The sequence below is a fragment of the Enterococcus larvae genome (assembly GCF_017830045.1).
Lineage (GTDB): Bacteria > Bacillota > Bacilli > Lactobacillales > Enterococcaceae > Enterococcus_L > Enterococcus_L larvae.
In genome coordinates, this window is record NZ_JAEDXU010000016.1 from 1 (window position 1) to 57,671 (window position 57,671).

Sequence of the window (57,671 nt, forward strand, 5' to 3'; positions counted from 1 at the left end):
TTCCTTTCTGATTTGGTTTAGTCACTTTAATCTTATAGGTCTGAGTGCTTTTTGTGTACCCTTAAATCAAAAAAAGTGGGACAATGATCAGATTTTCATCTGACTAATGTCCCACTCTCTTTTACTATCATAACGGAACCACGCATTTTACGGCAGAAAATGTGTCTCTTATCTATTATGCTTTTGGTACAATTATTAATAGATAAGGAGTGAGCGCATGAAATTTAGAGGACCAATGCTGATTGTAAAAGACATAGAGAAATCAAAGGGATTTTATACACAAATTATAGGTGTAAGAGTTATTTCTGATTTAGGAGAAAATGCAACCCTTACAGGCGGGCTGGCGCTTCAAACAGAACAGTCATGGCTGACATTCACAAACTGTAAACAGGATTTTTTCCGCTATGGTGGAAATGTAGTCGAAATGTATTTTGAAGAAGAAGATTTTGACGGGTTTATGGAAAAGCTTAGAAAGAAAAAAGTTGAACTGCTTGGTTCTGAGATGATCATGCCATGGGGACAAAAGGTTGCCCGCTTGTATGATCCTGATGGACATATCATTGAGGTAGGCGAGGACTTGAAAATCATGGTAAAACGCTTATACAAAGAAGGGCTGACCATAGATGAACTAGCTGATAAAACCTATATGGAAAAGGGGATGATCGAGAAGATAGTTCATAGCTAAAAGATAGATTAAAGCTATTGCAGCAGCCGATGTATTGCTTGGTTGGTTTTACTGTGGTTATTAAAAAAGAGTTTATAGGGGGTGTGATCATGGCAATTACAAATATAAAGGCTGTTTTTGATTGTGATATCCAACAGGTTTGGCAAATTGTTACATCTTTGACAGAGTATTCATGGCGAAGCGACATAAGTAAAATAGAACAAATCAGTGAACAACAGTTTATTGAATATACTCCGGATGGGTATGCAACGACATTTACCATTACCTCAAGAGAGTATCTCAAGAGCTGGGCATTCGATATGGAAAACGATAATATGAAGGGACATTGGGCTGGTCATTTTTCTCAAGCAAACGGGAAGACAGAAATCGATTTTACCGAGGATGTTACAGCTAAGAAGCTAATAATGAAGCCATTTGTAAAAGGTTACTTAAAAAAACAGCAGGCACAATATGTTGCAGATCTGCAAAAAGCTATTTCAGTAAAACCTTAAAAGAAGCAATAAAATAATGATGAATATAAGAAAAGATCAAGCAAAGTGATTCTGGTATTAAAATTGGGATCATTCTGTCTGATTTTTTTTATTTTGCATGAGTTGAATCGTTGTATGTGAAATAAGTAACAGTTTTCTTTGACAACAAGTATTTTATCTGGTAATATGATTGTAATATTTAAGTGATATCAATTTGATATCACAAGGGAGGATGGAGAAAAATGGAAAATCAAAAAGCAGTAATGAATAAAGTACCAACACAGGAGGTTCAACTAAAAGCAATGAGCGGGATGCCGATGCTGTTATTGAATATTTTCGGGATCGTTTTATCAATCGTTGCATTCATAGTCGGCGTTGTGTATTTAGATCAGGAATCCTTTGTATTAGGCAGTATTTTACTTGGATTAAGCATATTCTACTGGTGCGTACCATTGCCGCTTTTGTTTATGGGGCTAAAAACTATTCGTCCAAATGAGGCAATGGTCATGACATTGTTCGGACGGTATATTGGTACGCTGAAGGGGGAAGGCTTCTACTTTGTTAATCCATTTACAACAGCAGTACCGATCCCAACAAGCTTGGCATCATCAGAGAATGCTCCTGCATTGGAGCCTGAAACTGTAGCTGCCAAAGGGGGAAACAATAATCAACATCGTTCTTCACGCAAGATATCACTGAAAACGATGGCATTGAGTAACAATAAGCAAAAAGTGAATGATCGACTTGGAAATCCAATCATTATCAGTATTGTTGTTATCTGGCGTGTGGCAGACACTGCGAAAGCAATGTTTGATGTGGATAATTTTGCCGAGTATCTTTCTATTCAATGTGATTCTGCGTTGAGAAATATTGTTCGTCTGTACTCTTATGATGCAGCGGATAATGAAGATGCTAATGAGCGAAGCTTACGGGGATCAAGTCAGGAAATCAGCAATCGATTGGCTGAAGAAATTCAATCAAAAGTTGATGTTGCCGGTCTTGAAATCATGGAAGCACGAATCACTCATTTAGCTTATGCTCCGGAAATCGCTGCTGCAATGCTGCAGCGTCAGCAGGCTTCTGCTGTTGTGGATGCTCGTCAACTGATTGTTGAAGGAGCAGTAGGCATGGTTGAAATGGCTCTGGCAAAACTGAGTGAACAGGAAATCGTTGAGTTGGATGATGAGCGCAAAGCAGCTATGGTAAGTAATTTGATGGTTGTTCTATGTGGGAATCGTGATGCACAGCCTATTGTAAATAGCGGATCATTGTACTAAGATACTTTTAGTATCTGCGGAGAGGACTGTTGTTATGGACGGAAAAGAGCAGAAAACAAAAAAACAGGTGCCGCTGCGCCTTTCTACCGCACTGTACAACGAACTGGCTGCGTGGGCGGAGGATGAGTTCCGCAGTGTGAACGGTCAAATCGAATACCTGTTGACGGAGGCCGTAAAAAAGCGTAAGGGTTCCAATGAAAAAGAAGAATGAGGAAGAAACAGCAGCAAACCAGATGTTCAAAATCTATTGCTGCTGATGCCTTCCAGATAAAAAATACCTCATAAAAGCCGTGGATAAAAACAGCTTTTATGAGGTATTTTATTGTGCTTTATTTACTATATTGGCGGGCTATCTTTGTACTAAGTGACTATCAGCCTCAGGAGATCTATACTTTAGCCTATTTCAGCTTCAGCAGTTTCTTTAGATAATGTATAGATTGTGCTGTTAGTCTTGAAATAAGCGTCCACTAAATTTTTCAACTCATGAATTGCTAGATTTGCTCGTTTAGCTTGTTCGTTATTGATGGCTTCTATAACAAGGATCGCATTTGTTGTTTCCTCAGTCAGCATGGTTCGTTGTGCTTCCCGCCAATTCAAACACCGGCAAATTGCTCCAACCTCATCAAAATAGATAAGCTCCTCTGGTAAGGCAGGAGAATCATTCTCTGCTCCAAGAGGGAAAAAGCTCTCTCCACCGTTGGCTTTCCCTAAGTATAAATGCCCTTCTATTTTGTCGACATCTTCCCCGCCGCTCGGGACACCATATTTTAAAGAAACACTGTTGTAGATATCAACAAGAGGATTAATTGGAAAGAATTTTCGTTGCTGGTTCACCCTTTTTAATAATGCTTCAATAGAGGAACGAGCACCCTTTTTCGTTTTGAACTTGCTGAAGGCATCCCGCCATTGTGCAACAACAGGATTGCTGCTGAAGCTTTCTTCTGTTAAAAACTTATCCGCCTCTTTAGCAGCATCCTTTAGCAGTTCGGTAAAATGGGCTTCATCCTTTTCTTCAATGTGGTTATCAATATCCTTCATGACCAAAAAGTTGATTTGAGCTTCTGGAAAAAGCTCCCAAAACTCTTCATTAATGATTACTTTTTTCATTATGATCAGCCTCCTCTATGATGATTGTAGCTGTTCCTAAGAAATAAGGCAATGTGTTATAAAGGTTGTTTTGCCTAATGCTTTCTAATCGAGCAAATACTAGGATGCTGTGATGAAGGGCTGATCCAATGCGATTTCTTTATTTTTTGTTATTTTATAAGAGATACAAACTAATTATATATTTAAGGTATTTCTAATTATATATTAAAAAATAAAGTTTTTTAGTATGTAAAACTAAGCTTTTGATCATGTATTGCATTTGTTTCTTGTTATGATAAGATGTTATTATAACGAGGAAGGGAATGATAAATGTTGAAACGTTTGAAAAAAGTATTGGTTGGTGCCGGATTAGGTTTATTATTTGTATTTCCAATGGGTGCTAGTGCAGATTCGAGTGAATTTATCCACATTGGAAGCAATGATTTGCGTGGGGGAGTAGCAGACGAAATCGATGGTTATCTATCGGAGTATTTTAGCTCAAAGCAAGAAGAGTTGAATGAATTGCTGGAAAGTGGTCAAATAACTGAAGCTGAATATGAGGCACAGAATGAGGCGATTGAGAAGGAATGGCAAGAAGAAGACCTGATCATCAATCAACTGCAGCTATTCAAGCCATCATACATGGCACATGTTAAGGATATCAGCCCAGATTGGTCAGACCCTTATACGAATATTCATGGGGTGGAATTTGCTGAGAATTTAGAAATGTTAAGCGGTGAATTTACGAATCCTGTTTATGATTTGAGACCAGTCAGTGCCGCTAAAAAGCTGAAAGAATTGCGCCTTCCTATTGCCAATCAGCATGCGTTGACTGATTTAGCCGGCTTAGAGAATCTAGAACAATTGTATCTAGAAGGCAAAGGCTTCGGCACAGAAGATGAGGAAATGGCCGCAGAAGAAGCCGTGCAAGAAGAACTAGGCTACTATTATGACGCTATCTACACACAAGCGTTACTGACAGATGTTTCTGCATTGTCTAGTTTGAATAAGCTAAGCAGACTAGACATTTATTCTGAAGGAGCGCTACCAGTAGTTACACTCAGACAAGGAACAACTTCTTATGAATTAGTTGATCCGGTCATCCTGTCTTCTCAATTCGATGGTGCAGAAATAGAGTACCATTCCTATCTGAATCAAGGAGACGAAGATTATAGCTTTGAAAGTAATGAGGAAGTCAAATGGGAAGGATTAACAGGTTCAGAGCGCTTCTTGTCATTCTCTTTCAGTGTTAGAAAAGGCAATTATTCCTTCGACGGAGAGGGACAAATCCCAATTCGCTGGAAATAGGCAAGGTTTATTTGAGGAAGCCTAAAATGAAACAGCATTTGACTAAATGGAACAGAAATAAAAAAACAGTATTGAGAATCATTCTCAGTGCTGTTTTTTTGTGCTATACTTAACAAGTTGAATGGAAGATATTTTACCAAGATAATTTTAATACTAAAAAAAGAGACACATAATTATTTAGAAATAGGAGTAGTGATTCATGAAAAAATTTCTTTTTATTGCGCTGGGGGCAGTGACATTTGCTTTAGGAACATTGGGAATATTCCTGCCGTTTCTACCAACAACAGTTTTCTATTTATTAACAGGATTTTTCTGGTTGAGAAGCTCTGATAAGCTGTACAATCGCTTTATTCAATCGGAAAGCTATCAAAAATATGTTGAGAAACCAATCCTTCAAAAAAATATTTCTACAAAGAATATGATCAAGATGTTTTTAGCTATTTTTATTGTTTTTCTGATTCCTTGCATTATTGTTGATAATTTGATGATGAGAGTAACTATGGGGATTGTTTATGTCACCCATGTTGTCTTACTGACATGGTATTTAAAAGGAAAGAATCGCAGTGTAGCTTCTGCTGAAGTAGGTAACCGTAATGATCGATAAACGGCTTTTTCAGTTAGTTGAAAAAAAACAACTGGTACTTTTGGTGGCAGCTCGACTATTGAATCTGATTTTATCTATTTTCATCTGGTTTATGTTTGCGGAAGCTTTGGCACTTTACCTTGAGCAAGGGGTACTGAACAGCGGGAAAATCATTATTGCTGCAGTGGGTGTACTTGTAGTAAAAAGCTTTTTAGCCAAGATGATTGAGATGTTGACCTATGAATCCTCGGCTGAGCTTCGCTTATCTATCCGTAAGGCAGTGATGGCAAAAGCATTTCGAATGGGAAATAGTGAAGGTCAACTGGCTCCTGCTACATTGGCGCAGCTTTCAGTAGATGGTATTGAGCAGTTGGAAATCTATTATGCTCGATTTTTGCCGCAATTTTTCTACTGTATGTTGGCTTCGTTGATGATTTTTTTCACATTAGGTCCATTTGCTTGGAAACCTGCGTTGGTTCTTTTGGTATGTATGCCGTTGATTCCGATCGTGATCATGGCGGTCATGAAAATTGCCAAGAGAATATTGAGCAGTTATTGGGGCAGATATACAGATTTAGGGACGAAGTTTCATGAAAATCTAAACGGACTGAGCGTTTTGAAAGCTTATGATCAGGATGAATTCAAGCAAAAGGAAGTTGCTGAAGATGCGGAGCGTTTCCGTAAAGTAACAATGAGCTTGCTGTCTATGCAATTGAATTCAATCACAATTATGGATATCATTTCCTATAGCGGTGCGGCTTTGGGTATTGGGTTAGCATTGTTGACCTATCAACAGGGCGGCATCAGTACAGTCGGGATGATTATGTTTCTATTGTTAAGCGCAGAATTTTTTATTCCCATGCGTCAGCTGGGCTCATTGTTTCATGTAGCGATGAATGGCATCAGTGCTTGCGGAAAGCTGTTTACCTATTTGGAACTTCCGGAACAAGAATACGGTACGGAGACAATCAATACACCGCTGAACGAGATTAAGGTTGAAGATATTTCTTTTCAATATAAAGGATCAGATACACTTGCATTACAGCGGGTTTCTGCTTCATTCAAAAAAGGAGAATTTTCTGCATTAGTTGGGAAATCCGGCTCAGGAAAGAGTACCTTTGTACGTTTACTTCTGCACCAGTTATCAGGACATAATGGAAAAATCCTTTGGGGAAACAATGAGCTGAAAGAGTTGGATGCAGCTGCTATCCATAAACGAGCATTGCTTGTAGATAATCATGGGTACCTATATCCTACTTCAATCAAGGAAAACCTATTACTTGCAGCGTCTAGTGCTTCGGATGAAGAATTATGGCAGGTATTGGAAAAAGTGCGTATGAAAGCTTTTGTCGAGCAGCTTCCAATGCAGTTGGAGGATGTACTGACTGAGAATGGCAGTAATTTATCTGGTGGTCAGAGACAACGACTGCTTTTGGCACGAGCCTTACTAAGTGAAACGGAATTTTATGTATTTGATGAAATCACCTCAGGAATCGACCTTGAGAGTGAGGAAATAATTTTGACTGTTTTAAAAGAGCTTTCGCAAGAAAGAATCGTTTTATTCATTTCTCATCGTCTTTATAATGTATTGAAGGCCGATCAGGTAATGGTTTTTGAGAACGGAAGAGTGGTTGAAAACGGAACTCCTAATGAGTTACAACAGGGAACAGGGTATTTCCAAAATTATTTCCAAGAAGAAAGTCAGCTACTGAAGGAGGGAAATCGATGAACCAATCAAATGTTATCCTTTGGCTGATTTCCTTTGTGAAGCCGCTGAGGGGGAAAATGAGCTTGGCAATTTTACTTGGGATCATCAGTAATTTATCGGTGATAGCTATCCCAATTATTGGAACAAGAGAGCTTTGGCGACTTTTTTCCGGAGAGGCAACAAATGCGATGAACGCAATGCTGTTGATGATTGGCTGTGGTCTCTTGCGAGGTGTTGCCCGTTACTGTGAACAGTACCTGAATCATGATATTGCTTTTCGCTTACTAGCCTATATTCGTGAACAAATTTTTGCTGTTTTGAGAAAACTGGGACCAGCTCGATTGACTGGCAAGCGGAGCGGAGAGTTGATTACGGCGATCACTTCAGATGTCGAAGCTCTGGAAGTCTTTTTTGCCCATACGATTTCACCGACATTTATCGCTTTAGGGACAACAGTTGTTTCTGTTGGTTATCTATGGAGCTACAACTGGGTATTAGCACTTATTCTACTTGGCGGTCAGCTGCTAGTGGGAGTGGTGATTCCTATAGTTGGTTATCAAAAAAGTAAAAAAATCGGGGATGCCTATCAGAGTGCGCTAGCAGAAATGAATCAGTATGTGATGGAAAATGTAGAAAGCTTGCAGGATATTGCGCAATACGATTTGGGCGAGCAACGTCTGGAACAGCTCGAGAAATCTGGTAAAAGCTTGAATAAACAATACAAAGGACGATTGAAGCAATCTACTTTATTACAGATAATAAGCGAGGCTGTGCTGGTTGGGACAGCAGTAGGTATCCTGCTCTTAGGGAATACACTGAATCTACCAGCAGAAACAGTAATAACCAGTACGGTGCTTAGTCTGAGTTCATTTGGTTCAGTTCTTGCGTTAAGTGGTTTAGGGAATGCGCTTCTTACAACTTTGGCAAGTGGTCGTCGTTTGTATGAGCTTGTGCAGGAGGAAGCTGTTGTCTCATTTGAGGATAGTGAACAAGAACTATCACAGTTTTCTGGTGCAAAGTTAAAAGATGTGTCATTTGCTTATGAAGGCACAGACAAGGTAGTAAATCAGCTTTCTTTAGATATAGAGCAAGGCACTGTCTTAGGTATTGGTGGAGAAAGCGGCAGTGGGAAAAGTACTCTTCTTAAATTGCTGATGCGCTACTGGGACCCTCAGACTGGAACGATTCAAATCAGTGATACGAAGCTGACGCAAATCTCAGAGCGATCCCTTCATCAATTGGAAGGGGTCATGGAGCAGACGACCTTTATCTTTGAGGATACTATCGCAAACAATATCAGCTTAAGAAAAGAAAGCTATTCCATTCAGGAGATAGAGGCGGCGGCACAGCAGGCAGCACTTCATGAATGGATCATATCCTTACCCGATGGCTATGACACAATGATTGGCGGACAAGCTAGATCTGTATCGGATGGAGAGCGTCAACGATTTGGTTTGGCACGTCTATTTCTGCATGATGCACCATTCCTGTTATTGGATGAGCCAACTAGTAATCTGGATTACATCAATGAGCAAGAGATATTGAATGCATTATCTTCGGAAGCAGCAGAGAAAACAGTTTTCTTGATTTCCCATAGAGCGACTACATTAGCATTTGCTGATCAACAGCTGTTTTTGGAAAAGGGAAAGCTAGTTACAAAATAGAAAAGAGGCGGGACCAAAAGTGAGATGCTCCGAGAATTAAGAAGAAATATAGGAAAATGGCTTTTCATATTTTCAGTATCCAAGTAGGTACTTTCCCACATCAGAATTACTGCAGTAGTTGTTGTGTGTTAAAGCAATTTCGACTTAATTTCGAAGGAGCAGCTTTTGGCTCGCCGTTTATTCGTAGAGTGTGAGACAATTTCTAATTTGATTATTGTCTTGCACCTTTTTTGCGGTTAGCTTTTTGATTTGATATTTTGTAAATAAGCATTTTGTAGAATGACCGCAGTTATCAAAGTGCTAAGAACGATTGGCAGCAGCGTTCCAACGGCTGTGCTGATGAATGCTGCCGCAAGTAATAGCAGAATTGTTAAACCCAGTAGTTTTCCAAAAGATAGTCGTATTTTTTTCCAATAACGACTGATAAGAAAATGGGTCAGGAAAATGATACTGCCGCATAAGAGATAGGTCATTAGGTAGCCCTCTTTTCATTTTGTAGTTAATCAGTTGATGCTTGCTTCTTCCTGAGATTCTTGCTCTATTTGCATCTTTTCAAACGCCTTGAAGAACGGGTAATAAATCATCAGAGAAACAGCAAAGCAGACGAAGACCATCACGCAGGCGACCCAATTCCAGTTGGAAGTAATCAGAGCACCAAGTGGAGCTGGTATAGAGAATGGCGGCTTGACCATCATTTTTGGCATCCAGCCAAGAACTGTCACAATGTAGACCAGTATCGTGTTAACGATTGGCACTAAGATGAATGGAATCGCCAGTATCGGGTTCATAACGATCGGTGCACCAAAGATTACAGGCTCATTGATGTTGAATATACCTGGAAGAATGGATAGTCGTCCTAATTGCTTCAAGTATTTTGAGCGTGAGAAAAGGAATAAAACTACTAACGCTAAGGTTGCACCAGTACCGCCCATTTGCGCATACCACTGGTAAAATTGTTCAGTAAATAAATTCGGTAATTTAAAAGCACTCATACCGTTTTGAAACAGCTCGGCGTTCTCAATGATTGCTTGATCCCAGAATGGACGAATCACTGGTCCTAGAACAGCGTGACCATGAATACCTAGCGCCCAGAATAGACAAATCATGAATTGGGTGATGACGCCTCCAAGAAGGTTATTCCCAGTGAGGAATCCCTTCAATGGTGAGATAGCTAAGCTTAATAATTCATTCAAATTAAAATTTAAAAAATGTCTTGGAATCCAGAATAATAAAATGACGATCAATGTTGGTAAAAGTGCAGCAAAAGATTCACCGACAACAGGTGGTACACCTGCGGGCATTTTAATCTCAAGATTTTTTTCTTTCGTGAAACGATAGATTTCAACAGAAATAAGTGCGGCTACAATAGCGCCAAAAAGCCCTTGAGAGCCCAATGGTGTAATGGGAATATACCGCCCGGCAGCAACTGTATTTCCGAACGTATCGATGCCTTCTTGAATATTGACGGGTACGACCATCAATAATGTAGCAAGCATAGATAAAAACCCACTGGTTATTTTGTCTAGTTTATATGTGCTTCCCAAAAATGCTCCGATTGTGAAGGAGGCATAAAGTGACATCAGTCCAACAGTAAAACGAAACGGCACATCTAAAGCCTGTAAGTAGGGTGCAATCATTTCCGAGTAGCCGGTAATCGGCAGATTCAATAGGATTGTGAAGAATGAGCCGACAATAGTTAAAGGCAAAATGGAAATCAATCCATTTCTAACAGCCTGCAAATGTCTTTGGTTACCGATAGCATTTGCAATAGGCAGCAACTTAATAGCAAGATTATCAAAAACTTTCATCATAAGAGGTTCTCCTTTTTTCATGGAAGAATCTGATCAGATAACTTCACAGATTCTAAAATTTTGATGGTCCGATATCCTCTACTTCTAGGTTCTTGTGTATGCAAGAGTAGAGGTTCTCCTTTTGATTGTGGAAGAATCTGATCATGTAACTTTACAGATTCTTAAACTTTGTGGTCCGATATCCTCTACTTCTAGGTTCTTGTGTATGCAAGAGTAGAGGTTCTCCTTTTGATTGTGGAAGAATCTGATCAGATAACTTCACAGATTCTAAAATTTTGATGGTCCGATGTCCATTTTCCTAGCATTTTTGGTGAAAGGGAAATGGCTCTCCTTTTTTTCATGGATGAGTCAGGTCAAATAATTTTCTTGTCGTTATTTCTATTCAAAGCCATGTTGTTCTGTGACGGTTTTGAACCATTTTCCTGATTTTTTGCAGGTCTTTTCGCCAGTTTCGATATCCAATCGATAGAAGCCGTAACGGTTTTTATAAGCATTTCCCCAGGACCAGCAATCCACAAAGGTCCACATATGATAGCCCAGGCAATTTGCTCCTTCATCGATTGCTTGATTCAAATAGCTCAAGTGCTCCTTAAGAAAATCGATCCTGTAATCATCCTGCACGACGCCATCCTTCATGAATCGTTCTTCATCTTGAATACCGATACCGTTCTCTGAAACAAACCAGTCGATATTACCATATTCTTGTTGAATTTTTTTAGCAATGTCATAGATGCCTTTGGGATATATTTCGATTCCTCTGGATGTATTCATTCGACGACCGGGCATTTCATAATTATCAAAGAACCATTCCGGAGAAAAAACACCTTCTGGATTAGGTAGACATTCCTTTGCCCTCACTCTTCGAGGTCGATAGTAATTGATGCCTAGAAGATCGATTTTTGTTGACGAGATAAGCTGCGTATCTTCGTTTGTTACCTCAGGAAGCTGATTATATTTTTGAAGGATCACTTTTAATTTGTCAGGGTATTTTCCTTTTAGAATAGCGTCATTGATACTTTTCGTGTAGAAAAGATCGGCCATTTCTGCTGCTAAAAGATCAGCTGGATTTTGACTTCGGGGATACACAGGGATCACGTCCATGATAATCCCGATTTTGCCAGGAAGTTCCATCTCACGATAGCATTTCACTGCTTCACAATGAGCAAGAACGATATGATGAAGAACAGTGGCTGCTCGTTTGAAGTCAACGACATAAGGATAATGGCGATCATGAAGATAACCGGCTTCAGCAGGGATCATCGGTTCGTTGAAGGTAAACCAATACTTGACGCGATCACCAAACAACTCAAAGCAGGTTTTTGCATAGTCAGTATAGGCTTGAATGACTTTGCGGTTTTCAAAGCCTCCGATTTCTTGAAGCTTCATTGGCATATCAAAATGATAGAGATTGATAAATGGCTCGATTCCCTGAGCTAACAGTTCATTGATCATTTCGTTGTAAAAATCAACCCCTTGTTGATTGATTTCTCCGGTTCCTTCTGGGAAAATCCTAGACCAGGAAATAGATGTCCGAAAAGAGTTAAAACCTATTTCTTTCATTCTTTGTATATCTTCTTTAATATCTCGATAGAAGTAGGAGGTATGTTCCGTAGTCACACCATCATAAAAGCGGAAATTAAAATGCTTAGATGAGTAATCCCAAATATTCTCTCCTTTGCCGTCATTTTTTTCACGTCCTTCTGCTTGAGTTGCACTACTGGCAGCTCCCCAGAAGAATGTTTTTGGAAAATTGATTGTCATGTTGTTCCTCCTCGTTTGTCTATTGCAGATTGTTTGGGCGCCCTCTATAATGAAGTATAGCACCAGCAAATCTGAAATGTTATGCGCTTTCAAACTGTTGTCATTTGTATCGACAGCTTGATATTATTGACAAATCTGTCACAGCTTGTGACAAGGAGGACAACTATGCTTTTTTTAGACTACATTCCTGAACTGAATCCGTTAGAGTACGATATTTATCATTATATTGCGAATAACTTAAAAGCTGTTTCTTATATGCGAATCAGGGATCTTGCAGAAGAGACGCATACTAGTACAGCAAGTATTCAGCGTTTTTGCCATAAATTTGAATGCAATGGATTTGCAGAATTTAAGGTAAAGCTTCAGCTGTATGCAGATTCGCTGCAAAAAGCACAAGTTTCTGATGTTGATGAGGCACAATACATCCATTTTCTTGAACGAGTCAACGACCCCTTTTTGAAAGATAAGATTGAAAAAGCTGTAGATATGCTTTATGACAAAGGTTTGGTTCTGTTTCTTGGTTCAGGTTCATCGGAAATGATTGCCGGATATGGCATGTTGTATTTTAGCAACCTATCTCAAACAGCTCTGCGAATCGAAGACCCATCAAATTACCCCATCGAATGGTTTCCAGATGATGTGCTGCAGAATACCTGTGTGATCGCTCTGTCTGTAACTGGAGAAACAAAAGAAATTATCCATTATATCAAACGGTTGAATACAAAGAAATGTCCAATCATTTCTATTACGAATGGCGATAGTTCGACAATCAGTCGAATGTCTGATCTAAATATCCCTTATACGATCAATCGTGAAACTATTTATAAAACAAGTGATAATCACGATAAAACAATTGAACTGACCTCTCAACTGCCTGCACTTTTTCTAATTGAAAAAATAGCAAAACGTCTAAGGCTGCGTAAAAATATTTGATCAAAACCTGTTTATTTACGAAAATTAGAACAACTCGTCAAAGGAGCGTGAAATGATAGTTATGAAAATTAAGCTGAAGTTAGGGGACATCACTAAATTACAGACAGATGCCATTGTTAATGCGGCTAATAGTTCGTTATTAGGAGGCGGTGGTGTCGATGGAGCGATTCATCGAGCAGCAGGCAGACAATTGGTGGAGGAATGTCGAATGCTTAATGGCTGCCGTACAGGAGAAGCAAAGATAACAAAGGGATATAAGCTTTCTGCAAAACATGTTATCCATACTGTTGGACCTGTTTGGAACGGCGGTACAAAAAATGAGGAAGCCCTTTTACGTGACTGTTATCAGAATAGTTTAGTCTTGGCTGTGAAAAATGGGCTGCAGTCAATTGCGTTTCCTTGTATTAGTACGGGAAGGTATCGTTTCCCTATTCAATTGGCCACGGAGATTGCAGTAGAAACAGTTACTACGTTTGCTTCTCTAAACAATGGACTGGATGAAGTCATTTTTATTTGCAACGATCAGGAAAATTATAACCAGTATAGCAACTTGTTGGAGGCTATAAATAATTCTGCTGTTAGTGTAGAATTTTAGCCAATAAATACTATGAAGTGAGTGGGATAATAATCTGTACCCACTTTTTTTCACACCTTGAATCCGAATAAATGACGAGTCAGAAGCAGCTCCTACGGCAATAAGCCGGAATTGAACAAAAATTTGTGAAACAATTTTTGTGCATTCCGGCTTATTGTTTTGAATCATTGAGATTGCTTACAAAGTAAGCAGAGCAGATGCTGAAAAGTACCTACCTGGTACTTGCAGCTAAACACTTCTGTCTCGGCTTCTTTTTGAAATAGACTATAAATGCTGATTTGTTATAAATATAGCCATATCAAGGAACTTGAAGAAATATACTGTATTTTTGTTTGAGGTTAGAAAAACTGCCTAACGATAAATAGACAGACTCAGCCTCTGCTTATGTGACTCATGTACTAATCAAACTTATTCAGCATGTCTATTTTCCAATTAGAATATTTTCAGCCTTTTTACTTTGCGCAACTTTTTTTAAAAGAAGAAATAGCTGGCTTTCTCTATAATAAGATTCATCAAGTAATTCGTTTGATGGTCAAACAGCTGAAGCTGGCTTCAGTCAACATAGGTTCGATTCCTGTATTACTTATAAAGACACTAACAGCAAACCAATCACGTCTATCTGGCTAATAGGAAAAACGTGTCTTGTAAGGGCGCCAACAGCAAACAAACAACCTACTCTTTCCGAGAATGTGAAAAGAAGCGCCCTGTAAAAAAAGGAGTGCAGCAGAAACGACATAGCTGGTCGTTTCTGCTGTTTAGTGGTATGAAATCATGAGAAATGGAAAAATCAAAGTGTATTGAGTCAGTTTGTCAGTAATTAAACATAACAGGAGGGATAATCATGGGAGAGTTTAGCAATGAAGTATTTAAGTTGATGATGGAAGATGTTGTAAATGACAGTTTTTATGTAGAAAAATTATCAAATAGAGGGAAAATATCTGAAATCAGAAAGCTTGCAGAAATAGTAGTTAGAAGAATTTTGAATTACTCAAATGAAGAGTTTGTTACACTGGGAAATCATGACATAGTAACAAAACTAAAAGAAAAAAGTAATAATAATGAGCTTTTACTCGAATCTTTAATGGTGATAAAAAATGAGGGAAATGATGGCACTCATACTCAAAAAGTTGAAGAGTTTTCAGATGAAACGCTTGAAATTGTTATCAACAATTTATTCAATCTATATTCGTATTTGTTAATTGAATATTTTGAGAAATATGCATTTGGGCGCAATGCTATGGTTATGTCTTCTTTTTCTATCCTTCCGCCAAGTATAAGATATATTGTGTTGAACTACTTATATGAGAAAGATCCTATGAATTTGCAAGTGATTGACAAGCTTACTTTGGCGATATTAAAGGCAAAAGGAAAGTCTGAAGCAATCGAATGGATTGAAGAAAGAAAGTTAACTTTAATAGAAATGAGTTCTGTTAGTAAGAAAGCAGAAGAAAATATTATAGGTAAACTAGGATTTGAAGTAGCAACTGTTTTTCTTGCAGAGAGGCCTAACATGTACGATCTATGCAAGACAAGAGTTATAGAAGTCAGTAAGCAAATAGAAAAAATGGGCCCACGTTATACAAGTTTTGAAAATGCTGTTGATTTATATAGAGAAAAAGGAGTGTTGATAGGGGAAGAGGATGAGATTATTGCTTTTAACTCAATTATGCAGTTCCTGTATTTAGGGAGACAACGAGAAGACAATGAACTATTGGATGAAAAGTATTCTTCTTACTATTTATCAACCGATGGAAAATGATCAACTAAAGAGGTATATGAATATCTAGAAAGGCTTGTCAGGCAATACAAAACCAAAGGAGAACGTCTATGTATAAAGAAATAGAGGAAATAATCAATGGCTGGGATCCGATGAATCTGCTTCCGCTTGCTCCGGATGATGAGTATAGCTTTGAAATCAAAAAAATTATTGATGTATTAGAGAAACAGCCGGATATAAATGAGTCGGAGCTTGATGCAGCAATAAGCCAAATATTCAATCAAGCATTCGATGTATCATATTTTCATGCAGAAGATGAGCATATTGCTAAACAGATTTTGTTCGCTGTGGGCTAAGAAATTCTCGTGTATCATCAGACATGGATATGGGTGTTTGTTTTTACAAGGACAGTCAAGAAGAGGAGCAGGTGGGATGATAGAACAGATCAAGCAGTTATTGGATGGCAGCAGAATCAAAGAGATTTATCTGGTTTGGGTCATGGATACTGAAGCTGGCCTGCTGGAGTTTTATCCGGACTTGCGATTTCTTTATCTTGAGTTTGCGACAGGAATCATTGAATGTCGCTCTGTTGAGCAATATTCAAGACTTAAGCTGAGCCTTGTTGATTCAGTCAGATACGATTTCGAGATCGATGAGGATATGTTCAGAGCAACTTCCAGAGCCGGTGAATTGATTCTAGATAACCCGGATTTGCTGACGAATGAAATCACCAGTCTTACATTTTATGACGTGAAGGAATCAGAGAAGGAAGTGCATTGTCTTGCACTTGAGATGCAGTTGAAATCCGGTCAGTTCATTTTCATAGACCCGACATTTCTCCATGGTATTGGTATAGGCGGTTATAATCAGAAGAAATTATGGAGAGAAAATTTGCCCGAAGGTTTAGAAGTAAAGGCGAAACGAGTTGCTCTTTCATAAAAATCGTGAAATAGAATTGATAAAGCATCAAAAGAAGTTGACTAAAACGACCGATAAAGGTGGTTTGTCTGCTTCTTTTTTTGGTAAAATGATAGTGAAAATCTTTTTTTTGGAAAGAAGATAGGAGCAAATAACTATGTCTGTAGCATTGATGATCGACAATCCAATAAATGAAAAAGAGGAATACTTGTATGTTCCGATTGCTGCTGAGCACACCTTTGAGAAATACTGGCAAACAGCAGCAAAGCAGTTGGAGTTGGAATGGGTTCCATTTTTTCAATCAGGAATCGTTATAGGTTGGGAAAGAGAATCTGTAATCATAGAGGAACTTGAAAAAATAAAAAACTGGTTTTTGATCAATGTTTCAGATCAGGCACGGTTAACTTCACTGTTGGAGCGAGTGGTCAATGTTATTCATGCTGTGAAGAAAGTCTTCAAGGACAAGGAAATACGTATTTTTATCGGTTGATTTTATTGTTCTTTCAGTAATGTATTGAAGAGTGGAGTGCAAATGAAGATAGGAAAATGGATAAGAAGAGGAGACAGTAATGGAAAATAGCAAAAGTATGTCTATGAAACGCAACAAGAAGTCAGCTGTGAATCGAAAAAATCAAATTGATTCTGTGCTATTTGGTTTTATTGTTGGTGACTGTCTAGGTGTTCCGGTTGAGTTCAAAAAAAGAGGGACTTATACAGTAAGTGAAATGACGGGCTATGGCACATACAATCAACCGCCGGGAACCTGGTCAGATGACACCTCTTTAACTCTGTGTTTGGCAGAGAATATGGCAGAATCAGGAAATATAACATCGTTAATGGAAAAATTTGTCAATTATCGAGATAACGGCTACATGACACCCTTTGGAGAAATGTTTGATATAGGTGTGACTACGATTGAAGCTATTGAAAGATTTAAACAAGGAATCCCTGCTGATAAATGTGGTGGAGCAGGAGAACGTGAAAATGGAAATGGCGCTTTGATGAGGATATCTCCTCTTGTTTTTACATTGCAGAAGGAACAAGATTTTGAGAAACGAGCGGCTGTTGTGACGATGTATTCTGAAATCACCCATGCGCATCCTCGCTCAATCGTTGCGTCACTTCTATATGTTGAATTGATGCGGAATATGAGCTGTGGGCATAACTTGAAAGACTCATTACAGCTTATTCAACAAGAGTTTTCAGCTCACTTTGACCATGAGCATATTTATATGAACGAGCTATTGAATTTTTCTCGTATTTTTCAAGATGATTTCTTTATACTTTCCGAAGAACAGATTCATTCCAGCGGATATGTTGTTGACAGCTTGGAAGCGGCAATCTGGTGTCTAGGTACAACTTCATCTTATGATACGGCTGTGTTGAAGGCTGTGAATCTGGGGGAAGATACAGATACGATTGGCGCAATCACAGGTAGCCTCGCAGGTCTGTATTATACATTTGAGGAAATCCCGGAAAAGTGGCTTCGTACTATTAAAAATGGACCACTTCTTGATAACGTGATTCAAAAGTTTACTGAATGGATTTCATCTAACTAGAGGGTGGCGGATGCTGTTAATTCGTTTGCTGCAATAGATTGCTGTTAGAGGAGTAGAAGAAAATGAAGCTGGAACCTGGTTGTCCTGACTGTGGGAATGAATTAATGACGGAAATAGAAGGGGGAAGAACATTCGTAGTTTCATGTACGAGTTGCAGCTGGAGTGCAGTAACAAGTTACTTTTCTCCCATTGAGCAGGATAACACTCTATATCATGTATACTTAGAAAAGAATCGTATATTGACAAGTGAACAGATTCGAACAACTGCAAAAATTTCCCCAAAAAGCTACCTTGATATTGGAAGAGCTGTGACGGATAAAGAGTTCCTGATTTTTGAGGGCAATGCTATAGAGGCTCAACAAATAAAGAGGATACTGGAAGAGCAGAAAATAGCTTTCTTTATAGTACCTGAGTTTGATTATTGAAGCACTTGTTTTATTGTGAAGGGAGCTTGGTAATATCAATGAATTATTATTGCAAATTATTTATTCAAACTGAGTTATCCAAAGAAGGAATAGCCGAAAAAATTGTTGACCTACTTGGTATACAATTTAACCGTCATTTTTCAACAGAAACAGATTTTTTTACTCTGGATATTCGTGATAATCGGATACTCGATGAGCATAAAGAGAGAGAACAGACAACCGATTTTCTGTTTTTTCCTTATTTTTTAGATATAGATATTCTCAATGAGAAAAAAAGCAAGGAGTATAAGGCAGTGATCTGTCAATTGCTTCACTGCTTCCGTGAGGTTGGATGGCAGGCTGTGGCAGCTTGTGATTTTGAAGAAGAACTAATTCAAAATAGTGAGACTGACAAATAAAAAATCCCTTCAAGCCAAATTAGCTTGAGGGGATTTCTTCAGTTATCTGTTTGTTTGGTCATCTTCGTTCTGATCATGCTGTTCTGGATGGTAGTCAGGCTGATCATAGGAATCTGTAGAAGGCGTATGATAAGAACCCTCATGTGGTGCATAATAATCGTGCGTCTGCTCTTGATACGGCGGCTGTACATACTGAGCATCATTCCCACCGTATTGATCAGTTTGAGAATACTGATCCTCTGAGTTGTTCTGGTATGTTGAATCAGCTTGTGAATAATAATCATTCTGTTGTTGTGTCTCATTATACAGATTTGCATCCGAGTACTGTTGATTTTCTTGATAATACTGATCATAATCGTAGTTGCTGTTCTGTTCACCATAATTATTTTGGTAATCAGTTGTTGATTGATCGGTATAATAAGCATCTTGATTGGAGGAATAATTAGTGCTTTCCTCTGTATGGTTGGCTGAATCTGTATTATTCAGATAAACATAGCTTTGATCTTGGGGAGCTGCGACAGTAGTTTGAGCTACTTGCTGCTCGACTTTCTTTTGAAGTTTGGCTTGCTTCTGGTTTTTATCTCCAGTTAAGGTCAGGTAAATAATCAAAGCAATCATAATGATTGTTAGGATAATCAGCCCGATATACTGGCCAAATGATATAAACATGATGACCTCCCTAGGTAGTTAATCTTTCTATAGTGTATCAAATGTTTCTTTTGACGTCATCCCTTTTACAGGAAATTTTCAAAGTCTTAACCATATTACTGAAAAAACGACTGAAAAAAGTCGAAAATCATTTGCTTTTCTCTTCATATCAGTATTTTGCGTTACTGATAATGGGAGACTCTAGAAATGGGCCACTTCTTGATAGTAGATATTCCTGTCAAAAAATAGAAATTTCTATTCCTCATTTCCATAGTTAATTATTTGTAAATATGGTCAATTATGTTTGGATAGATAAATTGGTTGTGGTAAACTGTACTAAGCAAGTTTTTTTGGAGGAATACTATTGAAATCAAAAGAGATGTTAAAAACTATACTATTTTTTATCGGATTGGCAGCAGTCCTGTTTTTGCTTAGACAGTTTGTCTTCACACCAGTTGTTGTAAAAGGACATTCTATGGACCCTACGCTAGCTGACGGCGAGCGAGTGATCGCGTTTAAGAATACAAAAATTGAGCGTTTCGATATCGTGACGTTTCCTGCTCCGGATGAACCCAACAAGAATTATATCAAGCGAGTGATTGGCTTACCGGGAGAAACGGTTGAGTATAAAAATGATGTATTGTATGTGGACGGAAAAGAAATGGACGAGCCTTATTTAGATGAGTTCAAATCTGAACTGACGGATGGCGGACCATTGACCTATGATTTTTCATTGGAGGATATAGGTGCTAAAACTGTCCCGGAAGGTGAGTACTTTGTTTTAGGAGACAATCGTAGAAATTCTAAGGATGGGCGAATGATTGGATTCGTTAGCGAAGATAAAATTTTGGGTGATGTCAAGTTTGTTTTATGGCCGTTGGATCGTTTTGGTACAATCTGATCTCGACTATAAGGAAATAAAAAAATCATGGCTGGGATTGTCACTATCCCGGCTTTTTATTTTGCTGAAAAGGCGAAGCGTTCTACTCCATAGTTTATATGTTTTGGTGGTGGAAATCCTCGTTGGCTATTATAATTATCTATAGTGAACAAATGAAGTCAGAGATTGAAAAGGATGATTGAGATGATCTGAAAAATCTGTGGACATGATTGATATCCTTTTAACGAAGAGGTAGAAGGATGCATTGAAATCTTTTGTTTTTGGCTACTGGAGTTTGCTCAAAAATGATTTTACAGCATAGAAGGGAGAGGAACAATCTCTCAATTGTGTATCGATATACGAAAAATACCGGAAAGGATGTGGGGACATGTCTTTACAATTTATTCGAGGAACAGGGGATAAGGATCTTGAAAAAACATTGGTTGATAAGGCCGAGGAATGGTTGGACGCTGATCCGAACAACGAAGTATTTTATCTGGTTCCCAACTATATCAAGTTTGAAAAAGAGGTTCTTTTTTTAAAGGAAATCAAAGAACGCATTGCTCCTTCAAACACAATGATGGCAACGATGCGTTTGCAAGTATTTAGTTTTCAACGCTTGGCTTGGTATTATCTGCAGCATACACAATACTACCAGCAGGAACTGCTCTCAGAGGTAGGGGCGGCAATGATTTTTCGAAAAATCTTAAGTGAGAACGAGGAGAAGTTGACTGTATTTCGAGGAGAAGTCAATAAATCGGGATTTATTCAGCAACTATACGCATTGTATCAGGAAATGAAAGAAGGCAATGTTGAGCTGACAGATCTTGCTTCTATGACCGCAGATGATCAGACGTTGGATGACCAAGATATTACGCAAAAGCTGGCGGATATTCAGTGGCTTTTTGCGGCTTTTGAACAAGAACTTCAAAAACACGGTATCAATGAAACGGAGTATCTGACTGTTCTAAGCAGTTATTTGAAGACAAAAAACTTAGGAAATGTACTATTTGTCCTCAGCGGTTATAATCATTTTAATGCAAACGAACTGCAGCTGCTTCAAGCTTTGATGGAGCAGGGAGCAGAGGTAAAGGTGGCACTGACACTGGATCGCTCATATCCGGATAAAAAGCCGGAGACTGTTGAGTTGTTTTATGAGACAGGGACAATCTATTTTCAGCTGTATCAGCTGGCTAGACAGTCCCAAGTACCTGTGCTGAATGACCATGTAGAGAAAAACTATCCGTTGATTCATTCAGATGAAATCAGCTATTTAAGCGATTTTTGGCTGCAGACACGTAAGAGTTTTGACAGCGGCAGTATGTCAATGAAAGAAGCTGAAGATGTTCAGCTTTGGTGTGCAGAAACACCAAAGGAAGAGTTGAATGCGGCAGCGAAAGAAATTCGTCGTTTAATTGTGGAAGAGGGCTATCGATATAAAGATATCCAAATAGCAACGAGAGAATTTGACAAGTATCAGCCGATTTTAAAGCCGATTTTCCAACTCCATGATATCCCAATCTACATTGATCAGGAAATGTCGATGGAACAGCATCCGTTGGTGGAATTGATTCAATCACTATTTGCAATTTTTAATTATCATTTTCGATACCGAGATGTTCTGCGCTTTTTGAGGACAGAGTTATTTTTTCCTGGGGCGATCTACACTGAGGAAAGTCAGTGGCGAATCGAGCGAGATGATTGGCGAAGAAAAATAGATATCACGGAGAATATTATTTTAGCTTATGGTTATGAGGGCAGTTATTGGACTAAGGAGAAAGACTGGTCTTTCATTCAGTATAATTTCGAAGAGGAGAAGAAGGAAGAAACAGCTTCTCTTGAAAAGGAATCAAATGAAATCAGGCATGCCATACGAGATATTCTGCCAGAGCTGTTTTCAGCCCTTAAGGCGGCTGAAAACGGCGAGCAGGCAGCAGCTGTTTTCTATCAATTTTTGATTGATAGCGGTGTGGAAGAACAAATGAGGATGTGGCGGAATCAAGCAATTGCTGCCGGTGAACTAGAAGAAGCACGAAATCATGAACAGACTTGGGATGCATTGATGTCCTTATTGGATGAATACGTGATGATTTATAAAGAAGAAATGTTTGAATTCGAGAGCTTTCAGGAGATATTTGCCAGCGGCTTGGAAGGGCTGCGTTACAGCAAAATCCCGACAGCAATCGATCAGGTTCAGATTCGTAATATCGATACACTTCATCCGGGACAAGGCAAAATCACATTTGCGATTGGCTTGACGGATCAGGTGTTTCCTCAAAAGGTTGAGAATAAAACCTTGCTTTCTGATGAAGAAAGAAGTCGTATGAATGAAGGCTTGGCTGATGGGAAATTCTTTATGCAAGGTGTTGGTCAACGGATGGCGCAGGAGCCTTATACAGCATACATTATGCTGCTGTCAGCCACGGAAAAATTGTATCTGACGTATCCAAGAATGTCAGATACCTCTCATGATGTTAAAGCATCGTCTTATTTGACGATCATCCAAAAGAACTTGAAGTTGCCATTCATCTATAAAAACAGTTTAACGATTCTTGATGATGAGCAAAGCAGCCTGCAGCATGTTGGTACTTATCGAACCTTGATTGGTGATTTGACAAACTTAAAACGTCAAAAAGAGGAAACCAAGCATGGCATGTCTGGTTTTTGGCTGATGCTGGAGCGTTCATTGAGCAATCAGCCGCTTGCCTCCTTAGCAGTGCAAATTTTTGAAAGTCTTGAGCATAAAAATATACCAGAGGCATTAGGTCCAGAGCTAGCGGAAGAGCTTTATGGAAAGCATATCTATACTTCTGTATCTCGAGTTGAGAGCTTTTATCGATGCCAGTATCAGTACTTTTCCAGATTTGGTCTTCGCTTAAGAGAGCGGGATGTTTTTAGTCTTTCATCAGCTGCCACAGGAGAGTTCTTCCATGAAGCCTTGGATCAGCTATTTAAAGTTTTGATCAAGAATAATCAGCAGCTTTCTGAATTGACTGAAGAACAACTGAGTGAAGTTGCTGAGGAAGTCTTAGTTAACGTGTTAGGAGACCAACGATTTGGGATTCTACATTCCTCTCACCGTATGAGCTTCATTCGCTATCAACTGCGCCAAACAATCAAAAAAGTCAGTTGGGCGTTGAAAAAGCAAAGCGAACGTAGTGGACTATCAATAGTCCAGACAGAAGTGTTGTTTGGGCAAATCGCTGGGAAAAAAGGTATTCGAGGTCTTGAATTGCCATTACAAAATAATGGTCAGATCAGTGTGCGAGGGAAAATCGACCGTGTGGATCAGTTGTCGATCGATGGCGAAACCTATTTAGGTGTGATCGATTATAAATCCAGTCATCGTAAGTTCAATTTGACAGAGGCCTATTATGGACTAGCTATGCAGATGTTGACCTATCTCGATGTTGCTTTGATGGATGCTGTTGATTTGGTAGGACAACAGGCAAAAGCGGCAGGCTCTCTCTATCTGCATGTTCATAATCCTATTTTGGGGTATGACGGAGAAGAACAGCAGGAAAAACAATTGTTGAAGAAATTTCAATATGATGGTCTGTTGTTGAATGATCCGAAGATTTTGGATCATTTGGATCGGTCGTTGGAGCCGAAGCAGAGCTCCTTGGTCTTTCCGATTGAAGAATCGGCTAAGGAAATCATCAAACCGGGACGAAGACAAGAAGATAAATTTGTAACGATCGAAGAGTTTGATACATTGAGAGCCCATAACCGCAATAAGTTTACAGAAGCCGGCAATAAAATGATCAGCGGAGAAGTTTTGCTTGACCCCGCGTATCAAGGGAAAGAACGGATTGCTTGTAAATATTGTCCATTCCGCAGTGTTTGTACCTTTGATGTGATGTTGAAGGAGAACGATTACCACAGAATTGAGACGATGGGTAAAGAGGAAATCTTCAACCGTATGAGACATGAAGAGGGAAAGGAGGAGTCAACTGATGAGTAAAAATATCCCATTACGACCACCACATGAGCTGTTTACAGATAATCAATGGCAGGCGATTTTTGACGAAGGTCAAAATATTCTAGTATCTGCTTCTGCGGGCTCAGGGAAAACAACCGTTCTGGTTCGACGAGTGATTGAAAAAATCAAAGGTGGTACGGATATCGATCGTTTGCTAGTCGTTACGTATACAGAAGCGGCAGCAAGAGAGATGAAAGAGCGAATTCAAGCAGAACTGCAAAAAGCACTAGGACAGGAAACAGATCCACATCAAAAGCAGCATTTTATTCGACAACTGTCCTTGCTGCCGACCGCAAATATCAGTACGCTTCACTCCTTTTGTCTTTCGGTGATTCGTCGTTTCTATTACTTGATTGACATGGACCCGGTCTTTCGCTTGCTGACAGATGAAACAGAGATGCTTTTGCTTAAAGAAGATGTCTGGGATGATTTGCGAGAGTCGCTATATGAAAAGGAAGAAGAATCTTTTTATCAACTGACTAGTAATTTCTCGAATGACCGCTCAGATGACGGATTAACAAATTTGGTCTTCTCCCTTTATGATTTTGCGAAAGCCAATCCTGACCCTGAAGCGTGGCTAAACAAGCTGCCGGAGGCATACCAAATCGATGGAGATATTGGCGAATCCTCGTTGTATCAGGAAACGCTTAAGCCTCCTGCGATAGAAAGTCTGCAAATGGCCATTTTAAGATATGAGAAGATGCTGGATTTATCTGCAGATCAGGAAAAAATGGAAAAGATTGCTCTACTAGCTCAAAAGGAACTAGAATGGACAACGCAATTCATGACGTATCTTGGGGATAATGCACTTGAAGAAGCTTATAAGATGACGGAAACATTGACCTTTGATCGTTTTCCGACAGTTAGAGTACCGGAACTAAAGGACGATGTGGAACAAATCAAGGGATTGCGTGAACAAAATAAGAAAACACTTAAAGAAATCACCGCTTCACTCTTTACCTTAACTCCTGAAAAAATGAAGGAAGTCATGGGTAAAGCGGCTGTTCTTGTTCAAAACATGGCAACGGTCGGCGGTCAATTCATGGCAGACTATGGAAAAGAGAAGCTGCGTAAAGGAGTAGTTGATTTCAATGACTTGGAGCATTTTACTTTACGTATCCTTACTAATAGAGAGAACGAACAATGGCTGCCGACAGAGGCTTCCAGTTATTATCGCGGAAAATTTGATGAAGTATTGGTGGATGAATATCAGGATATCAACCGTCTTCAGGAAAGTATTCTTTTCTGGCTGCGTCGTCCGGACAAAGGGGCCGGCAACCTCTTTATGGTAGGGGATGTCAAGCAATCGATCTATTCTTTCCGTCTTGCTGATCCAAGCCTTTTTATCGAAAAATATACTCGTTATGGACGTCAAGAGGATGGAAAACGAATTGTTTTAGCAGAAAATTTCCGTTCACGAGGGGCTGTTTTAGATTTTACAAACTTAGTTTTTGAACAGCTGATGGACGAACAAGTTGGACAGATTCCTTATGATAAGGATGCGCAATTAGTCAATGGCTTCCAGCAGTTCTTAGAAGGTGCTGACTATACAACTGAAATAATGATTTATGAGAAGAAAAAGACAGCTGAATCAACAGATATCCTTGAACTAGAGACAGAGCTTCAGATCGAAGATAAAACCGAAGGTGAAATACACATGACTGCGCTGAAAATACGCGAGTTGATTGACCAGGGGTTTCTTATTTATGATAAAAAACTAAAGGAAAATCGTCCCGTCCGTTATCAGGATATTGTTCTTCTGTCACCAACAAAAAAGAATAATTTGACGATTTTAGAAATTTTCAAGCGTTGCAATATTCCTTTGCAAGTCAATGATGCACAAAACTATTTTCAGGCGACCGAAATTCGAACGATGATCTCTCTTCTTCAGCTAATTGACAATCCCTATCAGGATATTCCACTGGCCTCTGTATTGCGCTCGCCAATTGTAGGACTTAAGGAAACCGACTTGGTCAAGGTTCGATTGGCTAAAAAGGAAGGAATGTACTATGAAGCCTTTCTGGTGTTTAATCAGCAAAAGGAATTGACTTCAGAAGATCAAAAACTTATAGAAAAAACGCAGGCATTTGCAAAACGACTGGATACTTGGCGAGAACTGGCAAGAAGAGTTAGTCTATCAGAACTGATTTGGGCTATTTATCAGGAAACTGCTTATCTGGATTATGTAGGAGGGATGCCTGCCGGACAACAAAGACAGGCAAACTTATATGCGCTAGTCGATCGAGCTGCCAACTATGAGAAAACCAGTTTTAGAGGGTTATTCCAGTTTATCCGTTTTATTGAAAAGATGCAGGAAAAAGATAAAGACTTAGCAGAACCTGTCATCCTTGAAGATGAGAATGCAGTCAGGGTCATGACGATCCATGCCAGTAAAGGGCTGGAATTTCCTGTTGTCTTTCTTTTGGATATGACAAAGGAGTTCAATCTGTCTGATTTGAAGGAACGCTGCATTTTTGATGATCGATTGGGTGCCGGTATTCGTTTTCTGGATGAGGAATCTCGTGTGTTATTTGATACATTGCCATTTCTTGCACTGAAGCAGATAAAAATGAACAAGCTGCTGTCAGAAGAGATGCGGAAGCTGTATGTCGGCTTGACCCGAGCGGAGCAAAAGCTATTCTTAGTCGGTTCCTATAATGATCGTGAGGCAGCATGGAAGGAATGGGGCAAGGCAAAGGATGCTGCTTCAGTTGTTCTTCCGCAGGAAAGCCGTTTGCAAGGGAAAAGCAGTCTAATGAACTGGATAGGAATGACACTGATTCGTCATCGTGATGCAGAAGCCTTCAATGACTTTTATCAGACTGCCTCCGTGTCAGATATCCAAAAACATCCGGGAAGATTTTCGATTTCTTTTGTAGATGACCAAGCGATGGCTAACGGATTCTCTATGCTTCAGCAAACAGAAAATCAGAAGGTTGAGATGATACAGACACCTGAAAAAAATGACCAACAAGTATTGACTAGAGGGTTAAAACGATTGAATTATGACTACCCTTATCATATTGCAGCTCAGACCACGAACTATCAGTCAGTTTCAGAGATCAAGCGAATTTTTGAAGACCCTGATGACCGTTCGATCGGCAAGCTGGAGATGGGGGAAAGTCAGGTGCGAAATACACGGGGGATTGTGCATCGTATGGCTACTCAAGAGCTGGGCAAACCTGCATTCCTTCAAGAAATCCAGCAGCCAGCTTCTGTTGAAATCGGAACAGCAACCCATTATCTTCTGCAGTTGATCGATTTGTCAAAGAAACCAACTATGGAAAGTTTGAAGACACTTCTGACAGAGCTTATTTCCCAGAAATTGATTTCGGAAAAAACAGGTCAGAGAATTGATTTAGATAAGATCCTAGACTTTTTCCAATCAGATTTAGGTCAGCTGCTGCTGAAGTATTCTGATCGAGTGAGAAGAGAACAGCCCTTCTCCATGTTGTTGAATGCAGAAGAAATCATTAAAGACTATCCTGCTGCAACGGATGACGATCTGCTGATTCATGGAATCATTGACGGTTATATCGAGTTGGAGGAAGAATGCATTCTTTTTGACTACAAAACAGATTTCGTAAAAAATATAAATGATCCGGCAGAGCTTGAGAAAATCACTAAGCGCTATCGCGGCCAATTAAAGCTGTATCAGGAGGCATTAGAGTTAACAGTTACTAAACCAGTCACTCATGTCTATATGGTCTTACTGCGTGCAGAAGTGATGGTTGACATGGTTACTGGGGAAATAGTAAATATTAAGAAATGATGGAAATGGAAAAGCAGATGAACTTACAAATAGTAAGTTCTGTGCTATACTCATTTCATGAGGTGAGGAAAAATGGAACAAGTAAAAACAACCAACTTTTCTTTGTGTCCCAAGTTTGAAAAAGCATTCAGTATTCTAGGTAAAAAATGGAATGGTTTGATTATTGATGTGTTGCTGGAAGATGGCCCTCAGCGTTTTGGCGAACTGAAGAACAAGATTCCAATGTTGAGTGATCGTTTACTTGTTGAGCGGTTGCGTGAATTGGAAAGGGAGCAGATTGTTGCCAGAGCCGCACGATGTGAGGACTCAGCTAGATTGGAGTATTTTCTGACGGATAAAGGACAGGATTTGCAGTTGGCGATGAATCAGCTGCAGGTTTGGGCAGAAAAATGGGTAACTGAGGAAGAATGCAGTTGACCAAATTCAGAAGTTCTTGTAAACTAGAGTCAATTGAAAAAATAAAGAACAATGATGGAAGCAAGTAATTTGGCTGATTCGTAAAAGGGAAAACCTGTCATAGACTGAAAACAGGTCACGATATCGAAAAATGAACATTTCACTTCCGGAGTTTGTTTAGTCTTGATTGACTTGACCGGCGGATGTCGTTAAAAGATAGAGTGCACAGTGTTTTTTGCTGTGAATGAGGATGGTACCACGAGAGCTCGTTCCTTTTCAGGAACGGGTTCTTTTTGTTTTTTTAGGAACATCTTAGACGATCTATTGCCAAGTCAAGCGGATCAATAATTTCAAAAACAACTAAAAGACTGTTGGTTTGAAACCGCAGTGAAAATATATAAATCATGTAAAAGAATGTTCCTACTCCTTTACGCATGCTGATATGCTTGATGCTTTGCAGATGCTTGAAGTGTTGGCTGCCAGCTTAGAAGGAAGGATGAATATTCCCCTACATAGAATCTTTTGCAGGATTTATATAGAAAAGAAAGGAAGAATGTTATGTCATTACAGACACAGCTTGAAGCGTTAAAAGAAGAAACACTTTTGAAGATCAATCAGTCGAATGATCTAAAAGCTTTGAATCAAATTCGTGTAGAAACACTTGGGAAAAAAGGTCCAATCACTGAGGTTCTTAGAGGAATGAAGGATTTATCTCCTGAAGAACGCCCAGTTGTTGGAAGCTTTGCCAATGAAATCAGAGATGAACTGAGCGAGGCGATCGAAACACGTAAAGAGGTATTGGAAGCTGCAGCGATGAATGCATCGTTGGCACAGGAAACAATTGATGTAACACTACCCGGACAACAAATGACTCGAGGAACAAGACATGTGCTTTCTCAGGTCATGGAAGAAATCGAAGATATTTTTGTCGGAATGGGCTATCAGATCGTTGAAGGCTATGAAGTGGAATCTGATCATTATAACTTTGAGCGGATGAACTTGCCGAAGGATCACCCAGCAAGAGATATGCAGGATACCTTCTATATTTCTGATGAGATCCTGATTCGTACGCATACCTCTCCGGTTCAAGCAAGAACGATGGAGAAGCATGACTTTTCTAAAGGTGCGTTGCGGATGATTTCCCCAGGGAAGGTTTTCCGTAGAGATACTGATGATGCAACGCATAGTCATCAGTTCCATCAAATCGAAGGCTTAGTCATTGATAAAAATATCACTATGGGCGATTTGAAGGGTACCTTGGAAGTTGTTATGAAGAAAATGTTTGGAGAAGACCGAAATATTCGTCTTCGCCCGAGCTACTTCCCATTCACAGAGCCTTCTGTGGAAGTGGACGTCAGCTGTTTCAAATGTGGAGGTGCAGGCTGTAACGTTTGTAAACATACTGGTTGGATAGAAATTCTAGGTGCTGGTATGGTCCATCCGGATGTACTGAAAATGTCGGGAATCGATCCGGAAGAATACACAGGATTCGCTTTCGGATTAGGTCCAGACCGTGTCGCAATGCTGCGCTATGGTGTTAACGATATCCGAAACTTCTACCAAAATGATTTACGCTTTTTGAACCAGTTCAAAGAAGTATAAGAGCATCATTTGAGTATTTCTTAGAAGTAGAAGAGGACATCGGACCCCAAAAATAAAGAAAAGAGACAGTTATCTGGCTCGTTTCCACAATAAAAAGCAAAGGAGCGCCTCTACTCTTGCCTAAACAAGAACCTAGAAGTAGAGGACATCGGACCTCCAAAATAGAGAAAAGAGACAGTTATCTGGCTCGTTTCTACAATAAAAAGCAAAGGAGCGCCTCTACTCTTGCCTAAACAAGAACCTAGAAGTAGAGGACATCGGACCTCCAAAATAGAGAAAAGAGACAGTTATCTGGCTCGTTTCTACAATAAATAGCAAAGGAGTTATAACTAATGTTAGTTTCATATAAATGGCTAAGTGAATATTTAGACCTATCAAAAGTAACGCCCAAAGAGTTGGCGGACACAATGTCTGTAACCGGGATCGAAGTCGAAGGAATCGAAGTACCGGAAGAAGGCTTGAAAAAAATCGTTGTTGGTGAGGTAAAAGAATGTATCCCTCATCCGGATTCTGATCACCTGTCAATCTGTCAGGTGGATATTGGGGAAGAGGAGTTATCACAAATCGTTTGCGGTGCACCGAATGTAAAAGCAGGAATCAAAGTGATTGTTGCTCTTCCAGGTTCCCGTATTACTGGCAATCAAAAAATCAAAAAAGGGAAAATGAGGGGCGAAGTGTCCAATGGAATGATTTGCTCACTTCAAGAACTTGGATATTCTGATAATGTCATTCCTAAAGCATATGCAGAAGGTATCTTCTATATGCCTCAGGAGGCAGTGAATGGCGACGATGTTTTCTCTTATCTTGATATGGATGATTCAATCATTGAGCTGTCTATCACACCAAATCGCGCAGATGCATTGAGCATGAGAGGCGTGGCTTATGAAGCAGGAGCGATTTACCGTCAAACGCCTAATTTTAAAGCAGTTGATCTACAAGCCGATGAATCAGAGAATGCTGAAGACTATATTTCAGTGGACGTGCAGGATAAAGCAGATGCACCAGCATATCAAATCAGAATTATCAAAAATGTAAAAATTCAGGAAAGTCCTTTGTGGCTGCAAACACGCTTGATGAATGAAGGAATTCGTCCAATCAATAATGTTGTAGATGTAACGAACTATATTCTATTATTGTTCGGACAACCATTGCATGCATTTGATTATGATAAGTTGGGCAGCAAAAATATTTTGGTTCGACGTGGTAAGGACAATGAAGAAATGGTCACTCTTGATGGTGAAACACGGAAGTTGTCACCTGAAAATATTGTGATCACAAATGGAGAAATACCTGTTGCCTTGGCTGGTGTAATGGGTGGAGCTGATTCAGAGATTACTGAAGAAACGACTACTGTAGCGTTAGAATCTGCTTTATTCAATAGTTTATCTATCCGTAAAACATCAAAACAATTCAACCTGAGAAGCGAGTCTTCCAGTCGTTTTGAAAAAGGCATCAATAAAGGTACAGTTAGTGATGCGGGAGAAGCGGCAGCGGCAATGATCGCAGAGCTTTCAGGAGGAACAGTAGTTTCTGGAAAGAGTACAGGCAGTGAACTGGTTGTGACACCTGTTGAAGTCAGTGTTTCTGTTGATCGTGCGAATAAGTATCTGGGAACAGAGCTGGCGGAAGAAGAAGTAGCTGAGATTTTTACTGCTTTAGGGTTTGATTTCACTGTTACGGCTGGTTTATTCACAGTATCTGTCCCATCAAGAAGATGGGACATCACAATCGAAGCTGATTTGATTGAGGAGATTGCTCGGATTTACGGCTATGATAAGCTGCCTTCTACTTTACCAAAAGGTGAAACTGTTGCTGGGAGTCTGACTGATACGCAACGTTTTGTTCGTAATCTGAAAGGAATGCTAGAGGGATATGGTATCAGTGAAGCAATCAGCTATGCGTTGACGACTGAGGAAAAAGCAAGACAGTTTTCCATGAAGGAAAGCAAAGCAACGAAGCTGAACTGGCCAATGAGTGAAGAGCGTTCTGTTTTGAGAATGAACTTGATTTCAGGCTTACTCGATGATGTAAACTATAATGTAGCACGTAAAAACAGTAATGTAGCGTTGTATGAAGTGGGTCATGTTTTCTATCAGGAAAACGATCCATTGAAGGATTTACCCTATGAAGAAAATCATCTAGCACTAGTGCTCACTGGTGATCGACTGGAAAAAGATTGGCAGACAAAAGCTGAACCAGTAGATTTCTATACAATCAAAGGAATTCTAGATAACCTATTTGTAACAACAGGGTACCAACAAACAGTTACTTATGAAGCAACACAGGACATGAAGGATATGCATCCTGGTAGAACAGCATATATCAAATTGAATGATGTTATCGTTGGTTTTGTTGGTCAAATTCATCCGTTGACTGCTAAAGAATATGATATTCCACAGGCATATGTAGCTGAGTTGAACCTTCATGGCTTGTTGAACAGTGAGAAAGAAGCCTTTGTCTTTGAAGCTGTTTCAAAATTCCCAGAAGTCAATCGCGATATTGCGTTACTCGTTAAGGAAACTGTAACAAACCGAGAACTGGCTGAATGCATTTGGGAACATGCCGGACGTTTCTTGAAAGATGTTCATCTGTTTGATGTATATCAAGGGGATAATATTGAATCAGGAATGAAATCAATGGCTTACAGCTTGACATTTGCCAATTCTGAAGCAACCTTGGTAGAAGAAGAGGTCAATGGTGCAATGAAGAAAATTGAGAAGGCATTAGTAGAAAAGTTAGGTGCAGAGGTACGTTAGAAATGACTAGATTGCAAGTATTTAGATAAGAAAAAGAGCAAATCCGCCGTGGATTTGCTCTTTTTCTATTTAATAGCCTTTCGCCCAGTTTCGGGAAAGCCATCTTGAAAATTGCGAGATTGAGAAATTAACGGCGAAATAAATCAAAGCAACGATTCCGTAGATTGTAAATACCTGACCGGTTTGTCCATAACGTCCCATAAGGATGTAGGACTTCCCGAATAGCTCCTGTAAAGCAATAACTGAGTATAGGAAGCTTGTATCCTTGATAACTGTCACAAACTGAGAAACAATTGCTGGAAGCACGTTTCTGATGGCTTGCGGCAACACGATATAGCGGATGATCTGGAATTTACTGAAGCCTTGAGAACGAGCTGCTTCTTTTTGTCCTGTATCGACACCGTTCAAGCCTCCGCGAATGATCTCAGCCAAGGCAGCAGTAGTGAATACTGTGAAGCTGACGATTCCGGCAGGTGTGGACTTGATTTTGAAAATCAAGAAAATAACATAAATCCAAAGTAAGTTTGGAATATTTCGAACTATTTCAATGTAAATACTTGCTAGGATCTTTAAAGGACCACGCTTTTGATTTCGAAAAATGGCTAAGATTGTTCCAAAAATAGTACTCAATACAATAGCGATAAACGAGATGTAAAGGGTAAGCTTTAAACCATCAAACAAGAATTTCATGTTATTTGCAGTAAAAATTTGACTGATTTGTTCTGACATCGTTTACCCCCTTATCTGCTGTATGCTTTCTTATTTTTTTCTTCCATTCTACGTGCAAAGGTAGCCAATGGGAAACAGAGAATGAAGTATAGTAGACCAGCTAAAGTGAATGCCGGTATATAGTTCAAGTTGACAGAAGACCAGCTGTTTGCAGCAAACATTACATCAGCTCCTGAAATGATGGCTACAGTTGCAGTATTCTTGATCAAATTCACCAGCTGATTTGTCAGCGGCGGCAGCATGATTTTCCACGCCTGCGGCAAAATGACATACATCATCGTCTGCTTATAGTTAAACCCTTGCGAATAAGCCGCCTCAAACTGTCCCTTAGGAACGGCTCCAATCCCTGAACGAACAACCTCAGATATATAGGCACCATGATAAAGACCAACACAAAGAATTGCTGTGGTTGTTGCAGAGAAGGTAAAGATTGGCTGACCATTGACAAGTAATAATGGTAAACCATAATAAACAACGACAAATTGGATCAGCAACGGAGTGTTTTGAAAAATTTCAACATAAATCCTACTCAGTACGAGTAATAGCTTATTTCGTGTAGTAGACATGCTTCCAAAAAGGATACCTAAAAATAAGGCAAGTGCAAGAGCTCCTATGGAAATCATGATCGTATACAGAAAGGCGTCTGCGAATAAACGCCAATCTGTTAATAGCGCCCGCCAGCGATAAAGGGCGAATGGCCCTTCAGTCATCCATGAGGCAGTAGCTAAAAATGGCATAATAATCCCTCCTAAATTCTTTCAAAATGCTGTAGAATCAGAAAGATTAATTCAAATTCCAAGTTTTGTAGATTTCTTCTAGTGAACCATCGTCCTGCCATTTAGTGATCAGCTCATCTAGGTAATCGTTCAATTCAGTATTTGATTTTTTCGTTGCAATCCCATATTCCTGTGGAGAGAAACCGTCAGCAAGAATTTCAGTGTTTTCATCAACGTAGCCGCTAAGAATAGATTTATCAACAGAGAAAGCGTCGATTCGTTTAGATGTCAATGCTGTTTTCAACTCAGGATATGATCCCAACTCTTGGAAGCTGAAGGAAACACCTATTTTATCGCCTTCTGCAATGATTGCATCTTTTGTCGTAGCAGATTGAGCAACCCCGATTGTTTTACCGTCAAGGCTGGCTGTATCAGTGAATCCATCTGATTTTCTTACTAGGAAGCCAACTTCATCTTGATAGTATGGAGTAGTAAAGTTATAGGTTTCTTTTCTTTCATCTGTAATTGTAAATGTAGCAATGACCATATCTAGCTCACCGTTATCCAGTAGTGGGCCACGAGTTTTAGCAGTAACACCGACAAATTCCACGTTATCTTCACTGCCTGTCAATTCTTTGGCAATTTTACGAGCAATATCCGGTTCCATACCTTCATTCTTATTTGAATCAGGATTCATATAGCCGAAGTTTGGAATATCTTCTTTGATCCCAACCTTTATCACGCCGGCTTCTTTGATTTTATCAATCGCAGAACCGCTTGAAGCTGCATCTTCACTACCGCCGCACGCTGTAATGATCCCCAATAATGCTAATAGTGACAATCCGCCAATCAGTTTTTTCATGCTTTTCATAAGTTTTCCTCCCAATATGTTGTTTTCGTTAAAGTAAGCGTAGCTTCTGTATAATTTAAGATTGCTGGTGTGACCCAACATCTTTTTCTTATGTCTATGAATTATGGATAATTTTACTCAAGAATTCTTTTGCCCGTTCATTTTGTGTATTGGTAAAGAAATGCTCCGGCGTTCCAGTTTCAACGATTCGACCATCGTCCATAAAAATAACTCTATCTGCAACTTGACGAGCGAAGCCCATTTCATGGGTTACACAAATCATTGTGATATTCTGCTTCGAAAGGTCAACCATTACATCTAATACCTCTTGAATCATTTCCGGATCAAGTGCAGAGGTAGGTTCATCAAAGAGAATGACCTCTGGATGCATATTCAAGGTTCTGGCAATAGCCACCCGCTGTTGCTGACCACCGGAAAGCTGAGCAGGATACGCATTTGCTTTGTCAGCTAAGCCGACTCTTTCCAAGTACTCCATACCTGTTCTTGTAGCTTCTTCTTTGCTGATGCCTTTAACCTTTATTGGTGCAAGCGTCAGATTATCAATAATCGTCTTGTGTGCATACAAGTTGAAATTTTGAAATACCATAGCCACTTTTTGACGAATCTCTTGAATAGGTGCTTTCGGTTGTGTAATATCGACACCATCAACTTCGATTTTTCCATCAGTTACTTTTTCCAGACGATTGATACAGCGAATCAATGTGCTTTTACCAGATCCTGATGGTCCGATAATGACAATTTTTTCCCCATGATCTGCTTTCAGCGAAATATCCTTAAGTACATGGTGATCACCAAAATATTTGTTTACATGTTCCAAAGAAATCATATTTGAGCTCCTTTTCTCTTTTTTAGAACCTAGCCAAGTAATTGTCTAGGTTCCTTATTTTTGGGTCCGAAGTCCATATCCCTAGCAATCTTGACAAAAGGGATAATGGCTCTCCTTTGTTTTTTTGTGTAGAAATGAGCCAGGTAACTGTCTCATTTCTTTATTTTGGAGGTCCGATGTCTTCTACTTCTAGGTTTTAGTTTATGCAAGAGTAGAGGCTCTCCTTTTCTTTTTTGTAGAAACTGTTTAGACAACTTTGTTTCTACGTTTCTGATTCATTGCGATTTTCGTCCCATAGCATCACGATCCTGTAAGCTATGTTGTCACAGACAACAGCAGTTTTGTGTGGTACGAGTCTGCGGAGAGACGGAGTTGATTTGGTGCAGCGCAAATCAACCTTGGGAAGTATGTTTCCCTAGAGTCATTATTTTGTTGTTCCGATATATCCGTTCCTGAATCTTTGAAGATAGGAGGGAAAGGGCAACTCTTTTTTTATATGAAGATAGATGATGTAGAGACATCTTTTTAAGTATGAAGAGTACAGTGTGCTCTGTTTTGGAGTGAGCATGTGATGATGAGTCAGCGTCTTCATTGTCCTTGATTGAGGAAACCAACTTCTTATGTCTGGTTTTGTATCATCATATGCTATAGTATGTAGAGAATACCTATCGGAAAAAGAAAGAAAGAATTGATAGATCCCATTTTTCTATCGAAAATAGGAGGATTGTATACGAAAATCAACATATTCTATTAGTAAGACTACTGAAATTCGTCGTTTTTCATAATGTAAAAACACTTATATCTGAAATTTAATCCTTTTATAATAATTCTTTTCTTTTGTTAATGTTAGAAATTATAACATATGTTTGATTCGAATACCAGTTTTTTATAAAAATCTTTGTTTGAGCAAAATTCTGGAATTGATAAGGCAGTCATAAGAAAAGGAATAAGACTTGAAAAAGTTCTGGAAAAAGTAGAAAATAAGAGTATTGAAAAAAACAATAAAGGTTTGATAGATGTGAATAATGGAGCAATCGGTTTTATAGATTCAGGTGTCGGCGGACTGACTGTTGTCAAAGAGGCAATGAGGCAGCTTCCGAATGAACAATTGATTTATCTTGGAGATACAGCTCGCTGTCCCTATGGTCCGCGTCCAGCAGATCAGGTGGTTCAATTTACGTGGGAAATGAGCTTCTTCTTATTAAAGAAAAATATAAAAATGCTGGTGATTGCCTGTAATACTGCCACAGCAGTGGCACTAGAAGAAATCAGGGAAAAGCTGGATATTCCAGTTGTTGGTGTGATCATGCCAGGATCAAGGGCAGCCTTGAAGGCAACAAAGTCTAATCAGATTGGTGTCATCGGTACTTTGGGAACAATCAAAAGCAGTTCCTATAAAAACGCGCTGAAAAGCAAAGTTCCTTCTATAGAGGTGCAAAGTCTGGCTTGTCCCAAATTTGTCCCAATTGTAGAAAGTAGTGAATACCATTCATCTGTTGCAAAGAAAGTGGTATCAGAGACATTAAGACCACTAAAAACAAGAGCAAGCTTGGACACACTGATTTTGGGATGTACCCATTATCCGTTGCTGCGACCGCTGATTCAAAATGAGATGGGTAGTCAAGTCAAGCTAATTGATTCGGGTGCTGAAACAGTAAGTGAGGTCAGTGTCTTATTGGACTATTTCAATTTGGCTGCGCAGCCTCGAAAGAATAAACCGGCCAATGCCTTTTATACAACAGGTTCGGCAGCTATGTTCAAAGAAATTGCCAACGATTGGCTTGAACTGGAAACAATCAATGTAGAACATGCAAAAATAGGAGGAAATGAACGTGATCAGACATGATGGAAGAAGCCCTAAGCAATTAAGAAAAGTAACAATAGAAACGAATGTATTCAAGCATCCGGAGGGATCTGTCATGATTTCCTTTGGCGATACAAAAGTAATTTGTTCAGCTACAGTAGAAGAAAAGGTACCACCGTTTTTGAGAGGTCAGGGAACTGGCTGGGTAACTGCGGAATACAGTATGCTGCCTCGTGCAACAAATACAAGAAATATTCGTGAGAGCGCGAAAGGGAAGCTTTCAGGCCGAACGATGGAAATCCAACGTCTGATTGGTCGTTCTCTTCGAGCTGTCGTTGATTTGGAAAAACTGGGTGAACGAAGCATCATCGTTGACTGTGATGTTGTTCAAGCTGATGGAGGTACAAGAACAGCAAGTATTACAGGTGCTTTTACAGCCATGAAACTGGCTGTCGAGAAGCTTCTGATTAAAGGAGAATTATCCGAGGACCCAATAAAAGAACATCTTGCAGCTGTCAGTGTAGGGATTTTACCAGATGGGGAATGTGTGTTGGATTTGGACTATAAGGAAGACTTTGCCGCAAAAGTTGATATGAATTTAGTGATGACAGAAGCAGGAGAGTTTGTTGAGATTCAGGGAACGGGAGAAGAGGCAACCTTTTCAGGAGACGAGCTGAATGCAATGCTTTTCTACGGAAAGAGCGGAATCAGTGAGCTGATCGCTGAACAGAAAAATGTACTGTTAGAATCCTTTGCAAAGGCTCCGGCTGAAGAAAAGACAATTGTGATTGCTACAGGAAATGCCGGGAAGGCAGCTGAATTCAAGGAATTATTTGGTGCAAAGGGCTACCAAGTAAAAACACTGCTTGATTATCCTGAGCTTCCGGAAGTGGAAGAAACTGGAACAACTTTTGAAGAAAATGCTCGATTGAAGGCTGAAACGATCGCAGCGATTTTACAGCAGCCGGTACTTGCCGATGACTCTGGTCTAATTGTTGATGTATTGGGCGGAATGCCAGGTATCTATTCTGCTCGTTTTGCCGGAGAGCAAAAGAGTGACGCAGCAAATAATGCGAAGCTTCTACATGAACTGACAGGGATTTCCAAGGAACAGAGGACCGCTCGTTTCCATTGTACCTTGGTGTTTGCCGCACCTAAAAAGGAAAGCCTTGTGGTTGAAGGCGAATGGAATGGACTTATTGGAACGATTCCTCAAGGAGAAAACGGCTTCGGCTATGATCCTCTATTCTTTGTTCCCGAAGAAGGGAAAACAGCTGCAGAGCTTCCTAGAGAACTGAAAAATCAGATCAGTCATCGCGGCAAAGCAGTTGAAAAGCTTAAGAATAAATGGGAAAGCTGGTTGAACGGACAGGAGGAAGCTAAATGAAATATTTAGTTGTAAGTGACAATCATGGAGATAGAGATATTCTGGTGCAGCTGGTGAATCATTATAAAGGACAGGTCGATGCAATGTTTCATTGCGGAGACTCTGAGCTGGAAGCAACAGATCATTTATGGGATTACTTTACTGCTGTTGTGAAAGGGAACTGTGATTACGGCCCGGGATATCCGGAAACTGCAATTAAGGACACTGGCGAAGATGTTGTCTTTATGACACATGGTCATTTATCAAATGTTCGCTTTGGATTGACACAGCTGGCTCTTCAAGCAGAAGAAGCAGGAGCGACGATTGCCTTGTTTGGCCATACCCATGAAATCGGCTGTGAAATGCATCAAGGAAGATTGTTTTTAAATCCGGGAAGTATTCGTCAGCCTCGTGGACCAATCCAAATACAATCCTATGCAATTATCGAAAGCACAGAAGAAAAGTTTGACGTTCAATATTATGATCGAAGCTTTGAACCGGTTGCTAATCTTCATTTTAAATTTTCAAAATAAAGAGTTTGTTCCCGAGCAATCGATCTTTTATTCATTAAAAGAGAGCTGTTCGGGGATTTTTTTCTGTATATAAACCTCTTATTAAAAAATGGTGATCACTTCTAATTCCTTTACTGTGCACTTTGAACAAAGGTCATTTTTCGCATGATGGATTTTGATGAGATTCATGTAGAAAGAAAGCGGAACCATATTAAGTTGTTTCCAGTAGAAATCAATGCGAACTTAAATGTAAAATTTTTTAAACTATTATGAAAAAACTGCGAATTTTGAGACTTTCCACCTTCTTTTCTGTACAATGAAGACTGTAGTGAAAAAACGAAATGGAGGCACTCCAATGATTGGAAATGCTGTGAAAGAATTATTATTAGAAAAACAAGAAACCTTTATGATACCAGCTGAAAATGTAGCGAATGTTATGTGTTTGAATCCGCTTAATCATGCGCTTTTGGTTTTGTCGCAAGTAAGATATTCAAAAATTCCTGTATTGGATAAAGGGGATAGATTTGTTGGCTTGATCAGTCTGGCTGATGTTGTAGATAAGATGTTTGATCTGACAGAAATCGATTTAGAAAAACTGCAGGAGTTTACCGTTGCTGACGTTATGGAAGTTGGTGTGACTGTTGTTGGTGAGGATTGGGATTTAGAAGATGTGCTGCATTTACTTGTTGATTCACCGTTTTTACCGGTAGTCGACAACAACCAATGTTTCAAAGGGATCATCACTAGAAAAGAATTACTGAAGGCCATCAATCATATGGCACACGAACTGGAAAAGCACAATCTTGTTCTACCTAAAGTAGAGGAAGAACGGGATAACAAAGCGATTTAGAGAACTTATGATGGATTATGCTAAAGCATTCATCGTGTGAGAGACGATCTTTGCCTATGATGTGCACAATGGGAAGAATAAGATTTCACATTTCTTTAGTAAGATCTATATATTCACATTTTACCGATTTATTGTTATGCTATATAAATCGTACGGAATAAACTGTCTTGTTTGTTTCTGCGTATTTATATCTTGGTAGAATTTGAAGGGAGTTAATGCAATGGATGCATATGAAATCATTAGCTATATCGGGAATGCAAAAAAGAAAACACCAGTGAAGGTAACCTTGAAGGGAAAACTGAAGGAACTGGATTATCCAAAAACAATCAAGGCTTTTACAAACTGTAAAACCGGTACATTATTCGGCGAGTGGACAGATATCAAAGCCTTTTTAGAAGAAAATAGAGCAGTGATCGTGGATTATGTTGTGGAAAATGACAGCCGTAATTCAGCTATCCCACTGTTGGATACGAAAGACATCAATGCTCGTATTGAACCTGGTGCAATCATTCGTGATCAGGTGAAAATTGGCGATAATGCAGTAATCATGATGGGTGCTGTTATCAACATTGGTGCTGTTATTGGCGAAGGCTCGATGATTGATATGGGAGCTATTCTTGGCGGCAGAGCAACCGTTGGGAAGAACTGTCATATTGGTGCCGGTACAGTGCTGGCGGGCGTTATCGAGCCGCCTAGTGCGGAACCGGTAGTGATTGAAGACAACGTACTGATTGGTGCAAATGCTGTTGTGTTGGAAGGGATTCGAGTTGGTGAAGGAGCTGTCGTGGCAGCTGGAGCAATCGTTGTAGACGACGTAGCACCGCATACGGTTGTTGCAGGAGTGCCAGCTAGAAAAATCAAGGATATTGATGAGAAGACCAAAGGAAAAACCAATATGATGGATGAATTGCGTAAATTATAATAACTGAAAAACTAAGTTGAGAAAATCAGTCAGGGCATTCTATACAATGAAGTAGGATTGCTGAAATTGTCTGATTCAGCGCCGCATATCAAGTGGGAGTAGAGGTATTTCTCTTTTGTTGCCGGCTGTTCTCTTCTTGGTTTTTATTGTCGTTTATTTTGACAACGTGTAAAGTAGAATGGGAGACTGCAGCAATGATACAAGAAAGACTGAGTGAAATAAGAAGAGCGCTTCATCAAATTCCTGAAATTGGTTTGGAAGAAGTAAAAACACAGAGTTATCTTCTTGATGAAATCGAAAGAATCAAGAAAGACTATATGGAAATAAGATGTTGGCAAACAGGTACTCTGGTATTTGTTAAAGGGAGTGAGCCAAGGAAAACAATAGGCTGGCGTGCAGACATCGATGGGCTGCCAATCACGGAAGAAGTAGAAACAGGATTTAAATCTGTCCATGAAGGGAAAATGCATGCATGTGGTCATGATTTCCATATGACGATTGGCTTAGGCTTGCTGGAGAAACTTTCTGAAGAACAACCAAAGAACAATTATCTTTTTCTGTTTCAGCCTGCAGAAGAAAATGAAGCAGGCGGTATGCTGATGTATGAACATGGCGTTTTTGGTGATTGGCTGCCGGATGAGTTCTATGCTTTACATGTCAATCCGGATTTGCCTGTAGGCAAGATCACAACACGTCCTGGGACACTGTTTGCTGCAACCTGCGAGGTACGTCTTCACTTCAAGGGAAAAAGCGGACATGCTGCTTTTCCAAACGAATCTAATGATATGATCATTGCGGCTGTCAACTTTGTTCAGGAGGCGCAAACAATCATTAGTAGAAATGTGAACCCAGTTGAAGGCGGCGTTGTGACCTTTGGTACCTTCAATGCAGGATCAGCGAATAATGTCATCGCAGGTGAGGCGAGGGTAACCGGTACGATTCGTACGTTGACTGAAGAAACAAATCAGCTGACACAGAGAAGAATCAGGGAGCTGGCAAAAGGTATCAGCTATTCCTTCAACTGTGAAGTCGATGTTGTGCTGGATCAAAAAGGGTATTTACCAGTAATCAATAATAAAGAAACGACAGAAGGATTTATCCGATTCATGGAAGAAAATCCTGCAGTTGTTTTTGAAGAAGCACCAGTCGCGATGACAGGGGAGGATTTCGGTTACCTACTTTCTAAAGTTTCCGGAACGATGTTTTGGCTGGGTGTTGATAGTCCCTATGGTCTTCATTCAGAAAAGTTTGATCCTGATGAAGCGGCATTATCATTTGCCGTTGAACATGTAGGAGATTTTTTGAAAAAATTGGATAAATAGAAATATAGCCTTCTTATACAGTGTGATTCTCAGCATCACGTTGTATAAGAAGGCTATTTCTTTATTTTTTGTTCATTAAAGCTTAGTTATCGGTGTATTAGGAATCGTAAATCCTTCAGCAGATAGAGCTGTTACGGATTGTGCTAGAAAATCTTCCTTGACTACAGCTTGTTTACCGTTCAATACATACATCGTTGTACGAATAGCGAAGTTTCCATTTCCTAAATCGACCATCCCAAAAACGGTTGGGCCGCTTTGGATGTCTTCCTTGTGCTTCTCAGCTAATCGTTGGTTGACATCAGAAATGATTTCCTGAATTTTTTCAATACCTTCTTCGGGAACAATACGAATATCAACAATAACCTGAATATTCGAACGGGAAAGATTGCTGATTGTTGTGATATTTCTGTTGGGAATGAAATGAACCGTTCCGTCCAGAGACTTCAACTGTGTTGTTCGCAAGCCAATTGATGTAACAGTCCCCTCGATATTCAAGGCAAGCAGTCGAATATAATCGCCAACATCCATTTGCTGTTCAAGAATAATGAAGAATCCGGTAATAATATCATTCATGAAGCCTTGTGCACCTAAACCAATGGCAACACCGGCAATCCCTGCACCGGCAAGAAGAGAGCCAATCGGCACACCTAAGACACTCAATAGAGAGTATAAAAAGAAAAAGAATAAGGTATACTGAAACGCATTCCTTGTCAGCAGATGCAGTGTACTTACACGGCTGTCACTAATGGTTTGTCGTTTGCTGATTTGGGTTTTGTATAGATGGTTGATTACTGCCTTACCAATTCTATTGATCACTGCAAACAACAGAAATAAAAATAGAAGATAAATTACTTTTTCAATGATTGTTGTTGTGATCTGATCCCAGTTGATCGATTGCCAATACCGTTGAAAGGCATTCACTTTTTTTACTGTTTCCTGTGTCAAGTCGCCTACAGAAGAATCAAGCGTTGACTCTATAGTCGTTGTTGACTGTTGTAACAAAAACATACATAATCACCCTTTTAGAACATTTCCTTTATTTTACCTAAAAAGAACGATTCTAGCTAGTTTTCTCTATCTACGACTAAAAATTTTCAAAAAATTCTAACAACTTAATAAATATTGTGGTACAATAATCTGAAAAATGAAGGGGGATTATACGATGATCAATTGGGATAATTTAGGTTTTACGTATATAAAAACACCTTACCGCTATCTGTCAATTTGGAAAGACGGCGAATGGGATGAAGGGGTATTGACTGAGGATAATACTCTGCATATACATGAAGGGTCTGCTGCACTACACTATGGACAGCAGAGTTTTGAAGGCTTGAAGGCGTATCGCTGTAAAGACGGCTCAATCAACCTCTTTCGGGTAGAGGAAAATTCAAGAAGAATGAACCGTAGTGCTGAACGTCTGCTGATGGCCAAAGTGCCGGAAGAAAAATTTATCAACGCAGTAAAAGAAGTAGTAAAGGCTAACGAAGAATATGTACCGCCTTATGGTAGTGGTGCAACATTATATATCCGCCCCTTATTGATTGGGATAGGCGAGGGAATTGGTGTAAGTCCTGCACCGGAATATTTATTTACAGTATTCTGCATGCCTGTTGGTGCTTATTTTAAAGGCGGCTTAACGCCAACGAACTTTATTGTTTCAGAATATGATCGTGCTGCACCTCAGGGAACAGGGGCAGTCAAGGTTGGCGGAAATTATGCAGCCAGCTTATATCCAGGACAAGAAGCGCATGAAAGGAAATTCTCTGATTGCATTTACCTTGATCCTGAAACACATACAAAGATTGAAGAGGTTGGTTCTGCGAACTTCTTCGGTATCACAAAGGATAATCGTTTCGTTACACCGTTGTCTCCCTCTATTTTGCCAAGTATTACTAAATACTCGCTCCTGCATTTAGCAGAACATCGATTAGGAATGGAAGTGCAAGAAGGCGATGTATTTCTTGATGAGCTGAATGAGTATACTGAGGCTGGAGCCTGTGGGACTGCAGCAGTTATTTCACCCATTGGAGGGATTCAGACCTTCGACTCCTTCCATGTGTTTTATAGTGAAACAGAGGTTGGACCAGTAACACAACGCCTTTATGATGAGCTGACAGGTATTCAATTCGGTGATGTTGAAGCGCCGGAAGGCTGGATTCAAAAAGTATAGAAATGAGATCGACAAGCTGATTGAAGCTTGTCGGTCTTTTTGTAATCATGGTATTATGAAAATTTGCAACTGAAAAAAGTGAAATAATCACTCAATTATGATAGAGCAAACAATTTTTTTTAACGAATGACTATTTTGGCGTATAATGAAGGAGTAATGAATTTCCGGAAAGGGTGAAATTGTACAATGGCTTTTGAAAAGACAAAAAAATTAGCAAATGGTAATGAGATTCCCCGATTAGGATTAGGTGTCTGGCGGGTAGAAGATGGCGATCAAGTCATCGATTCCGTAAAGTGGGCATTGCAGGCTGGTTATCGCTTGATCGATACGGCGGCAGTTTATAAAAATGAAGAAGGTGTAGGCGAAGGGATTCGTCAATCCGGCGTGCCGAGAGAAGAGATATTTGTCACAACAAAACTTTGGAATGACGATCAAGGGTATGAATCTGCATTGACAGCCTTTGACAAGAGTTTGAGAAAGCTTGGCTTGGACTATGTTGACCTTTATTTGATCCACTGGCCGGTTAAAGGTAAGTATAAGGATTCTTGGAGAGCAATGGAAGAAATCTATGCTGACGGTCGTGCAAAAGCAATTGGTGTGTCTAATTTCCACCAGCATCATATTGAAGACTTATTAACGACTGCTAAGATTAAGCCGATGGTCGACCAAATTGAAATCCATCCAACTTTAGCTCAAGAGCCGTTACGAGCATATTTGAAACAGGAAGGTATCGCAGTTGAAGCTTGGTCTCCATTAGGACAAGGGACAATCTTAAATAATCCTGTTTTGGTTGAGCTTGGTAAAAAATATGGAAAAACTGCTGCTCAAGTTATTATTCGCTGGCATCTTCAAAATGATATCATCGTTATTCCTAAATCTGTGCATGAAGAACGGATCAAAGAAAATTTTGATGTATTTGATTTTGAATTAAGTGATGAAGATATTAATAAAATCAATCAGCTGAACAGCAATGAACGTCTAGGTTCTAACCCTGACAGCTTTGACTTTTAGTCAATAAAAAGAGAGTGGGACAATAATCTGTTGCCACTCTTTTCCATACCCTAAATCCGAATAAACGGCGAGTCAGAAGTAGCTCCTACGACAATAAGCCGGAATTCAACAAAAATTTGTGAAACAATTTTCGTGAATTCCGGCTTATTGCTTGTAGCTAAACACTTCTGTCTCAGCCTCTTTTTATATTAAAGCTGATTTACAAAAAAGTGAAACAGTTCAAACTCTGTTGTATCCTTATGAAAATTCAATTCAGGGTGCCACTGCACACCTAGCAATCGTTGCTCAGGATTCTTAGATTCAACACCTTCAACGAGTCCATCGGTTGAATGGGCTGTGGCAGTCAACTGTGTGGAAAGTCTTCTAATTGCCTGATGGTGGTAGGAGTTTACCTGATAGGTTGAACCAAACAAGCGATTTAAAATGCTATTATCTTCGGTATAGATAGAGTGGGTAGGAAATTCTGGAGAAGTCGGCTGCTGTCCATGCTTGACCTTCCATTCAGAATATAGAGAAAGATCTTGGTATAGTGTGCCTTCTAAAGCCACATTCAGCAATTGCATTCCCCGACATACAGCAAACACAGGTTTACTCTGCTTGATTGCTTCTTCAATCAGTGCAAGTTCAAATTCATCTCGGTTTCTATTTGTTTCTTCAAGCTTTGGATGCGGCTCTTCTCCGTAAAAGTAAGGAGTCACATCTTGTCCGCCAGCAAGAAGCAGCTTATCTATTTGGCTGATATAATCAGCAGCTGTGTCAGGATTACCGATAGGAATAATCCACGGCAGACCGCCTGCCTGTTGAACCGCAGTTACAAAACCTTGCGGCGTATAAGAAATTTGGTTGCCATGAAACGCTTCAACTGCATGAATCAGCTGATTTCCGGCAATCCCAATAATTGGTTTAGACATATTATTCCCCCTTATTCTTTTTATGACTCTAATCAATATGAAACTGGACCAAAAGCGGGCTACTCCGAGAATTAACAAGGAATATACGAAAATTGTCAAGAAACACTATTCTTTCCATGAATAGCTGTTGATTGATACCCCCTTGGTGCTTTCCATATTTCCAATATCCAAGTGAGTACTTTGCCATATCCGCTCTACTAAAAGTAGTCGCTGTGTGGTAAAGCAATTTCGGCTTAATTCCAAAGGAGCAGCTTTTGGCTCGCCGTTTATTCGTGTTTAGAGTGTAAGATGATTTTTATTTTGACTATTGTCTCATGCTCTGTTCTGTTTCGTAATGTTTTCTCTAAAAAGTTAAAATCTGTTCTTATTTTAGCATTTATTTCTTTATAAGCTATAGATATGCTTCGTTTATTAAACGAAGCATATAAAAAGAGGTCAGTGCCGAAGTGTTTAGCTGCAAGCGCCAAGACGAGATTCACAAAAAAGGTGTCTACGATTCTTGCTGTACGCCACAGCTTCTTTGGATTTAAAGAGTAGAAAAGTGTGGGACAATAATCTGTTCCCACACTTTCTGAAGTTTTTGCAAATTAGTATTTTGTACGAATAACTTCAACTTTGTAACCATCTGGATCAGTAATAAAATAATACGATGGCGGTGTTCCAGGTAAGCCTTTCATGTCGGTAACATTAAAACCGGCATTTTTTTGTTTTTCATGTAGATTTTCGATTTCATCAGTGCTGATAGCAATGTGTCCATAACCGTTTCCAAGGTCATAGCCTTCATGGTCGTAGTTATAAGTCAGCTCCAGCTCATAATCGTCACCTGGTAAAGTCAGGTACACTAGAGTAAATTTATGTTCAGGAAAATCTCTTCTGCGGCTTTCTTCAAAACCAAAAGCATTCTGATAAAAAGTCAATGAAGCCTCTAAATCTTTTACACGTACACAAGTGTGTGCCATTTTCATTTGTAAATCATCCTTTCATTCTGTCCTCATATAAGAACATCATTCCATTCAATACTAGCATAGTCAGATAGAAATGATAAGTATTTTGTGTTGGGAAAATGAGTGGAGACAGGCTGTCAATTGATTCACAGCTTCTTCCTGCAACGCTGAAGTTCTTGAATAAGGCAAAAACTGATGATAGAAAAGGAAGTGCTAAAACAAGAACGATAAGAATTTACTTGAAACAGTTTGTTTATCAGCTCAATTAACGCAAAAGCAGCAACGTTTCTTTTTATACTTGTTTATTAGAATGTTCTCATGTAAAATTAAAGAGATTTAAAGGAGTTGTTCATATGGAAATCCCTACTTTTGGAGAAAAATTGACCCAGAGGGAGTATAAAAAAAGATTAGGTGCATATATTATCGTAACTAGAAATGAGTCGCGGGAACTAGTATTGGTTCAAGCTCCCAACGGCGCATATTTTCTTCCAGGGGGAGAAATAGAAAATGAAGAGACGAAGGAACAAGCAATCGATCGGGAAATGATTGAAGAGCTGGGAATAGAAGTTGTGATCGATTCTTATTTAGGTCAGGCGGATGAGTATTTTCATTCCCGACATCGGGCAACAGATTACCATAATCCTGGCTACTTTTTTTCTGCAGCAAGCTGGACACAAGTTTGCGAGCCTCTTGAAAAATGTAATACGATTCGTTGGGTAAGCATTGACGAAGGAATCGAATTGCTTAAGAGGGGAAGTCATAAGTGGGCTGTCCGAAAATGGCAGAAAGAGTTGAAGGTGTGATACAGAAGTACACGATACAGATACTTGGAAAAGTAGACATTTATCCATGAATGGGTAAGTGTCTTTTTCCTTTTTTCTCTAACCATTGTACAGAGCTGGCAGCTAAACTGCTGACAGATGCCGTTCTGCAGTGTGGAGAGTACAATGATTTGCAGAAAAAAATCTGAAAAAATGAAAAGAAACTGGAAACAACCTGAGTTCTGATTGGTTGCTGGCTCAACACAAAAACATTTGGCGTATGCAATCTAGGTATGTAGTGAAATTTAGTCACATTTTTTTATCATTCTTTTATATTAAGACCACAATTGCCGATTTTTTGGCTAAATTGGGTCTTTTTTTACTTATTCATGGAACACTGTTTGTAGGAGATGCTTACAAAATTAGCTGTCAAATCCGTTTGTAAATGCTTTCTTTCCGTAATATAGTTTAATTAGAAACAAACAAGTCGTACGCTTGAGTATCTATGAAAGAGGTGTTGCATATTGTTAAGCGAAATGATCAATGAAGAATTTATTCAACTAAATATAGAGGTAAATGACTGGGAAGAGGCAGTCAGACAATCCGCAGGCCCTCTGATAAAAGGAGGAAAAATCACCGAAGGCTATGTGGATAAAATCATAGAAATTGCCCGTGATACTGGACCCTATATTGTAATCACAAAGCATGTGGCACTTCCTCACGCCCCTTCAGAATTTGGAGCATTGGATTTGGCAATGGGAATCACAACATTGAAAAAACCTATTGTATTTGGCAATCAAGCCAATGATCCTGTAAAGTATCTATTTTGTATGAGTGCGACCGACAGCGAAGCTCATCTTGAATCAATGGCTGAATTGGTCGATTTCTTAAGTAATGAAAGCTTTTATCATCTATTGGATTCAGCTAAATCAGCTGGTGAAATCTTAACGTATATCAAAAATATTGAACAAGGAGGAGACATCAATGCATAAAGCACTTATTGCCTGCCGTGCCGGAGTAGGCTCAAGTTTAATGTTGAAAATCAAGACTGAACAAGTCATAAAAGAAAATCAATTTCCAATCGAGGTAGAACATTCTTCCCTTGATGCTGTTCACGGATTTGATGGAGATCTACTGATCACATTATCAGATGTAGCTGAAGAATTAAGTACCAAAGGATTAAAGCAGACGATTATTGGCATAAACAATATCGTTGATAAAAATGAAATCCAAACAAAACTAGAAGCATTTCTTGAACAAGGCTAGAACAGAAAAAAGAGCGCCATTTCCCTTTTATCAAGAATACTAGGGAAATGGACATTGAACCACTGAAATAGAGAAACTGTAAAGTTACTTGAACAGTTTCTACAGAAAATCAAAGGAGAGTCTCTACTCTTGCACAGAAAAGAACCTAGAAGTAGAGGACATCGGACCTCCAAAATAGAGAAATGAGCCAGTTACCTGGCACGTTTCTACAAAAAATCAAAGGAGAGCCTCTACTCTTGCACAGAAAAGAACCTAGAAGTAGAGGACATCGGACCTCCAAAATAAAGAAATGAGCCAGTTACCTGGCACGTTTCTACAATAATGGAAAAGGAGAGCCTCTACTCTTGCACAAACAAGAACCTAGAAGTAGAGGACATCGGACCTCCAAAATAAAGAAATGAGCCAGTTACCTGGCACGTTTCTACAAAAATTCAAAGGAGAGCCTTTACTCTTGCACAAACAAGAACCTAGAAGTAGAGGACATCGAACCTCCAAAATAAAGAAATGAGCCAGTTACCTGGCACATTTCTACAAAAAATCAAAGGAGAGCCTCTACTCTTGCGCAAACAAGAACCTAGAAGTAGAGGACATCGGACCTCCAAAATAAAGAAATGAGCCAGTTACCTGGCACGTTTCTACAAAAATTCAAAGGAGTTGAATAGTGTGGATTTTATTATTAGTTTTTTAAGTACCCCCGCAGTTTTATTGGGGATTGTAGCTCTTATAGGATTAGTTGCTCAGCGTAAAACTGGTACAGAGGTTTTGACAGGAACATTTAAAACGATTATTGGTTTTATGGTTTTTAGTGCCGGCGGGAGTTTGATGACTGGTGCGTTACAGAACTTTAATAAGCTGTTTCAAACAGGATTCAATATCGTTGGAGTAGTTGCTTCTCCGGAGGCGGCGACTGCGATGGCGCAGGATCAATACGCTTTAGTTACCTCCTGTACACTGATTCTCGGTTTTGTAATGAACTTGGTTTTTGCCAGGATCACACCAATGAAAAATATCTTTTTTACTACAGGACACAGCCTGTTCTTTGCCTGTGTATTGTCTCTAATCCTTAAATCACATGGGATTTCAGATATTGCAGCGATTATTGCCGGTGGTTTGATTTTAGGCTTCTGCTCAGCAGCGTTGCCTCAATTATGTCAACCATTTATGCGGAAAATCACAGGAAGTGATGATGCAGCAATTGGTCACTTTAATATGATTGGTTATTCCTTATCTGGATATATCGGAAAATTGTTCAGCAAGCATGAAGACAAGAGTACAGAACATATCAACTTCCCTAAATGGTTGTCATTTTTTAGAGATTTTCTAATGGGCGTAGCTGTTATCATGCTGATTTTGTTTTATGTATCTGCATTAAAAGCAGGTCGTGATGTGACTCAAGAGCTTGCGGGGACAACCCATTGGCTGGTTTTCCCAATGATTCAAGCATTTACGTTTACAGCTGGAATGTCTATCTTGATGACAGGGGTTCGTATGTTCCTTGCTGAAATTACAGCGGCCTTTGTATCGATCTCAGAGAAATTCATTCCGAATTCACGTCCTGCATTGGATGTTCCTACAGTGTTTCCTTACGCACCAACAGCAGTTATCGTAGGGTTTTTATCTTCATATGCAGCAGGACTTTTGGGTGTAGCCATCATGGTCATCTTTAAGTTTCCGGTAGTCATTATTCCGGCTGCGCATATCTGTTTCTTCTCCGGTGGTACTGCCGGTGTGTTCGGGAACTCGACAGGAGGCTGGCGTGGAGCTGTTGTTGGTTCATTTGTCATTGGTCTGCTGCTTGCTTTTCTACCGACAGTTCTTTATCCGGTATACGGCAGCATGGGCTTGGAAGGATCGACCTTCCCGAATATTGATTACAATGTAATTGGTATCTTACTTGAGAAAATTCTGGGCTTGTTCTCTTTTTAAAAATTTGAGTTCATAGTCAAACAGGTTTCATTCCCAAAGTACTTCAAAAACATTGAGGCTGGATAATGTAGTTATAGATTGTTTGTTCATTCGTGAAATAATGATTTCTACTGCTGCTTTTTCAGCCTCTTTAGTGAAGGAGAAATATAGATGGATCAAACACTAAAGAGTTTTTTTGATACAACCTTTGAAGAGATACAGCGATTTATGGAGGCAGTTTCGATAGAGCAGCTTCATCTTGCAAAGGACATGATTATTGACGCAGAGAAAAAGGGCGGAAGGGTTCATATTACAGGAATTGGGAAGCCAGGTCATGTGGCGGAATATGTTGCTTCTCTGTTTTCCTCAGTAGGAACACCGGCTTATTTTTTGGACGGGACAGAAGCAATCCATGGATCATCAGGTCAGGTATTGCCTAATGATGTCGTCATTTCTATATCAAATAGTGGTGAAACGGAAGAATTAAAAAAGACGATCGTAACACTGAGGAATAACGGCGCAAAAATAATTTCTGTTACTGGTGGAGAACAGTCTTGGTTGTCGAAGAACAGCGATTGCGTCTTGTTTGCAAAGGTCGAACAAGAAGGTGATACATTGAATAAGCCTCCAAGAGCCTCGATCATTGTGGAGGTGTTTGTTCTACAGTCTTTAAGTATCTTGCTTCAGGAAGAAAAAAAACTAACTCTGAAGGAATATGTCCAATGGCATCCTGGTGGAACACTAGGTAAATCCTTAGTTTCGGAACAATAATGAAAAGGAGGGAACAGATTGGAAATGAATGGAATCATTACAGCGATGGTCACTCCTTTTAACGCTAGAGGAGAAATCAATAAACAGGCTACAAAGGACTTGATTCGTTACCTGCTGGAAAAAAAGATCGATGGGCTGTTTATCTTAGGAACAAATGGAGAGTTTCATGTTCTGGAAGAGAAAGAGAAATTGTCGTTTGCACAGCTGGTGATTGACGAAGTAAGCGGACAGGTTCCTGTATATGTGGGAAGTGGAGGGAACAGTACGAAGCAGGTTGTTACACTTTCTAAGCAAATGACCGAACTGGGGGCTGATGCGCTATCAGTTATTTCCCCTTACTTTGTTCCGCCGACAGAGCATGAGCTAGTAGCTCATTATACAACGATTGCTGATGCTGTCACTATTCCGGTGTTGATGTACAATATTCCCAAAAATACCGGAGTAAATATCAGTAAAGAAGCGGTGACAGTGCTAGCTAGACATGAGAATATTGCTGGGATCAAGGATAGCAGCGGTAAGCTGGAGAATATGGTGAGCTATATTCATGCGGCTGAAGGACAATCATTCAATGTTTTATCAGGTTCAGACTCGTTGATTCTATCAGGTCTGAAGGCAGGAGCTACAGGAGCGGTTGCGGCCACATCGAATGCACTACCTGAAATTGATCGGGCAATCTATCAGTTATGGTTAGAGGGAAATTTGAAAGAAGCCGAAGCAATGCAGCAAAGTATTGAACCATTCAGAGCAATATTGAAGCTGGGAACTATTCCATCAGTCTTGAAGGCAGCAGTTGGTTGGAGAGGGATCGATGTCGGCTCTGCCAGACTACCGGTTCAACCATTATCCCCTGCTTCTTTGCAACAGGTTGAGGCAATTATGAAGGAGCACTATGCTCGGTAAGTAGGAACGATGAAAGGAGAAACAAATGTATCGAAATACAATTATAAATCGTATAGTAGAAACGAAAATAATGGCGATTGTCCGAGTGGAAACAGTTGAAAGAGCAATGGAAATTGCTGAAGGCTGCTTAGCAGGAGGAGTGGATTGCTTAGAAATCAGCTATACTTTGCCAAATGCCGGTGAAGTCATTTCAGCACTAAATAAGCAGTATGGAGATCGATTGGTGATTGGTGCAGGTACAGTTTTAGATAGTGAAACAGCCAGATTGGCAATACTGGCAGGTGCAAAATTCGTGATTGCTCCAAACTACAAAGAAGAGGTCTGCCGACTATGTAATAGATATCAAATTCCCTACATGCCGGGATGTACGAGTATGACAGAGATGATAGAGGCAATGGAAGCTGGAGCCGCAATGATCAAGGCGTTTCCGATTTCCGGCTATTACGGACCAGGCTTAGTGCCAACCTTGAAAACACCATTGCCTTATATGCCGATATTGTCTTCTGGCGGTGTTACTTTGAAAAATGTCGGAACATGGGCAGATACAGCAATTGATTGTATCGGAGTAGGAAGTCTTTTGACCAAGGGGACAACAGAAGAAATAACGGAAAATGCAAGACAGCTGAAATCAGCTTTTTCCGCTTGATTAGAGATTCGATCCGTCGAAAGAACAGCTGGTTTTCCGACGGATCAAATCTACTGTAGATTTTCATGAGTTCTCTGCTTATAATGAACAAAATGGATCAAGGGGAGGTGACAGGAATGATCAGTGATGAACGTGGTAGAAAAGTCATAAACTATTTACTTGAGCGTCCGATTCATAACATAGAGGAGCTGGAATTGCAGACAAAGCTAACAAGAAGGCAGTTGGAATATTCGCTGGATAAAATCAATGAATGGTTGAACGACAACGGGGAGCCGCTTCTTAAAGTCGAAAATAACCGGGTCGTTGTCTCAGAGAAAACCAGAGAGCAGTTCTTTGTCCAACTCGAAAAGAAAGTTCCTATAAAAAATTACTGGATGAACAGTGAGGAACGAATCAAATACTTATTTTTACTATTGTTTTATTTTTATGACGACTATTTTTCAGTCAATCATTTTGTTGATGCATTTGGTGTTGGAAAAACGACGGTAATCAATGATTTAAAAAAACTGAATATGGAGTTGGAGCAGCAGGCGGTTTCAGTTGTCTATTCAAGAAAAGAAGGGTATCAGCTTGTTGGAGAAGAAGGAAACATTCGCTATTATCTGATGAAAATGATTCTTTGGGATTTTACGGAGCATCAATCTACGTTTATTTATGACCTTTTTATTGAAAAGAATGAGTTGACTGGTTTTCAAGAGACGAAGAAAATTGTTGAAACAATGCTGCAGAAGTATCATATTACGTTTGTAGAAAATCGCCTGACAGAATTTATTTATACCTTTATCTTTTTAAAAAAGAGGATTGCTTCAGAGGTACATATCACAGGAAAGCAGTATAAGGCTGCTGCAATGATCCCGATGAAAGAGTATCAGTTTTCAGAAGAGCTGCTTAAAGCTGACGGCATTTCCAGTCAGGGAGCTATCCTATATGTCTGCTCATGGATACTGGGTCTATCAATTGGGACGCCGGATAAAATGACTAAGGATTATGAAACCATCATGGATCTTGTGGAGCGAATCAGTATGCGTTTTGAAGCGTTGTCCGGTATTCGTTTTTCTAATGAGGAGAAGGCTGTCCGCCAGCTTTATGCACATTTTCGTCCAGCATACTATAGGTTGCTTTTCAAATTGCCTATCATCAACCCGCTATATAGCAAGATAAAAGAAGAATACAGCGAATTATATGATATTGTTGAGGAAGCCTTAAAGCCGATTGCCTCTCTTTTTGAAGAGCCTGTACCGGAAGATGAGATTGCTTTTTTGACCATGCATTTTGCTTCTCTGTGTTCAAGTGCGGAAGACCGTCAGTACCCTAAAAAAGTAGCTTTAGTTGTTTGTCCGAACGGGATCGGCAGTTCATCGATTTTATACACTGAATTGAAGGCATTATTTCCGGAGCTGTCTTTTATCGGACCTGTAGAAACCAATGAGGTAGAGAAGCTGGGTGATTCTTATGACCTGATTTTTTCAACTGTTCCGAATGTTCGTTTGTTTTATACGAAGAAGCTGGTGTATGTTGTCAGCCCAATCATGAGTACAGCGGAGAAATATCGATTGATCAGTGATGTCTATACTCATATCGGTAATTTCAATTTTAAAATTCCTCGTGTGGATAAGCTATTGACGATTATTGATAAATACACGATGATCGAAAATAAATCAGGGCTTGAAAAAGAACTGGCTGATTACCTGATCAAAGGAGAAGAACAGCATACAGAGATGCCGGAGGAAGGACCAGAGCTGTACCGCATCACTGCACCTGACATGATTCAAACAGGTGTAAAGGCTGGGAATTGGGAGGAAGCTATCCGATTATCGGCAGCCCCGTTATTAAAAAATAAGCGTATCAGCCGAGAATATATAGAAACGATGATCCAGACTGCCAAGGATGAAGGACCATACATGGTGATTGCCAAGCATGTGGCACTTCCTCACGCTAGACCGGAGGATGGAGCATTGGATCTGGGCATCAGTATTACAGTACTTGATTTCCCGATTGTTTTTGGCAGCAAGGAGAATGATCCTGTGAAGTACATTTTCTGTTTGTCTGCACCGAAGAATAATCGTCACCTGAATGCGATGGCAGAGTTAGTAAATTTGCTTGATGATCAAGGATTCTATGCATTATTGGATTCAAGTAGAGATCCAAAACAAATTTATGAGTATATCTATGAACAATCAAGGGTGTAGACGAAAAAAAGAGGCTGAGACAGAAGTGTTTAGCTACAAGCAATAAGCCGGAATTCACGAAAATTGTTTCACAAATTTTTGTTGAATTCCGGCTTATTGTCGTAGGAGCTACTTCTGACTCGCCGTTTATTCGGATTTAGGGTATGGAAAAGAGTGGCAACAGATTATTGTACCACTCTCTTTTTGTGTTAAAAATTGAATAAGCCGCGGGGCAGTCAGTGTCCTTTTGTCCCAGCCTCATACAATCATTTTGTGTTCAACACATAATTATTCAATGCTTCTGCAACACCATCTTTATCGTTGGTTCCCAAAAGAATGTCAGCTGCAGCTTTGATGGATTCGGTCGCATTGCCCATTGCAGCACCGACACCAGCTGCTTCGATCATGGATAGATCATTTTCATTGTCGCCGATAGCCATTGTCTCTTCAATAGGAATATTCAAATGGGCTGCCAGCTTCGCAAGAGCTGCCCCTTTGCTGGCTTCTTTGTTTAAGATTTCGTAATAGAATTCAGTACTTTTAACCGTAGTATATTTCTCTTTGAAGCTATCTGGAATTTTGCTGATTGATGCATCCAATACTTCCGGATCATCGATCATCATCATTTTGATCACATTGACATCCGGCGTGATTTCTTCAACCGAGCGATACTTTAATGGCATATCTACTAAATACGCCTCATGAACGGTATATTTTCCAATATTTCTGTTGAAGGTATAGATAGAATGTTCATCACTCATGTGAAGATGACTACCTACTTTACGAGCCATCATCTCGATTTCCATAAAATCATCATAGGAAAGTGTGTATTGAGAAATCACTTCCTTTGTTTTCGTTGCCTGAACCAGAGAACCATTATAGGTGATTACATAATCATTCTCTTTATAAAGATCCAGTTCCTTTAGAAGAGCTTCTACACCGGGTAAAGGTCTACCGGTACATAATACAATATAAATACCTTGCTCATTCGCCTTTTTTACAGCTTCCTTTACTCCGTCTGTAAGATTACGATTTGAGTCCAGTAAAGTTCCGTCAATATCGATTGCTACTAATTTGATTGCCATGGTATCTATTTGCCTCCTGATAGTATATGTTTTGCTTTATTTCTCTGTAATTGCACCATTGTGTATAAACGACTGAAATTCCCGATAGGTTTCTTCAAATAGATCAAGATGCTGATTTTTAGTTGGCTGAAGCATTTCTTTCGGGAAGTAAAAACGCTGATCTCCCTGACTCTGTCCGGCCAAAGCAGCAACCAGCTGACTAACTTTCGATAATTCAACAAGTGTACCGTCTTTTTGAATAATTTCTATCTGTGTTCGATGACTATCTTTCTCCGGACGAT

The 57,671-nt window shown here is 39.6% G+C and carries 53 protein-coding genes (1 of these 53 running past the window's edge); 39 read left to right on the top strand and 14 right to left on the bottom strand.

The window, feature by feature from the left end:
* Positions 1–217 precede the first annotated feature (217 nt).
* From I6N96_RS19135 to I6N96_RS19150, 4 genes are all read left to right on the top strand, one after another.
* Complete coding sequence (locus tag I6N96_RS19135) at positions 218–685, top strand: VOC family protein (protein ID WP_209559169.1); 468 nt, start codon at positions 218–220, stop codon at positions 683–685.
* Positions 686–774: 89 nt separating this feature from the next.
* Positions 775–1,176 carry an SRPBCC family protein gene (locus I6N96_RS19140; RefSeq protein ID WP_209559170.1) on the top strand — a complete coding sequence of 134 codons (402 nt, stop codon included), beginning with the start codon at positions 775–777 and terminating at the stop codon, positions 1,174–1,176.
* A gap of 242 nt (positions 1,177–1,418) precedes the next feature.
* Positions 1,419–2,432 carry an SPFH domain-containing protein gene (locus I6N96_RS19145; protein ID WP_245187066.1) on the top strand — a complete coding sequence of 338 codons (1,014 nt, stop codon included), beginning with the start codon at positions 1,419–1,421 and terminating at the stop codon, positions 2,430–2,432.
* Positions 2,433–2,466: 34 nt separating this feature from the next.
* Entirely contained in the window at positions 2,467–2,643 is a 177-nt protein-coding gene (locus I6N96_RS19150; protein ID WP_209559172.1) for a type II toxin-antitoxin system antitoxin, read from the top strand.
* A 182-nt stretch (positions 2,644–2,825) separates the two neighbouring features.
* Here I6N96_RS19150 and I6N96_RS19155 read toward each other — a convergent pair whose 3' ends face one another.
* Complete coding sequence (locus tag I6N96_RS19155) at positions 2,826–3,539, bottom strand: B3/B4 domain-containing protein (RefSeq protein ID WP_209559173.1); 714 nt, start codon at positions 3,537–3,539, stop codon at positions 2,826–2,828.
* 309 nt (positions 3,540–3,848) lie between these two features.
* Between I6N96_RS19155 and I6N96_RS19160 the strand changes: the two genes are divergently transcribed.
* From I6N96_RS19160 to I6N96_RS19175, 4 genes are all read left to right on the top strand, one after another.
* Positions 3,849–4,826, top strand: a complete 978-nt coding sequence (locus I6N96_RS19160) for a hypothetical protein (protein ID WP_209559174.1) — start codon at positions 3,849–3,851, stop codon at positions 4,824–4,826.
* A gap of 199 nt (positions 4,827–5,025) precedes the next feature.
* Positions 5,026–5,430: a YbaN family protein gene (locus tag I6N96_RS19165; RefSeq protein ID WP_209559175.1), complete on the top strand. Its 405-nt coding sequence runs from the start codon at positions 5,026–5,028 to the stop codon at positions 5,428–5,430.
* Entirely contained in the window at positions 5,420–7,138 is a 1,719-nt protein-coding gene (locus I6N96_RS19170) for an ABC transporter ATP-binding protein/permease (RefSeq protein ID WP_209559176.1), read from the top strand. The genes I6N96_RS19165 and I6N96_RS19170 overlap by 11 nt, the downstream gene beginning before the upstream one ends.
* The gene (locus tag I6N96_RS19175) at positions 7,135–8,781 is read left to right on the top strand and encodes an amino acid ABC transporter ATP-binding/permease protein (RefSeq protein WP_209559177.1); all 1,647 of its coding nucleotides are present in this window, start codon (positions 7,135–7,137) and stop codon (positions 8,779–8,781) included. Before I6N96_RS19170 ends, I6N96_RS19175 begins: the two co-directional genes overlap by 4 nt.
* Positions 8,782–9,017: 236 nt before the next feature.
* On the opposite strand, the gene I6N96_RS19180 is transcribed toward I6N96_RS19175, so the two are convergent.
* The 3 genes from I6N96_RS19180 to I6N96_RS19190 all read right to left on the bottom strand — a co-directional run bounded on the left by I6N96_RS19180 (position 9,018) and on the right by I6N96_RS19190 (position 12,353).
* The gene (locus I6N96_RS19180; RefSeq protein ID WP_209559178.1) at positions 9,018–9,254 is read right to left on the bottom strand and encodes a hypothetical protein; all 237 of its coding nucleotides are present in this window, start codon (positions 9,252–9,254) and stop codon (positions 9,018–9,020) included.
* Positions 9,255–9,284: 30 nt separating this feature from the next.
* A complete protein-coding gene (locus I6N96_RS19185) occupies positions 9,285–10,589 on the bottom strand; it encodes a PTS sugar transporter subunit IIC (RefSeq protein WP_209559240.1) in 1,305 nt (434 codons plus the stop codon).
* 381 nt (positions 10,590–10,970) lie between these two features.
* The gene (locus I6N96_RS19190; protein WP_209559179.1) at positions 10,971–12,353 is read right to left on the bottom strand and encodes a glycoside hydrolase family 1 protein; all 1,383 of its coding nucleotides are present in this window, start codon (positions 12,351–12,353) and stop codon (positions 10,971–10,973) included.
* 165 nt (positions 12,354–12,518) lie between these two features.
* On the opposite strand from I6N96_RS19190, the gene I6N96_RS19195 reads away from it, so the two are divergent.
* From I6N96_RS19195 to I6N96_RS19235, 9 genes are all read left to right on the top strand, one after another.
* Positions 12,519–13,286 carry a MurR/RpiR family transcriptional regulator gene (locus I6N96_RS19195; protein ID WP_209559180.1) on the top strand — a complete coding sequence of 256 codons (768 nt, stop codon included), beginning with the start codon at positions 12,519–12,521 and terminating at the stop codon, positions 13,284–13,286.
* Positions 13,287–13,338: 52 nt separating this feature from the next.
* Positions 13,339–13,881 (top strand): O-acetyl-ADP-ribose deacetylase, encoded by a 543-nt coding sequence (locus tag I6N96_RS19200; protein WP_209559181.1) that lies wholly within the window; start codon positions 13,339–13,341, stop codon positions 13,879–13,881.
* Between the two features lie 841 nt (positions 13,882–14,722).
* Positions 14,723–15,640 carry a hypothetical protein gene (locus I6N96_RS19205; RefSeq protein WP_209559182.1) on the top strand — a complete coding sequence of 306 codons (918 nt, stop codon included), beginning with the start codon at positions 14,723–14,725 and terminating at the stop codon, positions 15,638–15,640.
* Between the two features lie 68 nt (positions 15,641–15,708).
* Positions 15,709–15,954 carry a DUF1871 family protein gene (locus tag I6N96_RS19210; protein WP_209559183.1) on the top strand — a complete coding sequence of 82 codons (246 nt, stop codon included), beginning with the start codon at positions 15,709–15,711 and terminating at the stop codon, positions 15,952–15,954.
* Positions 15,955–16,030: 76 nt separating this feature from the next.
* On the top strand, positions 16,031–16,537 hold the full coding sequence (locus tag I6N96_RS19215; protein ID WP_209559184.1) for a hypothetical protein: 507 nt from the start codon (positions 16,031–16,033) through the stop codon (positions 16,535–16,537).
* A 136-nt stretch (positions 16,538–16,673) separates the two neighbouring features.
* Positions 16,674–17,006: a hypothetical protein gene (locus tag I6N96_RS19220; protein WP_209559185.1), complete on the top strand. Its 333-nt coding sequence runs from the start codon at positions 16,674–16,676 to the stop codon at positions 17,004–17,006.
* Between the two features lie 79 nt (positions 17,007–17,085).
* Positions 17,086–18,075, top strand: coding sequence for an ADP-ribosylglycohydrolase family protein (locus tag I6N96_RS19225; protein ID WP_209559186.1), 990 nt, complete (start codon positions 17,086–17,088; stop codon positions 18,073–18,075).
* Between the two features lie 62 nt (positions 18,076–18,137).
* Entirely contained in the window at positions 18,138–18,500 is a 363-nt protein-coding gene (locus I6N96_RS19230) for a hypothetical protein (RefSeq protein ID WP_209559187.1), read from the top strand.
* A gap of 38 nt (positions 18,501–18,538) precedes the next feature.
* A complete protein-coding gene (locus tag I6N96_RS19235) occupies positions 18,539–18,898 on the top strand; it encodes a hypothetical protein (protein ID WP_209559188.1) in 360 nt (119 codons plus the stop codon).
* 42 nt (positions 18,899–18,940) lie between these two features.
* Here I6N96_RS19235 and I6N96_RS19240 read toward each other — a convergent pair whose 3' ends face one another.
* The gene (locus I6N96_RS19240) at positions 18,941–19,567 is read right to left on the bottom strand and encodes a flagellar basal body-associated FliL family protein (RefSeq protein ID WP_209559247.1); all 627 of its coding nucleotides are present in this window, start codon (positions 19,565–19,567) and stop codon (positions 18,941–18,943) included.
* 337 nt (positions 19,568–19,904) lie between these two features.
* On the opposite strand from I6N96_RS19240, the gene lepB reads away from it, so the two are divergent.
* From lepB to pheT, 6 genes are all read left to right on the top strand, one after another.
* Positions 19,905–20,447 carry a signal peptidase I gene (gene lepB, locus I6N96_RS19245; protein WP_347339099.1) on the top strand — a complete coding sequence of 181 codons (543 nt, stop codon included), beginning with the start codon at positions 19,905–19,907 and terminating at the stop codon, positions 20,445–20,447.
* 367 nt (positions 20,448–20,814) lie between these two features.
* Entirely contained in the window at positions 20,815–24,390 is a 3,576-nt protein-coding gene (locus I6N96_RS19250) for a PD-(D/E)XK nuclease family protein (RefSeq protein WP_209559189.1), read from the top strand.
* Positions 24,383–28,180, top strand: coding sequence for a helicase-exonuclease AddAB subunit AddA (gene addA / locus I6N96_RS19255; RefSeq protein WP_209559190.1), 3,798 nt, complete (start codon positions 24,383–24,385; stop codon positions 28,178–28,180). The genes I6N96_RS19250 and addA overlap by 8 nt, the downstream gene beginning before the upstream one ends.
* A 72-nt stretch (positions 28,181–28,252) precedes the next feature.
* Positions 28,253–28,597 (top strand): winged helix-turn-helix transcriptional regulator, encoded by a 345-nt coding sequence (locus tag I6N96_RS19260; protein ID WP_209559191.1) that lies wholly within the window; start codon positions 28,253–28,255, stop codon positions 28,595–28,597.
* A gap of 537 nt (positions 28,598–29,134) precedes the next feature.
* Complete coding sequence (gene pheS, locus I6N96_RS19265) at positions 29,135–30,178, top strand: phenylalanine--tRNA ligase subunit alpha (protein WP_209559192.1); 1,044 nt, start codon at positions 29,135–29,137, stop codon at positions 30,176–30,178.
* A 332-nt stretch (positions 30,179–30,510) separates the two neighbouring features.
* Positions 30,511–32,934 carry a phenylalanine--tRNA ligase subunit beta gene (gene pheT / locus I6N96_RS19270; protein ID WP_209559193.1) on the top strand — a complete coding sequence of 808 codons (2,424 nt, stop codon included), beginning with the start codon at positions 30,511–30,513 and terminating at the stop codon, positions 32,932–32,934.
* A 69-nt stretch (positions 32,935–33,003) separates the two neighbouring features.
* On the opposite strand, the gene I6N96_RS19275 is transcribed toward pheT, so the two are convergent.
* The 4 genes from I6N96_RS19275 to I6N96_RS19290 all read right to left on the bottom strand — a co-directional run bounded on the left by I6N96_RS19275 (position 33,004) and on the right by I6N96_RS19290 (position 36,076).
* Positions 33,004–33,663, bottom strand: a complete 660-nt coding sequence (locus I6N96_RS19275; RefSeq protein WP_209559194.1) for an amino acid ABC transporter permease — start codon at positions 33,661–33,663, stop codon at positions 33,004–33,006.
* Positions 33,664–33,674: 11 nt separating this feature from the next.
* Positions 33,675–34,400, bottom strand: coding sequence for an amino acid ABC transporter permease (locus I6N96_RS19280; protein ID WP_209559195.1), 726 nt, complete (start codon positions 34,398–34,400; stop codon positions 33,675–33,677).
* Positions 34,401–34,446: 46 nt separating this feature from the next.
* Positions 34,447–35,250 (bottom strand): transporter substrate-binding domain-containing protein, encoded by an 804-nt coding sequence (locus I6N96_RS19285; protein ID WP_209559196.1) that lies wholly within the window; start codon positions 35,248–35,250, stop codon positions 34,447–34,449.
* Positions 35,251–35,344: 94 nt separating this feature from the next.
* Positions 35,345–36,076, bottom strand: coding sequence for an amino acid ABC transporter ATP-binding protein (locus tag I6N96_RS19290; RefSeq protein WP_209559197.1), 732 nt, complete (start codon positions 36,074–36,076; stop codon positions 35,345–35,347).
* A 1,018-nt stretch (positions 36,077–37,094) separates the two neighbouring features.
* On the opposite strand from I6N96_RS19290, the gene racE reads away from it, so the two are divergent.
* From racE to I6N96_RS19320, 6 genes are all read left to right on the top strand, one after another.
* Positions 37,095–37,922 (top strand): glutamate racemase, encoded by an 828-nt coding sequence (gene racE / locus I6N96_RS19295; RefSeq protein WP_209559198.1) that lies wholly within the window; start codon positions 37,095–37,097, stop codon positions 37,920–37,922.
* A complete protein-coding gene (rph, locus tag I6N96_RS19925; protein ID WP_347339098.1) occupies positions 37,909–39,267 on the top strand; it encodes a ribonuclease PH in 1,359 nt (452 codons plus the stop codon). The genes racE and rph overlap by 14 nt, the downstream gene beginning before the upstream one ends.
* Positions 39,264–39,779 carry a metallophosphoesterase gene (locus tag I6N96_RS19305; RefSeq protein WP_209559199.1) on the top strand — a complete coding sequence of 172 codons (516 nt, stop codon included), beginning with the start codon at positions 39,264–39,266 and terminating at the stop codon, positions 39,777–39,779. The genes rph and I6N96_RS19305 overlap by 4 nt, the downstream gene beginning before the upstream one ends.
* A gap of 334 nt (positions 39,780–40,113) precedes the next feature.
* Entirely contained in the window at positions 40,114–40,608 is a 495-nt protein-coding gene (gene cbpB, locus I6N96_RS19310; protein ID WP_209559200.1) for a cyclic-di-AMP-binding protein CbpB, read from the top strand.
* Positions 40,609–40,828: 220 nt separating this feature from the next.
* A complete protein-coding gene (gene dapD / locus I6N96_RS19315; RefSeq protein ID WP_209559201.1) occupies positions 40,829–41,530 on the top strand; it encodes a 2,3,4,5-tetrahydropyridine-2,6-dicarboxylate N-acetyltransferase in 702 nt (233 codons plus the stop codon).
* A 194-nt stretch (positions 41,531–41,724) separates the two neighbouring features.
* Positions 41,725–42,852 (top strand): N-acetyldiaminopimelate deacetylase, encoded by a 1,128-nt coding sequence (locus I6N96_RS19320; RefSeq protein WP_209559202.1) that lies wholly within the window; start codon positions 41,725–41,727, stop codon positions 42,850–42,852.
* 75 nt (positions 42,853–42,927) lie between these two features.
* Here the strand turns inward: I6N96_RS19320 and I6N96_RS19325 are convergent, their stop codons facing one another.
* Positions 42,928–43,860, bottom strand: a complete 933-nt coding sequence (locus I6N96_RS19325) for a mechanosensitive ion channel family protein (RefSeq protein ID WP_209559203.1) — start codon at positions 43,858–43,860, stop codon at positions 42,928–42,930.
* 154 nt (positions 43,861–44,014) lie between these two features.
* Here I6N96_RS19325 and I6N96_RS19330 point away from each other — a divergent pair, with 154 nt between their 5' ends.
* Entirely contained in the window at positions 44,015–45,022 is a 1,008-nt protein-coding gene (locus I6N96_RS19330) for a branched-chain amino acid aminotransferase (protein ID WP_209559204.1), read from the top strand.
* Between the two features lie 186 nt (positions 45,023–45,208).
* Positions 45,209–46,033, top strand: coding sequence for an aldo/keto reductase (locus I6N96_RS19335; protein ID WP_209559205.1), 825 nt, complete (start codon positions 45,209–45,211; stop codon positions 46,031–46,033).
* Between the two features lie 188 nt (positions 46,034–46,221).
* Here the strand turns inward: I6N96_RS19335 and I6N96_RS19340 are convergent, their stop codons facing one another.
* Positions 46,222–46,944 carry a gamma-glutamyl-gamma-aminobutyrate hydrolase family protein gene (locus tag I6N96_RS19340; RefSeq protein WP_209559206.1) on the bottom strand — a complete coding sequence of 241 codons (723 nt, stop codon included), beginning with the start codon at positions 46,942–46,944 and terminating at the stop codon, positions 46,222–46,224.
* Positions 46,945–47,531: 587 nt separating this feature from the next.
* On the bottom strand, positions 47,532–47,909 hold the full coding sequence (gene gloA, locus I6N96_RS19345) for a lactoylglutathione lyase (protein WP_209559207.1): 378 nt from the start codon (positions 47,907–47,909) through the stop codon (positions 47,532–47,534).
* 332 nt (positions 47,910–48,241) lie between these two features.
* Between gloA and I6N96_RS19350 the strand changes: the two genes are divergently transcribed.
* The 8 genes from I6N96_RS19350 to I6N96_RS19385 all read left to right on the top strand — a co-directional run bounded on the left by I6N96_RS19350 (position 48,242) and on the right by I6N96_RS19385 (position 56,326).
* Entirely contained in the window at positions 48,242–48,691 is a 450-nt protein-coding gene (locus tag I6N96_RS19350; protein WP_209559208.1) for an NUDIX hydrolase, read from the top strand.
* 482 nt (positions 48,692–49,173) lie between these two features.
* A complete protein-coding gene (locus tag I6N96_RS19355; RefSeq protein WP_209559209.1) occupies positions 49,174–49,641 on the top strand; it encodes a PTS sugar transporter subunit IIA in 468 nt (155 codons plus the stop codon).
* Positions 49,634–49,915 carry a PTS sugar transporter subunit IIB gene (locus tag I6N96_RS19360; protein ID WP_209559210.1) on the top strand — a complete coding sequence of 94 codons (282 nt, stop codon included), beginning with the start codon at positions 49,634–49,636 and terminating at the stop codon, positions 49,913–49,915. Before I6N96_RS19355 ends, I6N96_RS19360 begins: the two co-directional genes overlap by 8 nt.
* A gap of 663 nt (positions 49,916–50,578) precedes the next feature.
* On the top strand, positions 50,579–51,841 hold the full coding sequence (gene ulaA, locus I6N96_RS19365; RefSeq protein WP_209559211.1) for a PTS ascorbate transporter subunit IIC: 1,263 nt from the start codon (positions 50,579–50,581) through the stop codon (positions 51,839–51,841).
* Positions 51,842–51,991: 150 nt separating this feature from the next.
* A complete protein-coding gene (locus I6N96_RS19370; protein ID WP_209559212.1) occupies positions 51,992–52,591 on the top strand; it encodes an SIS domain-containing protein in 600 nt (199 codons plus the stop codon).
* A 24-nt stretch (positions 52,592–52,615) separates the two neighbouring features.
* Positions 52,616–53,491 carry a 4-hydroxy-tetrahydrodipicolinate synthase gene (gene dapA / locus I6N96_RS19375; protein WP_245187069.1) on the top strand — a complete coding sequence of 292 codons (876 nt, stop codon included), beginning with the start codon at positions 52,616–52,618 and terminating at the stop codon, positions 53,489–53,491.
* A 25-nt stretch (positions 53,492–53,516) separates the two neighbouring features.
* A complete protein-coding gene (locus I6N96_RS19380) occupies positions 53,517–54,137 on the top strand; it encodes a beta/alpha barrel domain-containing protein (protein WP_209559214.1) in 621 nt (206 codons plus the stop codon).
* Between the two features lie 116 nt (positions 54,138–54,253).
* Positions 54,254–56,326, top strand: coding sequence for a BglG family transcription antiterminator (locus I6N96_RS19385; RefSeq protein ID WP_245187064.1), 2,073 nt, complete (start codon positions 54,254–54,256; stop codon positions 56,324–56,326).
* A gap of 245 nt (positions 56,327–56,571) precedes the next feature.
* Here the strand turns inward: I6N96_RS19385 and yidA are convergent, their stop codons facing one another.
* Together yidA and I6N96_RS19395 are read right to left on the bottom strand one after the other, a co-directional pair.
* Positions 56,572–57,390, bottom strand: a complete 819-nt coding sequence (yidA, locus tag I6N96_RS19390) for a sugar-phosphatase (RefSeq protein WP_209559215.1) — start codon at positions 57,388–57,390, stop codon at positions 56,572–56,574.
* A gap of 36 nt (positions 57,391–57,426) precedes the next feature.
* Positions 57,427–57,671: the 3' end of an HD domain-containing protein gene (locus I6N96_RS19395; protein WP_209559216.1), read on the bottom strand. 1,120 nt of this gene lie beyond the right edge of the window; 245 of the gene's 1,365 nt are visible here — the last part of the coding sequence; its start codon lies beyond the right edge, outside the window; it ends in the stop codon at positions 57,427–57,429.

What these genes read in the sequence shown, in the direction of transcription:
- dapA (WP_245187069.1), top strand. Translation starts at nt 52,616, where the DNA reads ATGAATGGAATCATTACAGCGATGGTCACTCCTTTTAACGCTAGAGGA.
- I6N96_RS19250 (WP_209559189.1), top strand. Translation starts at nt 20,815, where the DNA reads ATGTCTTTACAATTTATTCGAGGAACAGGGGATAAGGATCTTGAAAAA.
- cbpB (WP_209559200.1), top strand. Translation starts at nt 40,114, where the DNA reads ATGATTGGAAATGCTGTGAAAGAATTATTATTAGAAAAACAAGAAACC.
- I6N96_RS19330 (WP_209559204.1), top strand. Translation starts at nt 44,015, where the DNA reads ATGATCAATTGGGATAATTTAGGTTTTACGTATATAAAAACACCTTAC.
- I6N96_RS19145 (WP_245187066.1), top strand. Translation starts at nt 1,419, where the DNA reads ATGAATAAAGTACCAACACAGGAGGTTCAACTAAAAGCAATGAGCGGG.
- I6N96_RS19230 (WP_209559187.1), top strand. Translation starts at nt 18,138, where the DNA reads ATGAAGCTGGAACCTGGTTGTCCTGACTGTGGGAATGAATTAATGACG.
- I6N96_RS19350 (WP_209559208.1), top strand. Translation starts at nt 48,242, where the DNA reads ATGGAAATCCCTACTTTTGGAGAAAAATTGACCCAGAGGGAGTATAAA.
- pheS (WP_209559192.1), top strand. Translation starts at nt 29,135, where the DNA reads ATGTCATTACAGACACAGCTTGAAGCGTTAAAAGAAGAAACACTTTTG.
- I6N96_RS19205 (WP_209559182.1), top strand. Translation starts at nt 14,723, where the DNA reads ATGGGAGAGTTTAGCAATGAAGTATTTAAGTTGATGATGGAAGATGTT.
- I6N96_RS19150 (WP_209559172.1), top strand. Translation starts at nt 2,467, where the DNA reads ATGGACGGAAAAGAGCAGAAAACAAAAAAACAGGTGCCGCTGCGCCTT.
- I6N96_RS19180 (WP_209559178.1), bottom strand. Translation starts at nt 9,254, where the DNA reads ATGACCTATCTCTTATGCGGCAGTATCATTTTCCTGACCCATTTTCTT.
- I6N96_RS19290 (WP_209559197.1), bottom strand. Translation starts at nt 36,076, where the DNA reads ATGATTTCTTTGGAACATGTAAACAAATATTTTGGTGATCACCATGTA.
- dapD (WP_209559201.1), top strand. Translation starts at nt 40,829, where the DNA reads ATGGATGCATATGAAATCATTAGCTATATCGGGAATGCAAAAAAGAAA.
- I6N96_RS19260 (WP_209559191.1), top strand. Translation starts at nt 28,253, where the DNA reads ATGGAACAAGTAAAAACAACCAACTTTTCTTTGTGTCCCAAGTTTGAA.
- I6N96_RS19210 (WP_209559183.1), top strand. Translation starts at nt 15,709, where the DNA reads ATGTATAAAGAAATAGAGGAAATAATCAATGGCTGGGATCCGATGAAT.
- I6N96_RS19220 (WP_209559185.1), top strand. Translation starts at nt 16,674, where the DNA reads ATGTCTGTAGCATTGATGATCGACAATCCAATAAATGAAAAAGAGGAA.
- I6N96_RS19185 (WP_209559240.1), bottom strand. Translation starts at nt 10,589, where the DNA reads ATGAAAGTTTTTGATAATCTTGCTATTAAGTTGCTGCCTATTGCAAAT.
- I6N96_RS19280 (WP_209559195.1), bottom strand. Translation starts at nt 34,400, where the DNA reads ATGCCATTTTTAGCTACTGCCTCATGGATGACTGAAGGGCCATTCGCC.
- I6N96_RS19135 (WP_209559169.1), top strand. Translation starts at nt 218, where the DNA reads ATGAAATTTAGAGGACCAATGCTGATTGTAAAAGACATAGAGAAATCA.
- I6N96_RS19305 (WP_209559199.1), top strand. Translation starts at nt 39,264, where the DNA reads ATGAAATATTTAGTTGTAAGTGACAATCATGGAGATAGAGATATTCTG.
- yidA (WP_209559215.1), bottom strand. Translation starts at nt 57,390, where the DNA reads ATGGCAATCAAATTAGTAGCAATCGATATTGACGGAACTTTACTGGAC.
- I6N96_RS19320 (WP_209559202.1), top strand. Translation starts at nt 41,725, where the DNA reads ATGATACAAGAAAGACTGAGTGAAATAAGAAGAGCGCTTCATCAAATT.
- I6N96_RS19140 (WP_209559170.1), top strand. Translation starts at nt 775, where the DNA reads ATGGCAATTACAAATATAAAGGCTGTTTTTGATTGTGATATCCAACAG.
- I6N96_RS19240 (WP_209559247.1), bottom strand. Translation starts at nt 19,567, where the DNA reads ATGTTTATATCATTTGGCCAGTATATCGGGCTGATTATCCTAACAATC.
- I6N96_RS19275 (WP_209559194.1), bottom strand. Translation starts at nt 33,663, where the DNA reads ATGTCAGAACAAATCAGTCAAATTTTTACTGCAAATAACATGAAATTC.
- I6N96_RS19175 (WP_209559177.1), top strand. Translation starts at nt 7,135, where the DNA reads ATGAACCAATCAAATGTTATCCTTTGGCTGATTTCCTTTGTGAAGCCG.
- I6N96_RS19170 (WP_209559176.1), top strand. Translation starts at nt 5,420, where the DNA reads ATGATCGATAAACGGCTTTTTCAGTTAGTTGAAAAAAAACAACTGGTA.
- gloA (WP_209559207.1), bottom strand. Translation starts at nt 47,909, where the DNA reads ATGAAAATGGCACACACTTGTGTACGTGTAAAAGATTTAGAGGCTTCA.
- I6N96_RS19380 (WP_209559214.1), top strand. Translation starts at nt 53,517, where the DNA reads ATGTATCGAAATACAATTATAAATCGTATAGTAGAAACGAAAATAATG.
- I6N96_RS19325 (WP_209559203.1), bottom strand. Translation starts at nt 43,860, where the DNA reads ATGTTTTTGTTACAACAGTCAACAACGACTATAGAGTCAACGCTTGAT.
- I6N96_RS19385 (WP_245187064.1), top strand. Translation starts at nt 54,254, where the DNA reads ATGATCAGTGATGAACGTGGTAGAAAAGTCATAAACTATTTACTTGAG.
- I6N96_RS19195 (WP_209559180.1), top strand. Translation starts at nt 12,519, where the DNA reads ATGCTTTTTTTAGACTACATTCCTGAACTGAATCCGTTAGAGTACGAT.
- I6N96_RS19155 (WP_209559173.1), bottom strand. Translation starts at nt 3,539, where the DNA reads ATGAAAAAAGTAATCATTAATGAAGAGTTTTGGGAGCTTTTTCCAGAA.
- I6N96_RS19335 (WP_209559205.1), top strand. Translation starts at nt 45,209, where the DNA reads ATGGCTTTTGAAAAGACAAAAAAATTAGCAAATGGTAATGAGATTCCC.
- I6N96_RS19215 (WP_209559184.1), top strand. Translation starts at nt 16,031, where the DNA reads ATGATAGAACAGATCAAGCAGTTATTGGATGGCAGCAGAATCAAAGAG.
- pheT (WP_209559193.1), top strand. Translation starts at nt 30,511, where the DNA reads ATGTTAGTTTCATATAAATGGCTAAGTGAATATTTAGACCTATCAAAA.
- I6N96_RS19225 (WP_209559186.1), top strand. Translation starts at nt 17,086, where the DNA reads ATGGAAAATAGCAAAAGTATGTCTATGAAACGCAACAAGAAGTCAGCT.
- I6N96_RS19190 (WP_209559179.1), bottom strand. Translation starts at nt 12,353, where the DNA reads ATGACAATCAATTTTCCAAAAACATTCTTCTGGGGAGCTGCCAGTAGT.
- I6N96_RS19160 (WP_209559174.1), top strand. Translation starts at nt 3,849, where the DNA reads ATGTTGAAACGTTTGAAAAAAGTATTGGTTGGTGCCGGATTAGGTTTA.
- addA (WP_209559190.1), top strand. Translation starts at nt 24,383, where the DNA reads ATGAGTAAAAATATCCCATTACGACCACCACATGAGCTGTTTACAGAT.
- I6N96_RS19200 (WP_209559181.1), top strand. Translation starts at nt 13,339, where the DNA reads ATGATAGTTATGAAAATTAAGCTGAAGTTAGGGGACATCACTAAATTA.
- I6N96_RS19360 (WP_209559210.1), top strand. Translation starts at nt 49,634, where the DNA reads ATGCATAAAGCACTTATTGCCTGCCGTGCCGGAGTAGGCTCAAGTTTA.
- I6N96_RS19165 (WP_209559175.1), top strand. Translation starts at nt 5,026, where the DNA reads ATGAAAAAATTTCTTTTTATTGCGCTGGGGGCAGTGACATTTGCTTTA.
- I6N96_RS19285 (WP_209559196.1), bottom strand. Translation starts at nt 35,250, where the DNA reads ATGAAAAGCATGAAAAAACTGATTGGCGGATTGTCACTATTAGCATTA.
- I6N96_RS19340 (WP_209559206.1), bottom strand. Translation starts at nt 46,944, where the DNA reads ATGTCTAAACCAATTATTGGGATTGCCGGAAATCAGCTGATTCATGCA.
- I6N96_RS19370 (WP_209559212.1), top strand. Translation starts at nt 51,992, where the DNA reads ATGGATCAAACACTAAAGAGTTTTTTTGATACAACCTTTGAAGAGATA.
- I6N96_RS19235 (WP_209559188.1), top strand. Translation starts at nt 18,539, where the DNA reads ATGAATTATTATTGCAAATTATTTATTCAAACTGAGTTATCCAAAGAA.